This window comes from Natronohydrobacter thiooxidans (assembly GCF_001884735.1).
GTDB classification, from domain to species: Bacteria; Pseudomonadota; Alphaproteobacteria; order Rhodobacterales; family Rhodobacteraceae; genus Roseinatronobacter; species Roseinatronobacter thiooxidans_A.
Genome location: NZ_MJAP01000038.1, coordinates 1 through 43,715 on the forward strand (window position 1 = coordinate 1; position 43,715 = coordinate 43,715).

Consider the following 43,715-nt stretch of genomic DNA (forward strand, 5'->3'; position numbering starts at 1 on the left):
CGGCGTCGAGGATTTTCAGGAAATCCGGATCCGGCATTCGAAATACGCGGCCTCCCGCTTTGCCCATGAGGCGGCCCCGGCGCTGACGCGGTTTGCGAATTCCTCGCCGCAGGGCTTCGTGAACGGCATCAAGGCCGCACGGCAGCAGATCGTGGCGCGGACCGACGAGGATCGCGCGGACTTCCTGCGCAAACGCGGCTTCTCGAAGGCGGAGTCGGGTAAGATCATCGAGAAGGTGCTGATGGAGTCAAATCGCCAGCCCGAGACCGTTTTCGATTTTGTTCAGGGCATTACACGGCTTGCGCGTGACAAGACCCAGCAGGATGCGCGTCTGGACATGGAAGGGCGCGCCAAGAAGCTCCTCGACCGGGTCGGCTGATATGACTTGGGGCGCCTTGATGGCGCCCCACTGAAATCGTCGTGAACAGCCCAAACCTACCGGACCGCAGATCTCATTCGATCCATTTCCCTTTCAATTATTGCAGCGCAGTCTTGAACCGCGTCCTCGGCCGTATCCACGATCACTCGGCTGCCTTGCCACGGCTCAAATACTCGATTGCATACCGCTTGCCAGTCAGGAACCACCAGGTCGTCAATGTCACTTGTGCGGTTCTCGACTCTCTTCTTGTGGAGGGCCTTATTTGAGCAGATCACCTCCACGTTCAAAAGCTGAGCAGCGCCGGCAGCGGCAGTTTTGATCCATAGGTCTCGTGACATGTCAATTGGATTGACGGTGTCTGCTATGACATCGAACCCGAGTAGCAGATTGTCTTTCGCGATAGATGAGATTGCCAGATAGCCTGCATCCTCTGCAGGGTGGATCTTCAGGACACTCCCTTTCAAGGCGGCTTCCACAGAATCCACGCGAAGATGGATGGCCTGAGTGCGCGCCGCCAGCTCTTTTGCCAATGTTGTTTTGCCGACACCAGGAAGGCCGGAAAGTGAAACCAATATTGCCATCTCATAAGTCTATCAATTGAGATTCCACTTTGCCACACGAACGGCAGCGAAGTCCCGCATTTCCAACGTAGGCCTTCATCACCCGTCGCCCCTTCGAGGAAGAGGGCGGCGGTTTGGTCTTTGACGGTGAAGCGGGGAGAGTGGCTTCCTGCGCCGTCGGAGATCTGAGCCATGTTCGACCTGTCCCTGCCCATCCAACCCTCCATCCGTCCAAGCGGCCACACGCCACACTGTCTGCATGGCGCCGCTGATCCCAACCGCCCCTTCGCCCTGACGGTTCCGAACCCCTTGCCTGCTGCGCAGATGTCGGGCCTTTCCGCACCAATGGTTCTCGCGCGCTTCGCCACGCTGCCCGATGCCATGCAGGGCGCGATTGACCATGCCGAGGGCATCGCCCCCGATGCAGCCCCGCAGATGATCGCCATTCTGGACCGTGACGACCGTCTCGTGCTCGCGGGTGCGGCCAGCGACTTTGCAGTGGCCTGGTGCCATCCGGTGACCAGCGCCGCCGAGGCGCGCTCCGTGGTGCATGGGGCAAGCCAGCTGCGCGCGCAGGCGGGCCGGGCGCAGGACTGGCGCGAGCCCGATCTGGCACAGCGCTTGCGCCAGCGTGCCGATCTTCTGGATGCGCGGCTGGTCGACCCGCTCTGGCGCGGATTTGCCGCTCGCGCGCTGCAGATCGCTGCGTGAAGAGGAAGAGGCGGGCAGGGCAGAAATGCGCTTTGCGGGGGGAGAGGAAAGACCACCCGGCAAGGCGCATTCCCAAGCTCGTTTCAAGGAGAGACCCATGCGCCAGACATCCCCCACATTGCCCGCGCCGCTGCGCCCGCCCAGCACGGATTTTCAAAGGCTGCGGGCCCAGCATGCCGAGGATGAGGCGCGATTTTCAGCGCTGATGGCCGCCAACACTACCCGGCTCTATGATCATCTGACCCATGCCGGCATCACGCATGTCATGGTCAGTTTCCACTGTGATCATGACATCTGCCGGATCACAGACCTCACGGCCTGGTCGGATGATGTGGAACGTCCCTGTCCAGATGTGGAAATCCCCTATGTTGCGCCAATCCCGCGCGCGCCTGCGCCGCGCAATCTGGCGCTCAGCGATGCAATTGCGCGGATAACCTGCGATCTGCTGCTCGATCTGCGCGCCTCATCCGATATGTCCACACCCGCTGATGGTCGCCTCTCGCTCGACGCCCGCGCCCGCGCGAACCTGCTCGAATACAATCCGCGCGGGGCTCTAGCACCTTCCGCTGCTCAGCGGCACTGCCGCGCCGCCTCCCCCGCGCGCGGGACATGGTGATGGACCTGTTCTATCCCCGTCTCGGCGTGACCCCTCAGGACAGGCTTTGCACTGTGCTGCGCGCCGCGATCCGGGCGCTGCATCCCAGCCTGCGGCGCATGCGCGGATTGCGCGCCGCACGCCAGCGCTTTTATCGCGCCATGCTGGCCAGTCACGCGAGGCTGCAGGCTGAGACCACGCCAGTGGGCGCGAACTGACACCGACGCACCTTGATCATCGCAACCCACCACACCCTCATGCCCGGCCATTGGTCGGGCCTTTTCTTATGGAGACCCCAATGGCGGATTATTTCACCCGTTTCTCATGCCTTTTGGATGTCGGCACGCCCGACAAGGCCGCACGCGCCCTTGAGGCGTTCATGGCGCTGCGCAACGATGCCGATGCCGATGCCGATGCCGCGACCGAGGACCTGCATTGCGGCTTTGACCTGTCGATCCAGAACGATCCTTCAGGTTCAACCCTCTGGATCCATGATGACGGGAATGGCGATACCGAGGCCGTCATTCGCTTCGTGCTGCGCCTTGCGGAAGAACTCGACCTCACCGGCCTCTGGGGGTTCAGCTACGCCCTGACCTGTTCCCGTCCGCGCATTGAGGCCTTCGGCGGTGGCGCGCATGTGCTCGACCTTGGCGCGCGCAGATTGATCGGCGCGACCAGCAGCCAGGACTGGCTCGTCGATGCGCTGAACGGGGAGGACGCACATGCCTGAGGTCATCTGCACCACAGTCTACCAGTTCCCCGAGCTCTCGGATGCCGCCAAGGACAAGGCGCGCAGCTGGTATCGCGATCTCGGCCCCCACGACGACTGGTGGGACGCGGTCTATGAGGATTTTGAGCGCATCTGCGACATCCTCGGCATCTGTCTCAAAACCACGCCCGTACGCCTGATGGGCGGCGGCACGCGTCAAAAGCCCTGCATCTGGTTCTCCGGGTTCTGGAGCCAGGGGGATGGGGCCTGTCTGGAAGGATACTGGTCCCACGCCAAGGGTGCGACCGTGCGCATCCGGGACTACGCGCCCACGGACGCGACGCTGCACAGCATCGCGGACCGGCTGCAGGCCATCCAGCGGCGCAACTTCTACCAGCTTGCTGCCGAGGTCAGCCACCGGGGCCGCTATTTTCACGAGTACACCATGTCGGTGGACGTCACCCGCGACAGCCCGACCTGGCAACCGCCCACTGAGGATGCGGAAGAAATCGTGACGGAGGCGATCCGCGATCTGGCCCGGTGGCTGTACCGCCAGCTTGAGGCGGAATACCACCACCTGACCTCCGACGAGGTCATTGAGGACGGCATCATCGCCAATGAATACACCTTCACCGAAGCAGGGCGGCGGTTCGGGTGACGCATTCTCGGGCGCAACCCATCTCTTGCAGAATATCCAGAATGTATGTATATTCTGCACAAATGGAGATACAGATCATGCATGAGCTTCCCGAGTTCAAGGCGGCCGACCTGACGCGTCACACAAGTGACCTGTTTGATGCGGCCATTCGCTCGCCGATCGCGATCACCAAGCATCGCAAGCCGAAGTTCGTGTTGATGAGCATGGACCAGTACCAGCAACTCGCGCGGGGGGCCACGCAGCAGGCTCACATGATCGATGAGATGCCCGAGGATCTCAAGGCGCTGATGATAGGAGGGCTTGAGCGGGACTTGACGCGGGCGGATGACTAAGCCTGCTGCTGGAGAGGTTTTCCGCTACCCGTTTCTGTGGAAACGCGAACAAATGGCGGGCGAGACCGAGGGCCGCAAGACGCGGCCTGTCTGTATCGCCGTCACTGTTGCCAAGTCCGATAGCGAGACTGTGGTGTTCATCCTGCCGATCACCACGCAGCCGCCCTTGGCCTCGCGCAAGTTTATAGAGGTGCCACAGATCGAGTCGCAGCGCGTGGGGTTGGAAACCCATGTCCGCAAATGGGTCATGCTGGACGAGATCAACACCGATATTCTGGAGCGGTCCTATGTCTGGGAGGACCGCACGCCCATCGGCACGTTCAGTTCCGTCTTCACGTCCAGGATCCAGTCCAGCCTGATCGCGCTTGCCCGGTCGGGCGGGGCATCGGTGGTTGATCGGCTGAAGTGATCTCGATCACCGCAGGGTCCGCCCAACCTCACCTGTTCCCGTCGATCCATTTCGACATCAGCCCCTTGTCGCGAAAGCACTCATCCGGGACGGCGCGGCGTTTGATCCGGGCGAGTTTCTCGGCGAAGGCTACCTGCCTGGATGTCGGCAACCGGTCCATGTCTGATGCCGGTTTCAACCGGGCCTGTGTCTCGATCCAGACGCTGAGCGCGCGCCGGTCTTGCTGGACCTCCCATGGCAGAAGCGTCTGGTTGCGCAGGGCGAGCGACCGCGCATAGGCGATCTGCTTGGGCGTGGCGGGCAGGGCGAATGTGGTCTCTTCCATCGGGGCGGTCTCCCTCTCTGGCGTGTCTTTCATTATAGAACATAAAGCGAACAAATGCAAGTCAGACGTCACAATCACAGGGGTTTTGAGAGCTTGAGGGGGGCTGGGAAAGATCAGGCCTGAGGGTGCCCGAGAGAGGGTGTCCGGGCCTGATCCTGTCCCTCATTCCGGAGTTTCCCGATGACCCATCTCGCCCCTTTTGTTCAGCCGCGCGCGCTTGCGCCTGTTGTCCCCATCCCGTCCCCCGATACGACCGCTGCGGTCTTGAGCGTGGCCGAGGCGCTGCAGCCTGATCTGGCGCAAGGCTTCCAGATCGACGCGCTGCGCCTGCGCGTTGAGATGGAACGCGCCTTTGGCGGCTCCGATGCCGACGGCGCCTGGGATTGGAAGCTTGCCTATGAGGCGGGCGAGGTGGCGCTCGTCCTCTTCCTGCGCAAATTCGGCCGCGCGCTGCTGGCCCGGGCAGGATCACCCGGCGCACTCTTGCCGATCCTTGCCAAGGTGGCGGGGCTCTTGCCCACGCATACCCGCCGCTCGGAGGAGATGGAGCGCTTCCAGCAATTCAGCACACCGCTGCCTATGGGGCTCGCAGCGCTGGCTGCGGCACAGATCACCGCGCGCGATCTGGTGCTCGAGCCTTCCGCCGGGACCGGGCTTCTGGCGATCCTCGCCGAGATCGCCGGCGGCAGTCTCGCGCTGAACGAGTTGGCCGACACCCGCGCGGATCTTCTGCGGCGTCTGTTTCCGGGGCGCCCCGTCACCAGTTTCGACGCCGCGCAGACCGATGATCATCTGGACGCAGGCCTGCGCCCGAGCGTCATCCTGATGAACCCGCCGTTCTCGGCCATGGCCAATGTCGATGGCCGCAGCACAGACGCGACAGCGCGGCACCTGCGCTCGGCGCTTGCCCGGCTCGCCCCCGGCGGTCGTCTGGTCACCATCACCGGTGCCGGTTTCGCGCCGGATGCCCCCGCCTGGGCCGAGACCTTTGCCCGCCTGACCGCGTCCGCGAATCTGGTCTTCACTGGCGCTGTGTCCGGTGCAGCGTTTGCCAAACACGGCACCAGCTTCGAGACGCGGATCTCTGTCTTCGACAAATGCCGCGATGGCGAGCCGGGCGGCATTACCGCCGATCCGGCGCGCCCGACCTCGCCGGATGTGGCCAGCCTGCTGTCGCTGATCACCACCCATGTCCCTCCGCGCCTCGAGTTGGCGCAGGTCGCACCAGCCGGGCATGGCCCCACTTCCCCCTTCCCGGGAAATCCTACCCGCGCCGCGCGCGCCGCCATCAGCTCATCGCGCACCACGCCAGCAACACCCCCCACCAACACCTCCGCGCAGATCGAGGCCACAGACCTCGCTTACAGCCTGCGCGATGCAACCGAGGATGATACCAGCGCGTGCCTTTCCGACGCGATCTACGAGACCTTCCGCCTGCAAGCGATCGACATCCCCGGCGCGGCCCCACACCCGACCAAGTTGGTGCAGTCGGCGGCCATGGCCTCGGTCGCGCCTCCGAAACCCAGCTACCGTCCGAAACTCCCCGCCGCCGTCCTGCGGGACGGCTTGCTCTCCGACGCGCAGCTCGAGACCGTAATCTACGCGGGCGAGGCGCATGGCGCGTATCTCGCGGGGTCCTGGACCGTCGATGAAACCGGCGACATGGTTTCGGCGGCGCCTGACGATGCCGCTGACGCCATCCGCTTCCGCCGTGGGTTCTTCCTCGGCGATGGCACAGGCGCGGGCAAGGGCCGCCAGTCGGCCGGAATTGTGCTCGACAACTGGGCTCAGGGTCGGCGCAAGGCGCTCTGGATTTCCAAAAGTGACAAGTTGTTGGAAGACGCGCAGCGCGACTGGTCGGCCCTTGGCCAGGAACGCTTGCTGGTCACGCCGCTGTCGCGCTTTGCCCAAGGCAAGGACATTCCGCTCACGGAAGGCATCTTGTTCACCACCTATGCGACACTGCGCTCCGAAGAGCGCGGCGCGAAAAAGTCCCGCGTCGATCAGATCGTCGACTGGCTGGGTGCCGACTTCGACGGGGTGATCCTGTTCGATGAAAGTCATGCCATGGCCAATGCCGCCGGATCGAAGGGCGAACGCGGCGACACCGAGGCCTCGCAGCAGGGCAGGGCGGGCCTGCGTCTCCAGCACAAGCTGCCCAATGCTCGCGTGGTCTATGTCTCGGCCACGGGCGCGACCTCGGTTCATAACCTCGCCTATGCGCAGCGGCTTGGGCTCTGGGGCGGCGGGCCCTCTGCTTGCGCTCCGGGCGTTCAGGATTGGCAAAGCTCCACTGGAGCTTCGCCTGCCCCTTTGGGGCACCATCCTTCACTCCCCTTCGCGACACGGGCGGAATTTGTGCAAGCTATCGAAGCCGGTGGCGTCGCCGCGATGGAGGTCTTGGCCCGAGACCTGCGCTCCCTCGGCCTCTACACTGCCCGCTCGCTGTCCTATGACGGCGTCGAATACGAGATGCTCGAGCACGCGCTGACGGCCGAGCAGCGCGGCATCTATGATGCCTATGCCGGGGCCTTCGCCATCATTCACAACAACCTCGCCGCCGCGCTGGAAGCCGCCAACATCACTGGCCCGGCCAGTTCGACAGGCTCAGGCGGCACGCTGAACCGCCAAGCCAAATCCGCTGCCCGCTCGGCGTTTGAATCCGCCAAGCAGCGCTTCTTCGGCCATCTGCTCACCTCGATGAAAACCCCCACCCTGATTTCCAGCATCGAGACCGATCTGGCCGCAGGCCATGCAGCCGTCATCCAGATCGTCTCGACGGGCGAGGCGCTGATGGAACGCCGCTTGTCGGATATCCCGACCGAGGAGTGGAACGACATCCGTGTCGACATCACCCCGCGCGAGTACGTCCTGGATTACCTCGCCCATTCCTTCCCGGTGCAGCTGTTTGAGCCTTTCACGGACAGCGAGGGCAACCTGTCCTCGCGCCCGGTCACGCGCGATGGTCAGCCGGTCGAATGCCGCGAGGCAGTGCGCCGCCGTGATGCGCTGATCGAGCATCTGGCGAGCCTGCCGCCTGTGCCCGGGGCGCTTGATCAGATCGTCCAGCGCTTTGGGACCGATCTGGTGGCCGAGGTCACGGGCCGGTCGCGCCGCATCGTGCGCAAGGGCGATGGTCCTGCCGCGCGCCTCGTCGTCGAAAGCCGTGCCGGGTCTGCCAATCTCGCGGAAACCGCCGCCTTCATGGATGATCAGAAGCGCATCCTGATCTTTTCGGATGCGGGCGGCACGGGGCGCAGCTATCACGCTGATCTCGGCGCGAAGAACCAGCGCCTGCGGGTCCATTACCTCCTCGAGCCCGGCTGGAAGGCCGATGCCGCCATCCAGGGCCTCGGGCGGACCAACCGCACCAACCAGGCGCAACCTCCGCTGTTCCGTCCGGTGGCCACCGATGTGAAGGCAGAGAAGCGGTTCCTCTCGACCATCGCGCGCCGCCTCGACACTCTGGGTGCCATCACACGGGGCCAGCGCCAGACCGGAGGGCAGGGGCTGTTCCGGCCAGAGGACAACCTCGAGAGCCCCGATGCCCGCGATGCCCTGCGCCAACTCTACCGCCGCATCTATCGCGGCGATGTCGCGGGCTGTTCCCTCGGGGCGTTTGAGGATGCGACTGGCCTCAGCCTGACCGATGACAACGGTCTGAAAGACGATCTGCCGCCGATCACGACCTTCCTCAATCGCCTTCTCGCGCTGACGATTGACATGCAAGCCGTGCTCTTCGCGGCTTTTGAAGAACTGCTCGACCAGCGGATCGAAGGCGCCATCGCCGCCGGCGTCTATGATCTCGGGCTCGAGACGCTGCGCGCCGAGAGCTTCCGGGTTTCGGACGCCCGGGTGATCTACACCCATCCCGGCTCCGGGGCCGAAACCCAGCTTCTGACCATCGCGCAAAAGCAGCGCAACAGGCCGCTATCGCTGGCGGATGCGCTTGACTGGCTCGAAGACGCCAAAGCACGTCTGCTCGTCAACAGCCGCTCGGGCCGGGCCGCCGTGCAGGTGCCTGCCACCAGCCTGATGCTGGATGATGGCACCATCGAGCCCCGCCTGAGGCTGATCCGCCCGCTGGAGGCCAGCACGGTTCCGGCCAAAATCATGGAGGACACGCATTGGCTGGAAGCGGACCGCGCGGCCTTCACCGCCGCATGGAAATCCGAACTGGCTGAAGTGCCCGAGTTCTCGGAAACCACGCTGCATATCGTGGCGGGGCTCTTGCTGCCGATCTGGAAGCAGCTCCCACAGGACGAAACCCGGGTCTACCGCCTGCAGACCGATGACGGTCAGCGCATCATCGGCCGCCGTGTTTCGCCTGCCTGGGTCGCGACCACGCTGGCGGCCGATGCGCCTAAGCTTACGGCAGCGCAGGTCCACGCCCTCGTGCTGGAGGGCAAGACGGTCGTGCGGCTCGCCGAGGGGATGGAACTCCACCGTTCACGCGTCATGGGCGTGAACCGGATCGAGCTGTCGGGGTTTTCCGCGGCGGCCAAGGACCGGCTCAAGGCCGATGGCTTCTTCTCGGAGATCATAAGCTGGAAGCTGCGTCTGTTCTGCCCGACGGATTCCTCCGGCATCGCCGTTCTAGACCGCCTGCTTGCGCGTGTGCCGGTCACTGGCCTACATGCACGCAATAGTTGAAGAAGGCGCATCTCATGTCCGTTGAAACAGAAGAGCTTCTGCGCGCGCTGGCGCAGGACGCTGAAGGCGTGTGTCGCCATTACCTTCCCGCCGGACGGCGGGAAGGGTCTTACTGGATGGTGGGCGATCTGCAGAACACTGCGGGCCGCTCGCTCTTTGTGCGCCTCACCGGCCCCACCTCAGGGCCGGGCGCGCGCGGGAAATGGCAGGATTCAGCTACGTCAGAATATGGCGATCTGCTGGATATCATCCGTGCGCGCACGGGCATCACGCGGTTTCCCGATCTTCTGGCCGAGGCCCGGGCGCATCTTGGCCGCCCAATGCCGGTGCTCCCGGATAGGCCAGTGCCGAAGAAGGCCAAGACCCCCGGTGGCACGCCAGCGGCGGCGGCGCGATTGTTCGCAGCCTCCATGCCAGTCGCAGGCACGCTTGCCGACACCTACCTCCGCTCCCGGGGCCTGACCCATGGCGGCACGATGAGCGCGCTGCGCTTCCACCCGAAGTGCTGGCATCGGGATGAGGGTGAAACCAAAAGCATCCCCAGACCGGCGCTGATCGCTGCGGTCACCGATGGGGCAGGGGGCTTGCAGGGGGTGCATCGTACCTGGTTGGCGCCAGACGGACAGGGAAAGGCGGCGCTCAAAGCGCAGCGGCGGGCCATGGGTCACCTACTGGGCAATGCCGTCAGGCTGACCCCGCATGAGGACATCCTCGTGGTAGGCGAAGGCATCGAGACCATGCTGTCGCTGGTCGAGGCAATCCCCGGCCTTCCCGTCTGGGCGGCGCTCTCATCGGGTCACCTCGGAGCGGTCCTGCTGCCGGAGGGGCTTCAGCGCATCTACATCGCCATCGACCGCGATCCCGCCGGCCAACGCGCGGCAGAGAGGTTGAGCGCCAGAGCCCTTGATGCCGGGGTTGCCGTGCGGGTTCTGGAACCTCGTCTCGGGGATTTCAACGATGATCTCCGGGCGTACGGCAAGGAAGCGCTGCGCGAGCATCTGGCAGGGCAGATCGGGTCTGAGGATCGGCAGCGCCTGTTGGCGTGAGCTGCATCGCGCAGGGACGGTCCAAGGCTGAGGAGGGCAGGGGTTCTACAGTCCTGTCATGGGTGCTGATCATCCCCTTTTCCTCTTCCCGGGTAAATCTCATCCACCCGTCACCCGTGCGGCCTTCTCAGAGATGGGCGTGCTGCCGTCAAAGGGTCCGCCCCCTCAAGGGCGGCAGGCAAGCTATTTCCGCCGCGGGGGACGAGCCCCCGCTTTGCATCGCGAAACAAATAGCCTGCCTGCCGCCCTCCTCCACTGCGTTTCGGCCCCGAAGAGGGGGTGAAGGGGCGTCCGCCATGACGGCTCAGAGCTGCCCATGAAGGCCGCGCGGGATGTCGCGCGGACGAGTTGAGGCCCGGAGGCAAGACCAGAATGACGATCCACACCCAAGACGACGCGTATGAACCCGCCCACACCGCATCCCAGACCGCCCATGCGCTCGATGAGCTGCAGCTCTATGGCTATCGCCCCTTTGACGAGCCCGATCCGCGCCCGATGCCCGATGGGCAGCGCCTCGCGGTCGCCGTCGCCGATATCTTCGATGCAATCGTCGCGACCCTGGAAGACACCCGCATGGAACCCGACCTCGAGGAAGTGCTCTGGGGCCAGGTCAACCTCTTCCACCGCGCGACGGCCCGGATCGAACGGTCGCTCGATGAAAACGAACAGGCGCAGCGCCGCCTCCAGCGCGAGCAGGATGGCTCCGAGGTGAAATCCACCGAGCTCGAGCGACTGACGGCCGAAGGTGTGAGCCTGGTTGAGCGTCGCAACTGCATGGACATGATGCGCGATCACGCCGCCACCGAGTTCGGCCATCACACGGGCTCAGCCTGGCGGCCCCGCACCGGATCGATGGTGAACCGCCAGCACATGACCGCAGCGCTGATCGACAGCCGCGACTTCCTGGCCGCCAAGCGCCGGGCCGAGACCGAGGTGATGCTGCCCGCAGGGCCCAAAGTTGCCCTCACCGGCGGGACCGACTTCAACGATCACCGTCTGATCTGGGGCAAGCTCGACCAGGTCCGCACCAAGCATCCCGATATGGTGCTCTTGCATGGTGGCAGCCCCAAGGGCGCAGAACTCATCGCCGCCAAATGGGCCGAGGCCCGCGGCGTGACGCAAGTGGCCTTCAAGCCCGACTGGTCCAAGCATGCCAAGGCTGCCCCCTTCAAGCGCAACGACGCCATGCTCGATGTGCTGCCCGTGGGTGTGTTGGTCTTCCCGGGCAATGGCATCCAGGAAAACCTCGCCGACAAGGCCAAAAAGCTGGGCATCCCGGTCATGAAGTTTGAGAAGGGGGCGTAAGCCCCCTGTTCCCCTTGCGGGGGACATCACGGTGGAAGCACACGCTTCCACCTGATATCATGGCACAAACCCCGCGCCCGGATTGCGACATGTTTGATAGCGTCAGCCAACTGGAGATCTTCCCGACCGAGCTGCAGATGCGGCGGATCGATCCTGCGCGCAACATGCGCCGCTTTTACCGCATGAGCGTTCAGCCTGATCTGTTCGGCGGGGCAAGCCTTGTGCGCGAATGGGGGCGGATTGGCGCGCGCGGGCAGATGATGCGCGAACAGCATCCTGATGAAGGCCAAGCGATCACCGCGCTGATGAAACTCGCGCGCGTGAAGCAGCGGCGGGGATATGCGTGAGGTACCAGCCTGTACGGCGCGAAACCAGCGTGAAAGGGATGGCGGATGACACTCGACACCGACAAGATCGACGACGCAGCCCTCGCGATCCTCAGCCTCACGCTGCATGATGGTGATCGGGTCTGGAAGGGGATCGATTGGCACATCACCAACCGGCTTTTCGAGAAAGGCCTTATCCATGATCCGAAAAACAAGGCGAAATCGCTGAGCCTGACCCCAGAGGGGGTCGCGCATGCGCGGGAAATTCTCGCGCGGGAGTTCAGCAAGGCCGAGTGACGGGCGGCTTTGCGGGACGGAGCTGCCTATGGGTGGTAATGCCTTGAGGTACCCTTACAGCCCGAGTGAGACAAGAGATGACGATCACACACCAAGATGAACTGGACGGACTGAAAAAGATCGGCCGGATCGTCGCGAATACCATGCAGTCGATGGCTGCGGCCATGGAGCCCGGCATGACGACGCGCGAGCTTGATCACATGGGCCGGGAACTGCTGGAGCAGGAGGGCGCCGTGTCGGCACCTCAGGTGACCTATGATTTCCCAGGCACGACCTGCATCAGCGTCAACGAAGAAATTGCCCACGGCATCCCCGGTGAGCGCAGGCTTTGCACAGGTGATCTGGTCAATATTGATGTCTCCGCATCTCTGAACGGCTATTTTGCCGATACCGGGGCAAGCTTCTGCCTCGGGTCGATTCAACCATCACTGGACCAGCTCTGCCGCGACGGGAAGCGCGCGATGCAGATTGGCATCGCGCAGGTAGGGCATAACAAACCGCTGGCAGGGATCGGACGCGCGATCGGTGCCTTCGCTTCGAAGCGCGGCTATACGCTGATCCGGAACCTCGCCAGCCATGGGGTGGGCCGGGCTTTACATGAGCCCCCTGAAGAAGTGCCGACCTGGCCCACCAAGGGAGACAAGCGACGGATCCATAACGGCCTCGTGCTGACGGTCGAGCCGTTCCTGTCGCGTGGCGGAAGACGGGCCATCTCAGGCACCAGGGACGATTGGACCCTCTACAGCGAGCCCGCCGCGCCGGTTGTGCAATACGAGCATACCGTTATAGCGACTCGCGGCGGCCCCATCATCGTCACAGTGCCGGGATGACACGCGAACGGCAGCTCCGGGCTCCCTCGCGCCTGTTTCCAGCGTTTAAGCCCCCACCGACACAGGCACTTGCGCACCTCTTTCCGGTTAATTTGTGTCATGCATGCTAGATTCACCGCCCTTCGGCGAATGGCAAAGGCGCGAAAATGGGGTCGATAGGCGGAACGAAATACGAAGAAAACAAGTCCAAGTTGATTCCGCGCTCGTCCGAACACCCAGCCTTCTTGCAGAACGACCTACCGATCTCCCAGCTGGCCATACCCCCACTTCCACGTTTGCCTGAGGGGACGCCTGATGGTCAGATGGCCGTATTCCTCACGCTTTGGGACACGACAGCGGATGTTCATGTACTCAGCAGTTCCGCATCGACCGCACGGAAACAGGGGCTCATTCATGGGATGATCCGGTGAACAGACGCGCAGGAGGTCACTGGCGAGAAAGGTCACGCGTCGTCGGCACAGGTTGCACCAGTGCTCGAGAACCATTCCGTCATCGGCGGCGTTCCGGAGCGTGCGCCCTCGAGCGAAGGGATGGGGTCTGATGGGCGGAATCTGCTCTGGCATGATAAGAACATTGCGCGAACGCAACGAGTCGGCAAGACCTGGTGCGCATGATATGCTGCTTCGGTGAATCAGAGGGTGTCGACCATGTGCAATCTCTACAATCAGACAACCGCAGTGGAGGCGATGCGCAGGCTTTTCGGTCAACTCGAGAACCGCGCCGGGAATATCGAAGCTGGTGATGTCTATCCAGATCGCATGGCGCCTGTCGTCACGCGATCTGAAGAGGGTCACGTCTTGCGCATTGCGCGCTGGGGTCTGCCATCACCACCCCAGTATCACAGCAAGAGCGGGATAGATCGCGGCGTCACCAATGTGCGCAACACCACCTCCCCCCATTGGCGGCGCTGGCTGGGTCCGGACAATCGTTGTCTTGTCCCCCTGACCCGTTTCGCAGAACCACGTCCTGGAAAGGGGTCCGGAAATGCCTGGTTCGAGTTAATGGATGACCGACCCGCTTTTTTCGCCGGTCTCTGGGTGCCGGACTGGAGCAGCATCCGCAAGCTGAAGGATGGCGAGACCACGGATGATCTGTTCGCGTTCCTGACCTGCGATCCGAACGCGGTCGTGAAGCCGGTCCATCCGAAGGCGATGCCAGTGATCCTGACCGAGACTGGCGAGTTGGATATCTGGCTCAATGCGCCGTGGTCAGAGGCCAAGGAAATGCAGCGACCGTTGCGCGAAGAGCTGCTGAAAATGACGCTACCCGATTAACAGCACCACCTGTCGCAGTGCGACAGCATCGCATTTGCACATCACGCAGCTGACGCGAAGACCTTTTCGGACAAACGATATCCCCGGCCTGTCGCTCGGCGATACGACTGGTCGACAACAATGATCGCGTCGCGCAAGTTCCCGAACCAGCTGTTCACATTGCGGCCCCGCGATCCGACCGGACCCCATGCTCGCTCCACGGTATACTCACCGAAAAGATTGTATGTGACGTCCACCCGATAGAAATGCGTTGGTGCTGCGGCCGCATCATCTGTCACGCGATGACAGAGCAGTGTCAGCATGAACGCTCTCCTTGGGGTCTGTGTCTATCTACGGACATTATCCCAGCCCGGCGCTTTGACCAATGACAAATGTCGCTTTGGCGCGAGTGACCCAGCTGTGCCAGTATTTCAAACCCATCCGGCATGATCGCTTGCGTCGTTCTTTCGAACAAGCTTCACTAAGCTCTATGGTGAGATGCTCGCTATCGCGCTCAGGGCCCGCCCGCACACCAGGGCGGTCGATCGGCTTTCTGCGGTCAGACATTCCTGACGTGCCATGCGTCATGTCTCGCGACAATCTGGTGGGGACGCTATGCGGACAGAGCGAGCTTTCGCTAGGGCTTCATGAACGTCAGCTATCGGAATTTGTTGACGGCGTCTCGGACTGTCTGGAAAACCGCCGGTAAGTCACCTCTTGGCACACCACCAAAGGCAAGCCGAAGTGCCTGCGGAACGGCGACGGTCGTTGCGAAGGGCTCTGCACCGGAGGCTGAGATACCGAACTCCTTCAGGAGTGTAACGATGGGCTCGGCCCGGACACCATTATCAAGCGGCAACCAGGCAAATCCTGCGTTGCGATGCGACAGGATGGACCTTTCGCCCAGAGCGGTCCGGCAGAGAAGCTGGCGCTCTGCTCCGTCCCGTCTCCGGTTTTGTTCGGATTTTGCCAGAGTGCCATCTTCTATCCAGCTAGTCACCAGACCGGAGATCAATGCGGGGGCATTCCAGGTCGTCGCCCTGATCGACTCAAGCAACGTGTCGATATGGGGTTCAGGGGCGATGACGTAGCCCAGACGCAGCCCCGTCGCGAGGCTCTTGGAAAATCCCCCGACATATATCGTTCGCTCTGGCGCGAGAGCAAAAAGGCTTGGCGGTGGGTCCGGCTCCAGAAAAGCATATGCGGCGTCCTCGATGATCAACAGATCATGCTTTCGCGCGATCTCGATGATCTGCAGGCGTGTCGCCTTGTCAATGACAGTACCCAAGGGATTGTGAACTGTGGGCATCAGATAGACAGCCCGCACTGTCCGCGCGTGGCACTGCCTGTCCAGATCCTCAGGGTCCATTGCACCGCCGCATCCTTCAACCGGAATAAGGTTTAGGCCCTGCAGCGCGGCGACCGATTTAAAGCCCGGATAGGTCAGGGTGTCGGTCGCGATACCCTCACCGCGTCGGAAAAGCCCCATGAAAATAATCGTCAACCCATGCTGGGCACCGGAGGTGACCATCAGGCAGTCGGGGTCGACGGGACCAAGCGTTGCCACGAGGCTTTCTGCAATGATCCGACGTTCATGCGTCCGCCCGGCATGTGGCTGGTAACGCAGCATTGCCTCAAGATCGCCCGCCGCCGCGAGCCGTCGCAGCCCCGCGCGCAGCATGTCAGCATCGCCCGCGTCGCCCGGCATGTTGAAAACCAGATCGATGAGGCCATCGCTGGCGGTCTGCCGAAGCCCCAGCGTCGGCGGCAGGCCAAGGTCGCGCACATATGTGCCGCGACCAGCCTCGCCAACAATCATACCTCTGCGCTCAAGCTCTGCGTAGGCGCGGGTTGCGGTTGCCAGGGCCACTTTGAACCGCTCTGCGAATGCGCGATGCGTCGGCAGTTTGGTGCCAGGAGCCAGCTTGCCATCCTGGATTGCGGACGAGACCATGTCGGCCAAACGTATGTAGCGGGCTTTCCTCATATCCTCACTGTATCTAGTACAATTTAAAAATTGTTATACCACTTACCTCATGGCATTTCGATCTCATGTCAATTCTCGAGGTCCTGCCTATGCGAAAGTTCATCCCTGTCTCGCTCCTTGCCCTTGGTCTGTTCACGGTCACATTCGCCGTGAACCTTCAGGCTCCGCTCTACAGTGCCTATGCAGGGCAAAGCGATGTTGGGGCAACGGCGGTAACGGTCGCCTTCGCGGCCTATGTCGCGGGCCTCATGCCGACGCTGCTGCTGCTCGGGGGGCTGTCGGACAGGATCGGGCGACGAGTCCCGATTGCATTGGCGCTGCTCCTTGGAGCCCTTGCAACCGCGCTTCTTGTGCAGGTTCCAAGCTGGTCAAGTCTGGTGATCGCACGCGTCCTGCTTGGGATCGGGACCGGTTTCGCAACAACCGCCGGTGCGGCCTATATGACGGAAATTCTGGGTGCAGACCGCGCGAAAAGCGCCGCCCTCATAGTTACCTCTGCCACTTCACTCGGCTTTGGCGGGGGCGCGCTGGCGACTGGCATCAGCCTCGGGCTGCAAGGACCAACTTTCCTGCCCGCCAGCTACATCGCGCTGTTCGTGGCGGCTCCGCTCCTCGCCGTGATTGCTCTCGGACTGCCCCGAATTGACAAGCTCCGCCCAGTATCGCTTCTGCGTCTCCCGGTCTTTCCGATGGGTACCTGGGTTTTCGGCGCGGCAATGGCGCTGGCCTGGTCCACGACCGGCATGACAATCGCGGTCGTTCCGCTGGAGCTTGCCGCGAACGACCTCAATGGTTGGACAGGGCTGGTCATCTTTCTGGCGATTTTCGTGGGCTTTCTCTGTCAGCCGATTGCCCGGCGCATGACCAACGAACAGGCGCTCGCCTTGGGTTTCGTCCTGATCCCGCTCGGCTTTCTCGTCCTTTTGGCCGGAATCTGGCTGAAGGTTCTGGCCTTAGTTCTAATCGGCACCTGCATCACCAGTGCAGCAAGCTATGGCTTCACCTATCTCGCCTCCATGGCGGAAGTCTCGTTGCGTGCGCCGGATGATCGGGCGCGGGCGACTGCGGGTCTGTTTGTCTATGCATATTTCGGGTTCTCGCTGCCCGTGATCGCCAGCGGCGCATTGGCGGATTTGATCGGATTATTAACGGGCATGATGGTTTTCGCGGTCCTCCAGATCTCGCTCACGGCAATGATCGTGATGCTTTGGAAGCGGCGGGCCACCCTGCCTGTTGCCAACCTCAATGCCGGGTAGCATTGCCATGACAGACAGGAAGATCGGTAAGCGCCTGCGGATCATGGTGCTGTTTGGTGGTCGGTCGGATGAACACGAGGTATCTGTTCTGTCGGCCGTGAATGTCCTTACCGCAATGGATCGCGAGAAGTATGAACCGGTGCCGGTCTATATCGGGCGTGACGGCCGATGGCGACCCAGCGATTACGCAGCGGGCTCACTCGCGCGGCCGACATACGGGCCGTGTGTCTTCCCGGTTCCGGGCGGGCGAGGGCATTTGGTTTACCTCTCTGCAGATGGGCGTGTCGGAAAGCTGCAGCCCGTTGATGCGATCTTTCCGGTGCTGCATGGCCAATGGGGCGAAGATGGCTCGATACAGGGAGCGGTCATCACCGCAGGCGTTCCCTTGGTCGGATGCGGCATTCTGGGTTCGGCAAATGCGCTGGACAAGGACATTGCGAAGCGACTGTTGGGCGAGGCGGGATTACCGGTCGCCCTATCCATGACACTGCGCCGGGGACATCCAGAACCTTTTGAGAAGCTGAGAGAAAAGCTGGGTGCTCCGTTCTTCCTGAAGCCCGTCACTCAAGGATCGTCGGTTGGCGTCGGAAAGGTTGAAACCGATGAAGAGTATCGAGCTGTTCTGTCAAAGGGCTTCGAACTCGATCACCGGATGATGGCGGAGGAGCATATCACGGGGCGCGAGATTGAATGCGCTGTCCTTGAGGGGACGGACGGGTCCCTATGTGTTTCGAAACCGGGTGAGATTATCCCGTCTGCCACGCATGCTTTCTACACATATGATGCAAAATACATAGACCCTGACGGTGCCGAATTACGCGTCCCGGCCGACCTGCCCGTCGACAAGGAAGCGTCGCTTCGCGCAATGGCCGCACAGGCGTTTCGAGCTGTTGGATGCGACGGAATGGCTCGCGTCGATTTTTTCCTAAAGGCTGATGGCGAACTGGTCGTGAACGAACTGAACACCATGCCCGGGTTCACGGACATCAGCATGTATCCGAAGTTGATGGCTGCTAGCGGGATCGCCGGGCCTGAGCTGATCGACAGATTGATCGCCCATGGTTTGGCACGCTTTCGAACCGAAAACAGTGGTCAGTAACGCAGCTGCATTCAGCGGCAGATCAGCGAAGCTGCCATTCGCCCATTCCGCAGCGTTGGTCGAAGTTGGGCTCTTTTCGACGTTGGCAAGCCCCGCAAGCGGGGCCGGGCTGCTGAGGCTTCACCCTGAATTCGGACCCTGCTGCCTTCCTGCGCCAATACGCCTTGATCTGTCTCTTCCTGAGCCAGGCCAAGGCGTTTGCTACATGGGCGCCATCACGATCCGCTTTCAGCCCTTTCGGGTCTGTATCCCTCTTGCAAGGCGGGCGCGGTCGATAATCTGATCTGACGCCACGAGTTGACCGCGACATCATAGATCATTAGCCGATGGCCATGTCCTCTGCCGCTTTGCCCGCTTCCAACGCCTCCACGAACCACAGCGGTTTGCGCCCCCGGCCGGACCAGGTGAGTGCCGGGTTCTCAGGGTGGCGGTATTTCGGCGCGACGGGTGCGCGTTTGGGTTTGGCTTCACTGTCGACCAGTTCGGCCAGCGAATAGCCCAACTCCCTGGCGAATGCATCAACCTTGGCGCGGGCCTCTGCTTTCTGTCGGTCCTCATAGGTGGTGATTGCCTTGGCGATGTCCTTGTGCATTTTCTTCAGCTCGCTGAGCGACAGCGCCTCGAGATCGAAATCAGCCATGTGATGCTTTCCGTGTCCTGAATGATCCTGCACGGTAGCCTGTATCGGCATGGCCTCGCAACTCCCGGCGGGCGAGGGCAGGGGTGGCGGAAATCTGTGATCTGCTGGCTCTGCTGCCAGGGGCGTGCCGGGCTTGGGTCCTGACAGGCCATGTTGGCCGGATGACAGGGTTTGGCATTGGCTTCCCCGTGTCGCTCTGGCTTCTGGTCCATCCCTTCGACTGACAATCCCCTAATCCCGTTCGGGCTCCTGCGCGCAACCCCGCGTCAGTCCGGGCCGTGTTGGCCGCCTGTGGCGTCCTGCCCGCTCCACCCCGGTCCTCTGGGGGTTTCCGGCGTCCGTTCCGTCCACCGTGCACGCGTCACCCGACGGGCTTTTTCCGGGGTTGCCTTCGGGACGGTCCCGAAGACAGGACACATAAGGAAGCTAGACATGCGAGACACATCGTCATCCTCGCAGGCCCACTTGGCCAGAAACCCGAAGCCCGCACCACGCAAGGCGGCACCAACATCACGAATTTCAGCCTCGCCACCTCCCGCCCCCGCCTCTCGGAAGGTCGCGTGTTGCGCGACGAGAACGGCTACCGGGTCATGGACACCGAATGGCACCGCATCACCTGCTTCAACGGTCTCGGCAAGACGGTCGCGGAGCATTGCAAAAAGGGCATGAAGGTCCTCGTCCATGGCCGCATCCACTACACGAAATGGACCGATGCGGCAGGCAACGACCGCTACGGCTGCGAGATCATCGCCGAGAAGGTCGACTTCCTGAGCCGCCCGAAATCGGCCGAGAGTGAAAACCCCGAGCTCGCCTGTCGCGACGACGAGATCCCGTTCTGAGAGGAACGGGGCCTCCCCAAGGCCCGGCGGGGCAACCCGCCGGGTTCGGGCTGTTCGTGAAAGCGGTCATTCGCCGCAGTGGCAGCATGCGCCGAACTGACCGGCGGCTGTTGGCAGCGAGCGGAGTTTGCAAAGTTGAGTGTCGTCGTTGCGGTTCTCGACTTGCCCGACCCATACCGGCCGGTCGGCCTCGACCAATGCTGAGCGGCCACAATCCTGGAAACCGACATTCGACTGACGCCGCAGCAAGGTATCGGCAACGATGGTGGCGAGCCGACTCCGGACACGTCTCTCTCATGCTGTGTTTACAGCTTCCATCACCGCCATTCGTGCCAAGTGCACACCTCAATGATGCTTGCATAAAAGACGACTTTGGCAGGGCACAGCCGTTGCAAGTCTTTCTCAGAATGGACATCCTGCGGTTAAAGGAATTTGAACAAGGGGTTTGATATGAATGCGGGCGCGGGCAAAGGTTACGGGTGAACTTGGCTCAACAACCGCCGCCTCCTAGAACTGATCGGGAACATCCCGCCCGAAGAGGCAGAGGCCAATTTCTATGCAACTCTGGAAACTGGCGCCCTTGCAGCATAACTTAACGAAATCAGCCTCCGGCGGACCCGGCACGCTTCAGTGCGTCAGAGGCCATGAGCTGGGCCATGTCCGAAATCTCGTCTGACACGACGTCCCGCATCGTTTGTGCGAACGCGACCGCAAGGGCAGAGGAAGTAGCCTGCGGAAAAATTGCAGCGAAATCGAAATTTATTGAAGGTGTGAATGGTCTTATGACAAACTGGCTGCGATCAGCGCCCAGAACTGAAAACATATCAATGACTGCAAGCCCCAAACCCAGCGCAACATAACTGGCCACAGTGTTGGAATAGAGTGTCTGCACAGTAGGACCGACCCGAATGCCGGAAAGCTGCATCACTGATTCCACCTGTAATCTGAGCAGACTGCTTGTGCCAAGTGCGACAAAAGGCTCTCCATTCAGATCGCGCGCAGAGATGGCGCACTTTTTTGCCAAGGGGTGGCGCAAAGGAATTAGGCAGACTGCCTCTGATTTGGGCATCTCCAATCTGCGAATATCGGTCCTTTCAGGTGGCACACGGCCAAAACCAAGATCGAACTCATTACGGGTCAACGAATCAACGATATGCATGGAGGTGTCGGAGTGAACGAAGAAATCGACATCTGGATGAGAGATCTTGAAACGGCGGATCGCTTCGGGCAATGCGCCAGAGGACAGAGTCGGCATGGCGGCAATTCGCAATTGTCCCCCTTTGCTTGTCCGCAGATGCGCCGCGGAATCGCGGATACGCTGCACGTTGGAAAAGTATCTTTCTACGTCTCTGTATAACTTTAGCGCTTCTTCAGTGGCGGTCACACGCGCGCCGTGGCGATGAAACAGCGTTAGCTGTAATTCGGCTTCAAAGTCTTGAATCAAGCGGCTTACCGCAGGCTGGGATATGTTCAGAATTCTTCCCGCACCTGTCATGCTTCCGCTGATGATAACGGCGCGGAATGCCTGTAACTGACGATGATTCAATCCCTGCATCGCGGCGCTCCTTATGCAGGATGCTAGGCACCTACTCTCGGAAATGTCAATTGAACCGCGGATATCCGGTCAGAGTATAACCAAAGTGCATACCTGCATTGGAAAATTCGATTTTGTTACAAAAGGTTTGTTCTGCATGTTGCCCCCAGCAGAAAATGTTTCAGGAAAGAGGAAGTGCCTGTGTCTGATATTGCAGGGGAATACATCGATCGCCTTGTTACAGTTGAGATGAGAAATCGTGGGATGAACCACGGGATCATTTCTCAGATTTACAACGAGGCGCGGCGTGAAGGTGGGGGGCGGCCGATCACGGCGCGCGCAGCCGAGGCGCTTGTTGAGCATGTCGGGGAAGGAGATGTTGTTCTGATTGTGACGGGCGCTGGATACGCCCCGGAAGTACCCAACGGTGAGAGTGATGGCCCTCCGGGTGCAGCATCCATCGCCCGCGCCCTTTACTGGGGTCTGAAGGCCGTACCAGTCTATGTCAGCGAGGTTTGCCACGCTCCGCCGGTGGTGGCATCAAGCGATGCAGCGGGGGTCATGATCAGAGATTATGGTCTGGCCAAGTCTCGCAGAATGGGCGGGGCCATGGTCACTGCACCAGAAGAACAGTCCGAAATCGACGCCTGGGCCGATGACATTCTAGATCGGATGGCACCAAAGGCGATCATTGCGATTGAACGCCTCGGCCCGAACGAGAGCGGTATCGTACATTACTCGACCGGCGTCGCGCCGGGCAATTGTGTCAACTTGTCGCCGCTATTCGATAAGGCCGCGGAGCGTGGCATTCTGTCCATCGGGATCGGCGATAACGGCAACGAAATCGGCTTTGGGCGGATTCACAGCTTCATGCAGGATTTCCACCCTTATGGTCGCGAGACACAGACAGACAAGCCCGGCGGTGCCGTCACCGTGACCCCGACGGATATCTTTCTGCCAGCATCCGTGTCCAACTGGGGCGCCTACGGTGTCGCGGCGATGCTTGGGGTGCTGCTTAGGGATCGAGATCTGGTGCAAACACCGCAGCTGGAAGAACGCATTGTCAAGGCATGCCTTGATGCGGGCGGCTGGGAGATGCGCTACTGCACCTCGCGTTTCATCGTCGATGGTACGGAGGGGGAAAGCTCGATGGCGATCGTGCAGTTGCTGCGCGATCTTGTCCGGCTCAATATTGCGGCGCCGGATCGCGGACTCTCTCATGGAAAGATGAAATCCGTCTGATTTCTGCGGTTTTGTATGTGGTCGTTGCCGACCACATCCCGCCCATCAAGAACTGGAAAGAGCATGTCTGACATTGCAGGAGAATACATAGACCGGTTGGTGACGGTTGAAATGCGCAACCGCGCAATGAACCATAACGTTATTGGCCAGATATACGATGCCGCGCGGCAGGAAGGGGGCGGGCGCCCCATCACGACTAGAGCGGCTCAGGCCCTCATCGAGAATGTTGGTCCGGGCGACGTCGTTTTCATTGTCACCGGAGCAGGATACGCGCCTGAGAGCCCCAATGGCGAAAGCGATGGGCCTCCGGGCGCGGCGGCATTGGCCCGGACATTGTACTGGGGTCTAAATGCCGTCCCAGTCTATCTGGTTGAAGAAAATCACGCCCCGCCCGTGGTGGCCTCAAGTCATGCCGCCGGCCTGATGGTGCGCGATTTCGAACTGGCCCAGACCCGGAGGATGGGGGCCGCGCTTCTCAGCCCGCCAGTCGATGGGCAGGGCATGGAGACATGGATCGGCAATGTCTTCGAACAGTACAATCCGAAAGCTGTAATCTCGATCGAGCGTCTCGGAGCGAATGAAGACGGGATTGTGCATGGCTCGACCGGGATGCGCAAACCGGCGGTCGATCTGGGCGGCATTTTTGACGCGGCAACGGCGCGCTCGATCCTGACAATCGGCATTGGCGATAACGGCAACGAGATTGGCTTCGGCCGTATCTTTGAGTTCATGAAAGAGTTCCATCCCTATGGCCGCGAATGCCAGTATCCCGAGGGCAAGGGAGTGATTTCGGCGACGAAAACCGACATCTTGCTACCAGCCTCGATCTCCAACTGGGGGGCGTATGGTCTTTGTGCGATGCTCGCGGTGCTACTTGAAAACCAAGAGCTTGTGCACACACCCGATACAGAGCGACGGATACTCGAAGCCTGTCTGAAGGCTGGCGGATGGGAACTTCGCTATTGCACGTCCCGATTTATTGTTGATGGCACCGAGGGCGAATCCTCCATGGCGGTCATTCAACTTCTGCGAGATCTGGTGCGACTGAATATTGCGGCACCTGATCGTGGGCTGTCCCACGGAAAAATCAAGTAACAGGAGAGAAGTATGTCAAAGAAGCTTTTGGGCGGTATAGCCATCGCCGCGGTCACACTCATGGGGACGATGGCCGTTGCCCGGGACTATCCGTCCCAGACAATCCGGCTTATCGTACCCTACGCGCCCGGCGGACAAGGGGACATCACCGCACGGCTGCTGGCCGACCGTTTGACACCTCGGCTTGGACAGACTGTCATTGTCGAGAACCGTCCGGGGGCAAATGGCGTGCTGGGGACGGATGTGGTCGTCAAGTCCGATCCTGACGGTCATACATTGGGGCTGGTGGTCGCTTCTCACGTCTTGCAGCGGGGGCTGATGGCAAACCTGCCCTATGACCCGATCGAAGATGTCGCACCTGTCACATTGACGACCCGAACCGAAATGGTTCTAACCGCCACAACAACCCTACCGGTGAACACACTCCCTGAATTTATAGAATATGCGCAAGAAAGGCCGGGGCAGCTTGCCTATAAAAGTGCCGGTCAGGGCAGCAACACGCATCTGTTCGGGGCATGGTTCGCGGATGCTGCCGGGCTCGATATGATCCATATCCCCTACAGCGGCAGCGGCGCGTCTCACCCCGACATTATCGCCGGTGTTGTCCATCTTGGCTTCGATACAGTTCCTTCTGCGGGCGGATTGATTGACGACGAACAGCTGAGCCTGCTTGCTGCTGCGGGAACTGAGCGTATGAACCGTTGGCCCGATGCCCCGACGATCGCGGAAGCCGGAGCGGAGTATGGCCTGGCCGAGTTTTCGGCCGGTTCCTGGGCCGCAGTGATTGCCCCGGCAGGTACGCCCGAAGACATTCTGAATATGCTGTATGAAGAAATTGCGGATATTCTTGAAGACCCAGAGGTGATCGAGCGTTTTGCCAGCATGGGCGCGGTCATTGCCGCAAATACCCCAAAAGAAACTGCGGCAATCTTCCGTGAAGAAGAGGCGCTATATACCGATCTTATCCAGCGTCTGGATATCAACCTAGAGTAATAAAACCCGGTCTCGAAGACATTCGAGACCGGTCAATCAGAGAATTGAGATGAAAAAACCTAGCGCCAATACAATCAGTGCTGTCCTTGCGATTACGATCGGCGCTTTCGTTGTTTTCTATGGGTTCTCAACCTATCGGCTTGGAGCCATTCAGCGGATGGGTCCGGGGATGGTTCCGGTAATCTTTGGTGCTATCCTTGCGATACTTGGGGCAATTTTGCTGACAACCGAGCAGTTCAATCGCGTGCGCACAGAATTGCCAGTCGTTGCATGGCGCCCCCTCATTTGGGTTCTGGCGGCAGTACTAGCATTCGCCCTAGCCTTACCAATCTTCGGAGTTGTTCCTGCGACGGTGCTTCTGATCCTGATTTCCAGTCGCGCTGATGGTGCATTGTCAATTCTGCAGGCTCTGGGTTTGGCCGCAGTCATGGCATGTCTGATCTGGCTGGTCTTTGGGCTGGCGCTGAACCTACCCATCCCTTTCCTGACATGGCGGCTCTGATGCAAGATCAAATCCTCGAAAATATTCTGCTTGGTTTGTCGGTCGCAATCAGCCCGTCGGGCTTGTTCTATTGCCTGATAGGGGTCGTTTTGGGCACGATTACCGGAATTATCCCAGGAATAGGAGCGCTTGCGGCGGTATCCTTGCTGTTTCCGATCACATTTCATCTTGCGCCGACCGAAGCCCTGATCATGTTGGCGGGCATATATTACGGGACAACCTACGGCGGCTCCACGGCATCAATCCTTCTTAATCTGCCCGGAACCCCATCCTCTGCGGTGGCCTGTCTAGATGGCTACCCCATGGCCCAGAAAGGGCGCGGTGGTGTGGCGCTGTTCATGACCACAATCGCTTCCTTTGTCGGCGGGTCGATCGGGATTCTGGTGCTGATCTTTCTGGCGCCCATGATCATCAGCGTCGCCTTTATGTTCGCGCCCGCAGATTACTTTTCGCTGATTTTGCTGGGCTTAATCATGACGGCAACCATTTCAGGCGGCTCAGTGGTCAAGGCGCTGATTATGAGCGTGTTTGGCATACTTCTCGGCGTGGTGGGGTTGGATGTCTATTACGGCTCACCCAGATACACGTTCGGGATACTGCATCTTTATGAGGGCATCAGCCTCGTCGCGCTTGCAATCGGGTTATTTGGCATAGCCGAAGTCATTGCCAGCATCGGCAAAATGGTCCCGGTCGAGATGAGCCGCGACAAGCTGCGGATGCGCAACATGCTCCCCAGCCGTGAAGAAGGTCGGGGCTCGATTGCCCCCATACTCCGCGGGGCCGGAATCGGCACGATACTGGGTGCTCTGCCCGGCACCGGTGGCACTATCGCCTCGTATATTTCCTACGCCGTCGAGCGCAGGTTCTCCCGCACCCCTGACCATTTCGGAAAGGGCGCAATGGAGGGGTTGGTTGGCCCGGAATCCTCTAACAACGCGGCGGATCAGACTGCGTTCATCCCGACGCTAACCCTTGGCATTCCGGGTACGGCCACGATGGCGATCATGCTCGGTGTTCTCATGATCCACGGAATTAATCCCGGACCACGCTTGGTGGTTGAACAGCCGGCATTGTTCTGGGGACTGATCATGAGTTTCTGGATTGGCAATCTTCTATTGCTGATAATCAACATCCCGATGATCGGTATCTGGGTCAGAATTCTAGCTGTCCCTTACAAGATTCTGTATCCGTCCATTCTTGCGTTCGTATGTGTTGGCATCTACTCGATCAATAACAGTGTGTTTGACATTCTCGTAGTCGTCGCCTTTGGAGTCGTCGGATATGGAACTAAACTTCTTGGCCTGCCATTGCCCCCGCTTCTTCTTGGCTTTGTGCTGGGTCCAATGTTGGAAGAGCATTTCCGCCGCGCCATGCTTCTTTCTCAGGGAAGTTTCGAAGTCTTCGTTACACGCCCCATCAGTGGCGCAGCGGTTCTTATAATGGCGGTGGCGTTGTTATACGCTATGGTTCGCTTCGTTCTGTCAAATTCTGAAAAGAATAGAACTATCTGACAGGGCGTCGTGAAGAGGTTGTTGCACAAGTCTGATGAAGGCGAATTCACTGTGCGAAACTATGGCCCTTGGGCGCTCAAACCTGGTATCTGGTGGATCGGGTCGAGAAAGAACCTGCCGAACTCTTCATGACTATGGCCGCCAACAACCTTGCCAGATTCCCACGGTTGCTGGTTGTGTGACGCGGAAGATCTGCACCAGGCGCGTATGCCGAACTTGCCGACAGATATCGCAATCCCGCTGACCTGCCCTAATGAAAGGGCAGAGTTCCCGCTCAGGGACTATTTCAGCGACGTGCTAGGCTTTCAGGCTGTTTGCGACGTTTTCGACGGTAAGCCAGCTGATCCGTGTATTCGATTCGACTGTCACACCTGCGATATGGGGCGTCGCGATCAGGTTTGGTGCGTTGCAAAGCGGGCTTCCCGCAGCAAGTGGCTCGGATGCAAAGACATCTAACGCAGCCCCGCTCACCTGACCTGAGGCCAAGGCTTGCGCCAATACTGCCTCATCGACGATCTCGCCGCGTGCTGTATTGATCAGAATTGCACTGGATTTCATGTTTCGCAGCATCTCGGCGTTGAACATCCCTCTCGTGTCGGCCGTACGCAAAGAGCGGGCTCAGTGATGAGATGATCCGCAGGCTTCCATGCCAACGGTGCAAGGCGGGAGTGCCTCGAAAAATGCAAGTAGTTTTGCGCGTTTGATGGCCTTATTGAAGATCACACGGCCGTTCTCCGAAATGCCATGCACTTGGAAAACATCCTTAGCCAAATCGAGGCCGATTGTATTAGCTGTCATTGGGGGGTTCCTTTCCTCGCGGTTGATGACAACTGCACTTTGGCACAATTGGTGCCGGTGGAGCAGGAGCCACCCACCTCATCCGGTTTTGGGTGGTGATCATGTGCAAGCCCCGCGAGCGGGGGCGGGCTGCTGCGGCTTTGCCCTGAGCCCTGACCGCACCTGCTCCCTGCCCCAAGGCGCGGCGAAGACTGTCTCATGCTGAGCCAGTCCTTCGACCCACGGGGGCATGGTCGCATGCACGGCCAGGTCTCAGCCCTGCGGGGCTGCATCCCTCTTGCGGCACGGGTGGCGCGGCGGAGTGGCGGCGAAGGCCCGCATCATCACCCGCGCCACCTTTCACGGCACCGCGGCTTTGAGCCTTTCGATCAGGGCATCGAGCGCGTCCAGCCAGAGTGGTTCGACCTGACCGCGCAGCAATTGTGTGGCCATCATGGCACCGGGGTCTTTCGCGCTCTCGGCAAGCTGCAGGAGGATACGCTCGGCGACGGGCTTTTGCAGCCGGATGCTATAGGCCGTCCAGTACTCGGCCGACTGAGCGGGAATATAGACAGGGCCAGGCTTGAACTTCTGGCGCGCCGATTTCATGGCGGCCCCGAGGATCAGATCGATCCTGTAGCCGTCTTTCTCCAGCGCCAGCAAATCGTCCTTGTGACGATGCAGCGGCCAGAGCGTGATGGAGAAGGCACGCGCCGCTTTGGGCGCTGCCATGGACCGGGCCCCATTCGCAGGCGGGGAGGATGTGCTTGGCGCAATCTGCGCAGTCGACGCGACCGGCGGTGCGACCTGCGATGGCGCTTCTGGTCTCAGAGGCGCAGCGGGCTGCGTCACAAATGGTGTTGGCGGCCGCATGCGCGCTGCTGGCGGTTCCACGACAGGCGGCGCGCTGTCGAACACGGCATCGGCATAGACCGGATCGATCGCGCCGATGCGCGCTATCCTGCGTTTGGCCATCGGGGTTTCCTTTCCGGGTTTTATGCCGCTGCCGCATGGCTCAGCATGTGATTGAACACCACAGCGACCTCATGAAGCGCGTCCTCGTAATGGGCGGCCTGCCCGCGCACGAGCGGGTTCGGGTCATCGCGTTTTTTCCGGGCGATGGCACCAAGAAGGCCAAGGCTTTCCATATCCCTGTAGGCCTTGCGCTCGCGCACGGCATAGGGAAACAGGTCCAGCTCGGAGCGGATGCGCTCAAACAGATCCTTCTCGATCGGGCTGAGCCTTTCTTCGCCCTTGCGGATGCGGGCATCAAACCGGGTCAGAATGCTGATATGGCGGGGAAGCAATTCCGGCTCTTCGACCCGCCCGTGCAAGCCCTTGTACCACTGATAGGTCGCGACCGCGCCATTGACATTGTTCTCGGTCAGGATGACCGGGGTGACGATCAGACTGGCCTGCACGGCGACATGATCGGCCCAGGCACCCGCGACACCGGCCGTGTCGATGATGATGAAATCATGGCTCTCAGCCTCGAAGGCCTCATCGAGAAGGGCCACCAGCGCCTCGGTGTCTCTGGCCTCGACATGCGAGAGAAGTGCCGAGCCATTGCCATGCGTCTCGGCCCGCTGCGCCCAGGCTGCGAGTGATCTCTGGCGATCGGTATCGACCAGCAGGACCCGCTTGCCGGAATGGATCATCGCCGAGGTCATCGCGGCACAGATGGTGGTTTTGCCCGCCCCGCCCTTGATCCCCATCACGGCCACCACGACCGGCGGGTTCGCCTCATCAGACATATCTGCACTTTCTCTGTTACGGGATCTGGCCCTCCGGCCAACACATTGAGACACAACCCTAGATGGAGTGCGCCAGGCATTCAACGCGATATGCTGGATGCTCAACGCTCAATGCTGCGCGCTTCATGCGATATGCTGAGTGCACTATGCTTGAACGCTCGGTGCTACATGCTGGAAGCTGAATGCGATTTGCTGAACGCTGGATGCTTATTGCTACATGCTGTTTGCGACATGCTGAACGCTGATGGTTTTTTGCTGGATGCTATTTGCTGGAGGCCCTGTTTTTTCGAGACATCAGCGCGTTTAGCGACGCTGATGGCGGTTATGTCAAAAAACACGCCCTCGCCCCTTCAGCGCGGCGCTGCGGCGCAGCAGCAGGCTATTTCGCAAGGTGCGCCTTGAGCAAAGGGCGCGCGTCTTCGCTGCCTTCGTCCCGGCCGGATACATAACACCACAGCACCACTGATGGTTGAATCTCGCATTGACGCGATTCCGGCATCTGCCTACCCGAAAGGGGGAACAAAAGGTGTTATGTAGCAGGAAATGGATATTGACTACACTGAACACAAACACGGTCGCCGAGGGTGCGGGCAAGCCCCGTCTGACGCCCGCGCAGCGCCAGGCGATTGCGCAGGCGCGAGGGCGAGGGATTGCGACCAAGGTGCTGGCTGTGCGCTATGGCGTGTCGGTTCAAACCATCCGCAACATCGCACGCGGGGTGCAGATGGCGCGGGTGCAAGCCCGGTCCGAGACCGCGACTGTGACCGCGCGGGTGCCAGTCGCCGATATCCGGGCCTTTGATGCGCTGATCGCGCAGCTCGGGGGTGATCAAAGATCAACCGTGCTGCGCGCCTTCATCCGCCATCCTGCCGGGTATCTCGGCGCGGATGCAGAGCTTGCCGAGAGCATCCGCGAGTTGTGCCGCGAATTGTCAGCGATCGGCTCAAACCTCAATCAGATCGCGCGGCGGCTGAATGACCCGCGCCTGCTGCCAGAGGCCCGCGAGCTGCGCCGTCGCGAGGTGGAGGTGCTGCGCGCAACCCATGCTGCCGTCACACAGTCGCGAGATCACCTGGCTGTGCTGATCGGAGCGAAGGCGCGCAGGCGCGATGCGGCCTTCCGGGCGATCCTGGGCGAAGCCCTTGTCGGGGATATGACCCCGGAGGTGACGCATGGCAGGTAAGCCGGATGCTGTGAGCGCGGCCATGGGCACGCTGTTCGACGAGGGCTGGACTCGCGGCCCGGGCGGACGCGGCGATGAGCCTGCGCCGAAATCCTTCGGGCGTCGCGGGGGTAGCACGCGCAGCTACCAGCATATGGCGCGGGCGGCATCGGGCAACCGGGCGGTCGTGGTCAAGCTGGTGCGTGGGGGTGGGTGCCATGACAGCCGCCAGCTTGGCAATCAGCTCGACTATCTGATGAGCAAGGCAGACCGCGTGTTTGACTCGATGGGCACGTTCGAGCAGCGCGGGCCGCTTTCCTCTGAAGAAGCGCGCGAGGCCGCGACACGCTGGAGCGAGAGTTGGGAGGGCATGACCTCGTCGGGCCAGACCGCGCATCTGATCGTGTCCTTCCCCCAGGACACGGATGCCCGCGATGTGGAAGTGATCACCGAGCGCTTCTGCGAGCGCATGTTTGACGGCCAGTTCGACTATATCGCGGCCACGCATAGCGACCGCGCGCATCCGCATGCGCATATCGTGGTCAACCGGCGCGGGGAGGATGGGACGCTCTTCACCCTGCGCGCTGGCACGGATCACAGCTATGAGGCCTATAAGGACACACTGGTCGATCTGGGCCAGTCCTATGGGGTTGCACTGGAAGCCAGCAGTCGCTTGCAGCGCGGGATTATCCACCGCGCGCCCACAGATGCCGAATATCGCCGCGGCCGGACCACTGAGCGTCCCCGGATCGGGGCGGATCTGGATTATGCCCGCGCGCAGATCGCGCGCCATGCCGAGAGCTATTCGGCGCTGGCCGCGCATGCGCGCGGGATCGAGGCCATCGATCATTCCCGGTTCACCCGGGGCGAGATCGCCTCTTACACGCGTCTGTCCGATCTTGCCCAAAACCTTCAGCGCGCGGCCAGCGATCTCGCGGCCGGGCGCAGCATTCATCCCCAGAGTTACGGAGCCATCCCCATGTACCAACAAGAGCGCTTCACTCAGGCGCTGGAGCGCCTCGATGCTGTCGTGGCGCAGGCTGAAGACCGGATTGCGGCAGCCGCGCCGGGCGAGCGCCCGCGAGAAGAAGCCCGTCTCAGCGAGGCGCTCTCGAAGCTGGATGCTCTCCTGCCTGAAGAGGCACGGGACAAGGAGCTGAGCGCGCCACCCAGCGAAGCGGGCATCTATGCGGCCCAAAACGCAGCTGTCGCGATGGAGCATGTCGCGCGCGTTGGTGAAGGACGGATACGCGGGGCGGTTGAGGGCAGCGGGATCAGCAGTGACACGCTGATGGCACGGCTGCGCGAAGGCGCGCCGACGGCATCGTTGGAGCAAGACTGGCTGATGGATGATCTGCGCAGCGTGGCCGAGTACCACGGGTTTGATCTGTCAAAGCAGGAGGATCTGGACCGTGCCCTGGAAGAGGTGGACCGCGTGCATGACCGGATCGGGGATGATGTCGGCCTCGATCTCACGCCCGCGCAGCGCGAGACACTGGAGGAGAAGACGTCGCAGAATATCGAGGCCGCGATCACAGCGATGCGCCGTGAGGGGTTTGACAGGGCATCGATCTCGTCGCGGTCATTCGACATAGAGGATCAGGCGCGCGCAGAAGCCCGGGCAGAGGTTCTGGGCGGGGCACGCGCAGAGCCGCAACAGCATGCAGGCACAGAGGTCGCAGTTCAGCCTATGTCGCAGGCAGATCGTGCTGGGCAGCAGACAGCGGACACAGCCAAAGGCCCCCAGGCTGACGGTGATCAGGTGGCGCGCGAAGCGACCGAAGGCGAGGCCAAGGCCGACAGCATCGCAGTCGCGCGCCGCGGGCTTGACCCGCTGGACACACCATCCTCTTACTACGAGCGGTTCGTCGTGACCAAACAGGGCGACACACAGGAATTCTACCGTCATTACGATGACGCGCGTGCGGCCATTGTCGATACGGGGCACACGCTCAGCACCAAGGCTGCCGACAAGGCGACCGCGCTCGACATGGCGGGTCTCGCGGCGCATCGCGGCTGGGAGTCGATGACGGTCACAGGCCCGCAGGATTTCCGGCGCGAGATGTGGATCGAGGGCGCGGCCAAGGGCATCAAGGTCGGCTACAAGCCCAATGAGCGCGATATCGAGGAAGCGGCACGGCGCAGTGACATGGAACGCCCGCGCAGTCTGCAGCGGACGGATGGGCCGTTGAACGACAGAGCGGGTCCCGAGCAGCGCGACCTGTCTCAGGATCGGGCAGCACCACTTTCCGGCAGCATATCCAGCGACAAGGACGATTACAGCCAGGGCGTACGCGGCACAGTGCTTGCGCAAGGGACGCGCCCCTATCTTGACCGCCCCGGGGCTGCGGAGTCCCCCTATGTACGCTTGCAGCTGGCAAATGGCCGCACCCATGATGTCTGGGGCATGGGGGTCACCAAGGCGCTGGCGGAACGTGGCGTGACAGTGAGCGACACGGTCACGCTGTCTTCGACCCGCTCCGAGCCCGTAACCATCACCACGCGTGATCCGGTGACCAATGAGGTCGTCGAGAAACAGGGCAGCCGCCGGACATGGGAGGCGCAGGATATCCAGCGCGGTAATGGGGCTGAGACAGGCACGGACACAGGCCTCAGAACAAGCACCGGCGCTACCGCAGCAACTGGCGCTGCCGCTGGCATGCTAATCGCCGCGAAATCCGATCTCGCGAAACTGCCCGCGCCCACGGACGCGAAACGCGCCGAGGCCTATCGCGAAGCGGTCGAGGAGCGTCTGACCCCCGACGAGATCGCGCGCCTGAAACAGGGCGATATCTCGGGGCTCGAGGGCGTGGGCGCGCGTGAAGATCAGCTTTCTGTTGCCCGCGAATATCTCAAGGCTGAGGGCAATTCGCCCCAGGCCCTGCGCCAGGTCAGCGAAGAGTGGTTTGACGAACGCGCTGCCAATGCGGCGCAAGAGCGGGGGCTCGAGCATGATTAAGACACGCATTCTTGCTGGGCTTGGCCTTTTTGCCGCTCTGGGGCTTGCGCTGGCCTATATTCTGGCCTCGGGCTATCTCGCGCTCAAACTCACCGGCAGTGCTGCCACGCTCGATTGGGGCCTGCTCGTGCAAAACTGGCAGGCAATCCGGCTCCGCCATCCCGATCTCTGGCAGGTGATCGGGCTGATCTTTCTGTTCGCCACTCTGGGCAGCTTGCTCCTGGGCTCCTTCGTCGTCCATGAGGGGCTGACCCGCTTTGGCGAGACCCATTGGCAATCGAAAGCCGAGCTGAAGCGCAACGGCTTCTTTGAGAAACCCGGGCGCGGGTTTCTGCTAGCCAAGATGGGCAAGCCAAAATCATCGGCGAAATTCCTCTGCTCGACCAGCTTCCCGCATTGTCTGGTCGTGGCGCCCACAGGGCGCGGCAAGGGCACAGGCTTTGTGATCCCGAACCTGCTGTGCTTTGTCGGTTCCGCCGTGGTGCTCGATGTGAAGGGCGAGAATTTCGACAAAACCTCACGCAAGCGCCGCGCGCGCGGCGACAAGGTCTGGCGCTTCGCCCCGGTCGATTGGGAACGCCCCACCCATCGCTACAACCCGCTGCAGCGCATCGCGGCCCTCTCCAATCCTGACCAGCGCCAGATGGAGCTGCGCAAGACCGCCAACCTGTTCTTGCAAGCCGATGGCGAGAACGCCAAAGGCCTACTTGAGGGCGGCATCGATCTCTTCGTCGCCTGCGGGATCCTCGCCATTGAACGCGGTGAACCCACCATTGGCGAAATCTACCGCCTTGCCTCTTCGGGGGGTGACAAGACCAAGCAATATGCGGGCTATGCCGAGGAAGTGCGCAGCGCGCCTGCAAAGCTGATCTTCGAGCGGCTGGCCTCGACCAATGACCGCACGCTGACCTCCTATCTCTCGCTCCTGATGACCTCGGGCCTCAGCGCCTGGGACAATCCCACGATTGACCGGGCAACCTCGGTGTCGGATTTCGATTTCTCAACCTTCCGGCGCAAGCCGCAGAGTGTCTATCTTGTGGTATCTCCCGACAATATCAAACCGCTCGCACCCCTGATCCGGCTCTTCTTCTCGGATCTGATCGCCTGCCTGCAGGATCATGAACCGGGCGCGGAAGAGCCATGGCCCGTGATGATCCTGCTCGATGAGTTCGACCGCTTGGGCAAGATGCCCATCGTGGCCGAGAGCATCAAGACGCTGCGCTCTTATGGCGGGCATCTGGCGATCATCACCCAGACCATTCCTGCGCTGGATGAAATCTATGGCGAGAATACCCGCCTGTCGCTGCAGGGTGGGGCAGGGGTCAAGCTCTACATGACCCCATCGGAAAAGCGCACAGTCACCGAGGTCAGTGAATCTACCGGCATGACCACCAAGCGCGTGGTGTCGAAATCGCGCTCCATGGGGCGGGGCATGTTCGACACCAATGTGAGCGAACGCACCGAGGAACGCCCGCTGCTGACCGAGGACGAGGCCGCCCGGCTCAGCCTTGACGACATCATCCTGGTGATCGACGGCCAGCACCCGGCGCGCGCCAAGCGGATCAAATACTATGAGGACGCCAAGCTGCGCCATCTCTTCGAGGGGCAGAGCGGCGACTACCCCTTGCCGCTGGGGGGCAAGCTGAATGCACAGGACGCCGCCGAGATCGATGATCGCGTGGCAGCCATTGTGCAGCGGCGGACTGAAGGTATGATCGCGGCGCAGCGGGTGGGGCCGGGAAGTGGTGCCGCGCCAACAATCAACACAACGCCCAGCCCAAGGCCGCGCCGCGTAAGCAGTTCGTTGATGGCAGCCCATATCATCGACATCTCAGGCTTCGATCCCGCCAAGGCGCCAAAGCCGATCTTCGAGTGCGCGCCAAAGGCGCCGCCACTGTTGAAACTGCGCAGCGGACGCAGCAGTCAGATACTGACGAAAGCAAAACTTATCGCGCCAACGCCTGAAAATTGCGACGTGGTCGAACGCATCGCGGATACTTTGGGCGGTGACCCCGAGAGCGCGGCCGCTTGAGGGAGCAGCGCCAGTCAAATGCCTTGTGGGTGCCAAACTGTCAGAGATACTATCGGCTTTCAACGTGAAGGGCGGAGAGCCGACTGTGACGCTGCGGCAAGACGGTAGTGACGTTGGGCTGAAGCAGCCATTGGCCGAAACCACAGGGTTCAGGTAGTCTGCTACGGCCGAAAGAGTTTCCGTTTCAGTATTTCGGCTGACTGCGCGAGATCACATAGCCCGGTCCCAGCGACCATGCCTCTCAAGATCAAACTGGAACCAAGGTGGCTTACGGGGGTCCGGCTGCGGACGCCACTGACGCTCAGACGGAGATGAGGCGCCGTGCGGCCAGCCAGCTTGCCAGCGCCATCGCCCCGGCGGTGGCGAGGCACAGGGGCAGCCCACCGATCTGGTAGCTGAGGCCCGATAGCAGCGTGCCGATCAACCGTCCGGCAGCATTGGCCATGTAGTAGAAGCCCACATCGCGGGTGATCCGGTCGGCCGCGCCAAAGGCGAGGATCAGGTAGGAATGCACCGAGGAATTGACCGCGAAGACGAAGCCGAAGAGCAGCAGCCCGCCAATCAGTGTCGCAGTCAGCCAGTCGGCCGGATCGCCAGCCGCCAGGCTTGCTGTGGCCAGCAGGAACGGGATCGGCACCAGCAGCCCGCACCACAAGATGGCCTTGCGCGTGATCTCGGCCTCGGACTGGCCCTTGCTGCCCAGAATGCGCGGTGCAAAGGCCTGGACTGCGCCGTAGAGAATGATCCAGGCCGCCATGAACCCGCCGACCAGAAAGAAGGCCTCGCGGCGCCCCTCGGACGTGCCATCCGACAGGACGGCCTGAAAATAGATCGGGATGCCGACGACGAACCACACGTCGCGCGCACCGAACAGGAACATCCGTGCAAGGCTCAGGCGGTTCACGCGCGGGTCGGTGGACCGCCAGCCCGCCCATGTATCCGCGTCCTTCATCCGCCCCGGCAGGCCCGCGGGCAGGAATAGTACCACTGCCAGCAGGATCACCGCCAGCACCGCCGCCATGCCCCAGATGGCCGCCTGAAACCCGGCCAGTGCCAAGAGCGCCGCGCCAAGGAAAAACCCGAAGCCCTTGACCGCGTTCTTGGATCCGGTGAGTGCCGCGACCCAGCGGAAGAGGCCCCCATCCTCGGACGGGGCCAGCAGCTTGACGGCGGATTTCGAGGACATCTTGGCCAGATCCTTGGCCACGCCCGAGACACCCTGCACGGCCATGACGAAGATCACCGAGGCAGTGATGCCCCAGCCCGGGTCCATCTGCGCGAGGGCTGCCAGCGCCGCGATCTGTAGAGCAAGCCCGGCATAGAGTGTCGCCGCCAGCCCGAACCGCGCGGCCAGCCAGCCTGCCGCCAGATTGGTCACGATGCCCGCGATTTCGTAAAGCAGGAACAGCCAGGCCAGCTGGATCGGCGTGAAGCCGAGGCTGTTGAAATGCAAGAGCACCAGCATCCTGAGCGCCCCGTCCGACAGCATGAAGGCCCAATAGGCCGCCGTCACCGCCGCGTAGGCGCGCAGGGGGTTGGAAACGCTCACCTGCGCCCCTTTTTCAATGCACCGCGCAGGATCACAAGCCCGCCCGAAAGATGCAGCACGGCAACGCCCAGACCCACCACAAGATCGGGCCAGCCGCTTTGCGTGGCCAGCACCAAATAGCCCGCAACGATCATCGCGATATTGGCGAGCGCATCATTGCGCGATGACAGCCAGGCCGCGCGCAGGCCAAGGCTCTCGGGCTGCGGGCCCCGCCGGGCGGCGAGGATCACGGCGACGCTGACCAGATTGGCCGCCAGCGCCAGTTTCGACACCGCGATGATCGCAATCCCTTCGGGCGGCATGGTGTCGAACACGAAGCGCAGCGCCTGCCACATCGCCAGACCGCCCGGAAACATCATCAGCACGGCCACGACCACACCGAAGCGGCGCTCGGCTTGCTCGGTCGCACCCATCATCGCCAGCGCCAGCAGATAGATCACGCTGTCCTCGACGAAATCCGCCGCATCGGCCAAGAGCGCAACCGACCTTGCCCAGAGACCTGCGATGATCTCGATTACCGCAAGCGAGGCGTTCAGAACAAACGCGATGAGAAGCGCACGGCGCTCGGTCATTCACAACCCCTGTGCCACCATGCGGGTGATGTCCGCCAGACGGCAGGCATAGCCCCATTCATTGTCATACCACGCATAGAGTTTCAGCTGTGTGCCGTTGATCACCATGGTGGACGGCCCGTCGATGATGCTTGAGCGCGGATCGTTGAGATAGTCGCAGGAGACCAGCGGGCGGTCCTCATAGCCCAGGATGCCCTTGAGCGGCCCCTCTGCGGCGGCCTTGAAGAGCGCGTTGACCTCCTCCACTGTCGTTTCGCGCTCCAGCTCAAAAACGCAATCGGTGAGCGAGGCGTTCAGCAACGGCACGCGCACGGCATGTCCGTTCAACCGGCCCTTCAGTTCGGGATAGATCAGCGTGATCGCCGTGGCGCTGCCGGTGGTGGTGGGGATCAGGTTGGAAAGCGCCGAGCGCGCGCGGCGCATGTCCTTGGCGGGACGGTCGACGATGGTCTGAGTGTTGGTCACGTCATGGATCGTGGTGATCGAGCCGTGGCGGATGCCAAGCGCCTCGTGAATGACCTTGACCACCGGGGCGAGGCAGTTGGTGGTGCAGGAGGCTGCCGTGATGATGTTCTGGCTGCCATCATAGAGGTGATGATTGACGCCATAGACCAGATTGAGCGCGCCGACGTCCTTGACCGGCGCGCTGACGACCACTTTCTTCACGCCTGCTCTGAAATAGGGCGCAATCTTCGCTTCGGTCTTGAAAACGCCGGTGCAGTCGATGACCAGATCGACGCCCATCTCAGCCAGCGGTAGCGCTTCGATGCTCCGCTCATGCGTCAGGCGGATGGTCTGGCCGTTCAGGACCAGCGCACCCTCGGCGGCGGAAACGGGCGTGTTCCAGCGGCCATGGACCGAGTCGAACTCCATGAGCAGCGCGTGCTGTTCGGCATCTCCAACCGGATCGTTCAGCAGCACGATCTCGCCCCCCGCGCCACTGTCGATCAGGTCGCGCAGAACGAGTTTTCCGATGCGGCCAAGGCCATTGAGGGCGATGCGTATGGTCATGGGGTCTCGCCTATCGATTTCATTTTCCGGGTCGCGTCGCAGGCATATGGACGCGGTTTTGAAACTGTTTGGTGACACTGATCATGCTGCAAACCTTTGCCTTGTCCGATTTGCGAACCACACGAGCGACAGCATTACCGGCACCTCGACCAGCACGCCGACCACGGTGACCAGTGCTGCGACCGAGTTCAGGCCGAACAGCCCGATGGCCACGGCCACCGCCAGCTCGAAATGGTTCGATGTCCCGATCAGCGCGCAGGGTGCGGCCACGGTATGCGGTACGCCCCAGCGCCACGCCGCCGCATAAGCCAGCGCGAAGATGCCGTAGGACTGGATGAGGATTGGCACCGCGATCATGGCGATCAGAGCGGGGCGCTCGATGATGACATCGCCCTGAAAGCCGAAGAGCAGCACCACTGTGCCCAGCAGCCCCAGCACCGAGAAGGGCTTGAGCCGCCCCGTGAAACCCGTGACCGACGCTTCGGCCAGCGCCGCATCGCGCGCGCGGCGGGTAAGGAACAGCCGCGTCAGCACCCCGGCCACCAGCGGCACCACCACGAACAGAACCACCGACAGCAGCAGCGTGTCCCAGGGCACGGTCACTTCGGTCAGGCCCAGCAGCAACGCCACCAGCGGCGCATAGAGCACCACCATCACCAGATTGTTCACCGACACTTGCGCCAGCGCGTAGTTGGGATCGCCGCGCGTCAACTGCGACCAGACGAACACCATCGCCGTGCAGGGTGCTGCCCCCAGCAGGATCAGCCCGGCGATGTATTCGCCCGCCGTTTCCGGCTCGATGAAGGGGGCAAAGACGTATTCGAAGAAGATGATCCCCAGCACCGCCATGGTGAAGGGCTTGATCGCCCAGTTTACCGCGAGCGTGATGATCAGCCCCTTGGGGCGCTCATGCACCCGCGCCAGTGCGGCGAAGTTTACCGCCACCATCATCGGGTAGATCATCACCCAGATCAGCACGGTGATCACCAGGTTGATCTTTCCGATCTCCCACCCGGCAAGCGTGGTGAACAGATCGGGGAACAGCGCGCCGAGCGCGAGCCCGGCGAGGATGCTCAGCGTCACCCAGATCGAGAGATACCGTTCGAATGTGGACATGCGCGGACTTTCAGGTGTTATCTGGGGTGACGCAGCAGGCGGGATCGCCGGATGCAGCCTCTAGCGCGCCGATAAGTTCCGCCAGCGGGGCCAGCGCACCGGGGGCGAGCGCATAGCAGACGCGGGGCGGGTCGATCTGCCCTTCGATCACGCCCGCCGCTTTCAGGATGCGCAAGTGTTCCGAGACGGTCGATTGCGCCAGCCCCACCGCCTGCACGATATCGCCGCCGATGCATCCCGGCGTGCGCGCGAGCAGCGCAAGGATTTTCAGCCGCGCAGGGTGCGCCAGTGCCTTGGCCAGCGCGGCCAGCCGTTCATCATCAGCCGCTTTCGCAAGAATTGGGTATGAGAGCATGTACATCACTTCGGCTATCGTCGTTAAACGATTTATAGAAATGTTTCAGAAATGGCACAAGAGCTCGTGCAGCCTGCGCGTCAGAGTTCCCTATGGACTGAACGTCCGTTTGGGGGGCGGACCCGTCGCTCCTGCCGTCATTTTCGCAGTGTAAGAGAGCCGCCTGACGACGGCGCAGCCATGCAGCTTCTGTAATTGGTGGAAGCAGACAAGCGCTGCAGCGACTTTGACCTGCAGTATTAAGTACTCGAGCTTGTCAGAAAGCCCCCGATCCAAAGCCCGACCTGATCCGCACAAACTATTTCTTCACGTGTAAGCGGGCTGAGTTGAATCTTTTGAACGGTAGTTTACCCAATTGCTGTATCCGCACATACACCGTGCAACCGCAGAGATTGTGACTTGGAAAACCTACTGCGCCAGATTCTGATGACATTTTCCAGAGACTGGCTACTTCTTGCGTTGTTGGCATTGTTCCCGTTTTTGCTCTGGCTGGCACCTGCCGGCCTTGGCGCTTTGCCGGGACTTGTGGATTGGAAGACTGTATCGGCTCTTGCCGGTCTGATGGTCCTCAGCCGTGGGCTGGAGGTCTCAGGCATGATTGATCGTGTGGGACGCGCAGTTTTGACGCAGTTGCACAGCATACGTTGGCTCGCTGTTGCATTGGTCCTTCTGGCCGCGGTCCTGTCAGCGATTGTCACCAATGATGTGGCGCTGTTCGTGACCGTGCCGTTGACATTGGGTCTAGCGCGCATGGTCACGCTGCCGGTGGGACGGCTCGTAATCTTTCAGGCGCTTGCCGTGAATGCAGGCTCTGCGCTATCGCCTGTGGGAAATCCGCAAAACCTGTTCCTGTGGCAGGTCTCAGGCATGGGGTTCGTCGAGTTCACACTAACGATGCTGCCCATATCGGGCGCTATGCTTGTTCTGGTCCTCGCGCTTGTGCCGGTCGGCTTTGGCAAGGCCACGCTCGCGCTGGCGGACATGAAAAGCCCTTTGCCACTGAACCGCGACCTGATGGGTGCGTCACTTGTCGCCTATCCACTGTTTCTATGGGCCGTGAATGCCGGGTTTGCAATGGTCGGGGCTGCGGTCATCATCGGCGTTTTTGCTGTAATCTTCCGGAAGATCCTGCGCGGCGTGGATTGGACGCTGTTGCTGGTTTTCATCCTGATGTTCGTCAATATGGGGCTGGCGGGCCAAATTCCCATGATAGAGACGCAAGTCAGCGCGCTTCTGCACGGGCCGGGTTCAGCCTTTGCTCTGGGCGCGGGGCTGTCGCAGGTCATCTCAAATGTCCCGGCCGCGATCTTTCTGGCCGCCTTTACAGACGAGTGGCGGGCGCTGGCGTGGGGGGTGAATGTAGGAGGCTTCGGACTTGCGATCGGCTCACTGGCCAATCTGATCGCCCTTCGGCTGTACCGCCAGCCCGGATTGTGGGTGCAGTTCCACCTCTGGTCGCTGCCGGTATTTGGCATCAGCTTCGCTGTTGGCGCGGCACTTCTGGCGATCTGAAAGGCCGGTGCGCGACATATTTGCATTTCCCTCGGGCAAGGGCGCGGTTTTGCTTAGGCTATTGCCCGAGTTGTTTGCACTGGAGGCCGCTGTCAGTTAGCCAAACCCGACCCGGCACGATATGGCATAACTGACGAAAGGCTCATTGCATGACATATCTGGAAGCTGTCATTCTGGGCCTTGTTCAGGGTGTGTTCATGTTTGTTCCGGTCAGTTCGACGGCGCATCTGGTCGTGACACAGCATGTCATGATTGCGCAGGGCTCCAGCATACCGCCGCCAGAAAGCCCGGCAATGATCCTGTTCGATCTGGTGGTGCATTTGGGCACATTGGTGTCCATCGCAGTGGTTTTCTGGAAAAGCCTGTCTGCGCTCTGCCGCGCAACTGTGGTGGAGACGACCAGCCGCCTGCGCATGCCGGGGCAGGGGATGGGGGTATTCTCGAAGCTGTTTCTGATGGGGATGCTGACAGTTCTGGTGACAGGCGTGCTGGGGCTTTTGTTCAAGCGCACTTTCGAGATGGTCTTTTCCGCGCCGCAGGTCCTGGTTGTCACCCTCTCGCTGACCGCTGTGCTGTTATACGTGACCGACCGCCTGCCGAGGCGCCCGCTGGGGATAAAGAGCCTTGGTCCGCGCATTGCGATCGTGATCGGGGTGGCGCAGGCCTTGGCGTTGATCCCGGGCATCAGCCGCAGTGGCATAACCATCATCGCCGGGCTGTTTTCCGGCCTGAAGCGGCGTTGGGCCGCCGAATACAGTTTTCTGGTGGCGATCCCGACCATTCTGGCGGCCAGCCTATTGCAAGGCATTGAAGTGATGCGCGGTGCGGGGCTGGAAGGTGTCGGCCTGGGGCCGATGCTGGTGGGGTTCGTAGTGGCCGCCATTTCCGGCACAGTGGCTTTGAGCCTTGTGCTGGCGCTGCTGTACAAGGCGCAACTGAAGGTGTTTTCCGTTTATCTGATTGCCCTCGCGTCGGTAATCGGGTTCGGGGTGTTTGACGGGATCATCTGATCGTATCCGTGACGGAATAGTGGGTTATCCAGCGTTCCCGAAACGAATGAATTGTTTGCCAGCCCATCCAGCCCCCCAGTGTTCCAGGTCATTGAACCAACCCGAGCGAGCATTCCATGATCGAGACAAACTTGATCCGGGCGGATAGGGCAATTCTTCGTCATCACCGCACCGGGCTTCCTATGCCTGCTACAGGCTGAACGTAATGGGCGTATGAACCTGATAATGCGCGTTGCCCTTCAGTGTAAGTTCCGATCCTTGTTCGCAAGGAGGTGGTTGACTTGCGCTTCAGCCGGGGCTATCAGAACGACGCTGCGAATATCGCGGCCATTTTCATGTATCAACCAGAGAGACCCATGGACAGTTGCTCTAGTAGCGGTCTGGCCTCTGTGTTTTGCGAAATGCTGCGCAGCCGCCAGACCTTCCGGACACAATCAGACCACCCGGCCTGTCTGCGGCTTTGGGGCCTGCGCCTGTAACGCAGCCCTTGTGCTTCCAGACCGGCGCGGCTGGACGGAGGCACGACAATGACCTTTCACTTCGCCCATATGGCTCCACCCGGCGCATCCGCGCGCCGCACCCCTGTCGCTTGCTGGCTGCGTGATGCGCGCACAGGCCGGCTGATGCAGCATTGGCTGACCACCACGCCCAGTCAGCCGGACGCATTGGACAGCCCCCTTTGCGCACTTCTCGCCCAGCAAGCCGAGCTGCGCGCGGGCTGACGCCCGCACGCACGCGCCCGCGTCGGGAGGGCATCCTATGCGTCTCATCCTCGCCGGAGGGCGGCATCTCGATGATGTCACCCTGATCCGCCGCGCGC

General features: G+C 61.4%; 43 protein-coding genes and 2 pseudogenes. 30 read left to right on the forward strand and 15 right to left on the reverse strand.

Going from position 1 to position 43,715, the window contains the following annotated elements; genetic code table 11:
- Positions 1-379 (forward strand): annotated as a pseudogene (locus tag BG457_RS19190) (DUF932 domain-containing protein); the annotation flags it as partial.
- 56 nt (positions 380-435) lie between these two features.
- On the opposite strand, the gene BG457_RS19195 reads toward BG457_RS19190, so the two are convergent.
- Positions 436-960, reverse strand: a complete 525-nt coding sequence (locus tag BG457_RS19195) for a P-loop nucleotide/nucleoside kinase family protein (RefSeq protein ID WP_071799476.1) — start codon at positions 958-960, stop codon at positions 436-438.
- A gap of 171 nt (positions 961-1,131) precedes the next feature.
- On the opposite strand from BG457_RS19195, the gene BG457_RS19200 reads away from it, so the two are divergent.
- From BG457_RS19200 to BG457_RS19230, 7 genes are all read left to right on the forward strand, one after another.
- Complete coding sequence (locus BG457_RS19200; protein WP_071799477.1) at positions 1,132-1,650, forward strand: DNA repair protein RadC; 519 nt, start codon at positions 1,132-1,134, stop codon at positions 1,648-1,650.
- Positions 1,651-1,747: 97 nt separating this feature from the next.
- Positions 1,748-2,266 carry a DUF6878 family protein gene (locus BG457_RS19205; protein ID WP_071799478.1) on the forward strand — a complete coding sequence of 173 codons (519 nt, stop codon included), beginning with the start codon at positions 1,748-1,750 and terminating at the stop codon, positions 2,264-2,266.
- Entirely contained in the window at positions 2,266-2,463 is a 198-nt protein-coding gene (locus BG457_RS19210) for a hypothetical protein (protein ID WP_084657753.1), read from the forward strand. The genes BG457_RS19205 and BG457_RS19210 overlap by 1 nt, the downstream gene beginning before the upstream one ends.
- An 80-nt stretch (positions 2,464-2,543) precedes the next feature.
- Entirely contained in the window at positions 2,544-2,975 is a 432-nt protein-coding gene (locus BG457_RS19215) for a hypothetical protein (RefSeq protein ID WP_071799479.1), read from the forward strand.
- A complete protein-coding gene (locus BG457_RS19220) occupies positions 2,968-3,612 on the forward strand; it encodes an antitoxin of toxin-antitoxin stability system (RefSeq protein ID WP_071799480.1) in 645 nt (214 codons plus the stop codon). The genes BG457_RS19215 and BG457_RS19220 overlap by 8 nt, the downstream gene beginning before the upstream one ends.
- Positions 3,613-3,689: 77 nt before the next feature.
- Entirely contained in the window at positions 3,690-3,944 is a 255-nt protein-coding gene (locus BG457_RS19225) for a type II toxin-antitoxin system prevent-host-death family antitoxin (protein WP_245771045.1), read from the forward strand.
- Positions 3,937-4,353: a hypothetical protein gene (locus BG457_RS19230; RefSeq protein ID WP_245771046.1), complete on the forward strand. Its 417-nt coding sequence runs from the start codon at positions 3,937-3,939 to the stop codon at positions 4,351-4,353. The genes BG457_RS19225 and BG457_RS19230 overlap by 8 nt, the downstream gene beginning before the upstream one ends.
- Before the next feature lie 28 nt (positions 4,354-4,381).
- On the opposite strand, the gene BG457_RS19235 is transcribed toward BG457_RS19230, so the two are convergent.
- Positions 4,382-4,678 carry a hypothetical protein gene (locus BG457_RS19235; protein ID WP_071799513.1) on the reverse strand — a complete coding sequence of 99 codons (297 nt, stop codon included), beginning with the start codon at positions 4,676-4,678 and terminating at the stop codon, positions 4,382-4,384.
- A gap of 180 nt (positions 4,679-4,858) precedes the next feature.
- Between BG457_RS19235 and BG457_RS19240 the strand changes: the two genes are divergently transcribed.
- The 7 genes from BG457_RS19240 (at position 4,859) to BG457_RS19275 (ending at position 14,409) form a co-directional block, all read left to right on the forward strand.
- Positions 4,859-9,331 (forward strand): strawberry notch family protein, encoded by a 4,473-nt coding sequence (locus BG457_RS19240; protein WP_071799483.1) that lies wholly within the window; start codon positions 4,859-4,861, stop codon positions 9,329-9,331.
- A gap of 14 nt (positions 9,332-9,345) precedes the next feature.
- Positions 9,346-10,377 (forward strand): DUF7146 domain-containing protein, encoded by a 1,032-nt coding sequence (locus BG457_RS19245; protein WP_071799484.1) that lies wholly within the window; start codon positions 9,346-9,348, stop codon positions 10,375-10,377.
- Positions 10,378-10,749: 372 nt separating this feature from the next.
- Positions 10,750-11,682 (forward strand): DUF2493 domain-containing protein, encoded by a 933-nt coding sequence (locus BG457_RS19250; RefSeq protein WP_071799485.1) that lies wholly within the window; start codon positions 10,750-10,752, stop codon positions 11,680-11,682.
- An 89-nt stretch (positions 11,683-11,771) separates the two neighbouring features.
- Positions 11,772-12,029 carry a WGR domain-containing protein gene (locus BG457_RS19255; protein WP_071799486.1) on the forward strand — a complete coding sequence of 86 codons (258 nt, stop codon included), beginning with the start codon at positions 11,772-11,774 and terminating at the stop codon, positions 12,027-12,029.
- Between the two features lie 45 nt (positions 12,030-12,074).
- Positions 12,075-12,305 carry a DUF6429 family protein gene (locus BG457_RS19260; protein WP_071799487.1) on the forward strand — a complete coding sequence of 77 codons (231 nt, stop codon included), beginning with the start codon at positions 12,075-12,077 and terminating at the stop codon, positions 12,303-12,305.
- Between the two features lie 77 nt (positions 12,306-12,382).
- A complete protein-coding gene (gene map, locus BG457_RS19265; protein WP_071799488.1) occupies positions 12,383-13,135 on the forward strand; it encodes a type I methionyl aminopeptidase in 753 nt (250 codons plus the stop codon).
- 647 nt (positions 13,136-13,782) lie between these two features.
- Positions 13,783-14,409, forward strand: coding sequence for an SOS response-associated peptidase (locus tag BG457_RS19275; RefSeq protein ID WP_071799490.1), 627 nt, complete (start codon positions 13,783-13,785; stop codon positions 14,407-14,409).
- Positions 14,410-14,450: 41 nt separating this feature from the next.
- On the opposite strand, the gene BG457_RS19280 is transcribed toward BG457_RS19275, so the two are convergent.
- Complete coding sequence (locus tag BG457_RS19280) at positions 14,451-14,711, reverse strand: WGR domain-containing protein (protein WP_071799491.1); 261 nt, start codon at positions 14,709-14,711, stop codon at positions 14,451-14,453.
- Between the two features lie 335 nt (positions 14,712-15,046).
- Positions 15,047-16,375: an aminotransferase-like domain-containing protein gene (locus BG457_RS19285; protein WP_071799492.1), complete on the reverse strand. Its 1,329-nt coding sequence runs from the start codon at positions 16,373-16,375 to the stop codon at positions 15,047-15,049.
- An 89-nt stretch (positions 16,376-16,464) separates the two neighbouring features.
- Here BG457_RS19285 and BG457_RS19290 point away from each other — a divergent pair, with 89 nt between their 5' ends.
- Both BG457_RS19290 and BG457_RS19295 read left to right on the forward strand, forming a co-directional pair.
- Positions 16,465-17,631: an MFS transporter gene (locus tag BG457_RS19290; RefSeq protein WP_071799493.1), complete on the forward strand. Its 1,167-nt coding sequence runs from the start codon at positions 16,465-16,467 to the stop codon at positions 17,629-17,631.
- Positions 17,632-17,638: 7 nt separating this feature from the next.
- A complete protein-coding gene (locus BG457_RS19295) occupies positions 17,639-18,730 on the forward strand; it encodes a D-alanine--D-alanine ligase family protein (protein WP_071799514.1) in 1,092 nt (363 codons plus the stop codon).
- Between the two features lie 319 nt (positions 18,731-19,049).
- Here the strand turns inward: BG457_RS19295 and BG457_RS19300 are convergent, their stop codons facing one another.
- Positions 19,050-19,370, reverse strand: a complete 321-nt coding sequence (locus BG457_RS19300) for an H-NS histone family protein (RefSeq protein WP_071799494.1) — start codon at positions 19,368-19,370, stop codon at positions 19,050-19,052.
- A gap of 443 nt (positions 19,371-19,813) precedes the next feature.
- On the opposite strand from BG457_RS19300, the gene BG457_RS19305 reads away from it, so the two are divergent.
- On the forward strand, positions 19,814-20,209 hold the full coding sequence (locus BG457_RS19305; RefSeq protein WP_071799515.1) for a single-stranded DNA-binding protein: 396 nt from the start codon (positions 19,814-19,816) through the stop codon (positions 20,207-20,209).
- A gap of 601 nt (positions 20,210-20,810) precedes the next feature.
- Here BG457_RS19305 and BG457_RS19310 read toward each other — a convergent pair.
- Positions 20,811-21,764, reverse strand: a complete 954-nt coding sequence (locus tag BG457_RS19310) for a LysR substrate-binding domain-containing protein (RefSeq protein WP_071799495.1) — start codon at positions 21,762-21,764, stop codon at positions 20,811-20,813.
- Between the two features lie 180 nt (positions 21,765-21,944).
- Between BG457_RS19310 and BG457_RS19315 the strand changes: the two genes are divergently transcribed.
- The 5 genes from BG457_RS19315 (at position 21,945) to BG457_RS19335 (ending at position 27,086) form a co-directional block, all read left to right on the forward strand.
- Entirely contained in the window at positions 21,945-22,985 is a 1,041-nt protein-coding gene (locus BG457_RS19315) for a glutamate cyclase domain-containing protein (protein WP_071799516.1), read from the forward strand.
- Positions 22,986-23,048: 63 nt separating this feature from the next.
- A complete protein-coding gene (locus tag BG457_RS19320) occupies positions 23,049-24,080 on the forward strand; it encodes a glutamate cyclase domain-containing protein (RefSeq protein ID WP_071799496.1) in 1,032 nt (343 codons plus the stop codon).
- A gap of 12 nt (positions 24,081-24,092) precedes the next feature.
- Positions 24,093-25,073 carry a Bug family tripartite tricarboxylate transporter substrate binding protein gene (locus BG457_RS19325; protein WP_071799497.1) on the forward strand — a complete coding sequence of 327 codons (981 nt, stop codon included), beginning with the start codon at positions 24,093-24,095 and terminating at the stop codon, positions 25,071-25,073.
- 49 nt (positions 25,074-25,122) lie between these two features.
- A complete protein-coding gene (locus BG457_RS19330) occupies positions 25,123-25,575 on the forward strand; it encodes a tripartite tricarboxylate transporter TctB family protein (protein WP_071799498.1) in 453 nt (150 codons plus the stop codon).
- The gene (locus BG457_RS19335; protein ID WP_342715551.1) at positions 25,506-27,086 is read left to right on the forward strand and encodes a tripartite tricarboxylate transporter permease; all 1,581 of its coding nucleotides are present in this window, start codon (positions 25,506-25,508) and stop codon (positions 27,084-27,086) included. Before BG457_RS19330 ends, BG457_RS19335 begins: the two co-directional genes overlap by 70 nt.
- Before the next feature lie 297 nt (positions 27,087-27,383).
- Here BG457_RS19335 and BG457_RS19340 read toward each other — a convergent pair whose 3' ends face one another.
- From BG457_RS19340 to BG457_RS19355, 4 genes and pseudogenes are all read right to left on the reverse strand, one after another.
- Positions 27,384-27,695: an NAD(P)-dependent oxidoreductase gene (locus BG457_RS19340; RefSeq protein ID WP_281249256.1), complete on the reverse strand. Its 312-nt coding sequence runs from the start codon at positions 27,693-27,695 to the stop codon at positions 27,384-27,386.
- A 15-nt stretch (positions 27,696-27,710) separates the two neighbouring features.
- A pseudogene (locus BG457_RS19345) lies at positions 27,711-27,884 on the reverse strand (IS110 family transposase); the annotation flags it as partial.
- 339 nt (positions 27,885-28,223) lie between these two features.
- Positions 28,224-28,595: a hypothetical protein gene (locus BG457_RS20070; RefSeq protein WP_139257881.1), complete on the reverse strand. Its 372-nt coding sequence runs from the start codon at positions 28,593-28,595 to the stop codon at positions 28,224-28,226.
- A gap of 263 nt (positions 28,596-28,858) precedes the next feature.
- Positions 28,859-29,617: a ParA family protein gene (locus BG457_RS19355; protein WP_071799502.1), complete on the reverse strand. Its 759-nt coding sequence runs from the start codon at positions 29,615-29,617 to the stop codon at positions 28,859-28,861.
- A gap of 168 nt (positions 29,618-29,785) precedes the next feature.
- On the opposite strand from BG457_RS19355, the gene BG457_RS20075 reads away from it, so the two are divergent.
- The 4 genes from BG457_RS20075 (at position 29,786) to BG457_RS19370 (ending at position 35,770) form a co-directional block, all read left to right on the forward strand.
- Positions 29,786-30,019 (forward strand): hypothetical protein, encoded by a 234-nt coding sequence (locus BG457_RS20075; protein ID WP_139257883.1) that lies wholly within the window; start codon positions 29,786-29,788, stop codon positions 30,017-30,019.
- 148 nt (positions 30,020-30,167) lie between these two features.
- Complete coding sequence (mobC, locus tag BG457_RS19360; RefSeq protein ID WP_071799503.1) at positions 30,168-30,800, forward strand: plasmid mobilization relaxosome protein MobC; 633 nt, start codon at positions 30,168-30,170, stop codon at positions 30,798-30,800.
- Positions 30,790-33,738: an LPD7 domain-containing protein gene (locus BG457_RS19365; protein ID WP_071799504.1), complete on the forward strand. Its 2,949-nt coding sequence runs from the start codon at positions 30,790-30,792 to the stop codon at positions 33,736-33,738. Before mobC ends, BG457_RS19365 begins: the two co-directional genes overlap by 11 nt.
- Positions 33,731-35,770 carry a type IV secretory system conjugative DNA transfer family protein gene (locus BG457_RS19370; RefSeq protein ID WP_084657754.1) on the forward strand — a complete coding sequence of 680 codons (2,040 nt, stop codon included), beginning with the start codon at positions 33,731-33,733 and terminating at the stop codon, positions 35,768-35,770. The genes BG457_RS19365 and BG457_RS19370 overlap by 8 nt, the downstream gene beginning before the upstream one ends.
- A 301-nt stretch (positions 35,771-36,071) precedes the next feature.
- On the opposite strand, the gene arsJ is transcribed toward BG457_RS19370, so the two are convergent.
- The 5 genes from arsJ to BG457_RS19395 form a co-directional block, all read right to left on the reverse strand.
- A complete protein-coding gene (gene arsJ, locus BG457_RS19375) occupies positions 36,072-37,259 on the reverse strand; it encodes an organoarsenical effux MFS transporter ArsJ (protein ID WP_084657755.1) in 1,188 nt (395 codons plus the stop codon).
- 56 nt (positions 37,260-37,315) lie between these two features.
- The gene (locus BG457_RS19380) at positions 37,316-37,891 is read right to left on the reverse strand and encodes a cation efflux transmembrane domain-containing protein (RefSeq protein WP_071799507.1); all 576 of its coding nucleotides are present in this window, start codon (positions 37,889-37,891) and stop codon (positions 37,316-37,318) included.
- The gene (locus BG457_RS19385) at positions 37,892-38,902 is read right to left on the reverse strand and encodes an ArsJ-associated glyceraldehyde-3-phosphate dehydrogenase (RefSeq protein ID WP_071799508.1); all 1,011 of its coding nucleotides are present in this window, start codon (positions 38,900-38,902) and stop codon (positions 37,892-37,894) included. It abuts the gene before it with no gap.
- 81 nt (positions 38,903-38,983) lie between these two features.
- Complete coding sequence (arsB, locus tag BG457_RS19390; protein WP_071799509.1) at positions 38,984-40,018, reverse strand: ACR3 family arsenite efflux transporter; 1,035 nt, start codon at positions 40,016-40,018, stop codon at positions 38,984-38,986.
- Positions 40,019-40,028: 10 nt separating this feature from the next.
- A complete protein-coding gene (locus BG457_RS19395) occupies positions 40,029-40,373 on the reverse strand; it encodes an ArsR/SmtB family transcription factor (protein ID WP_084657756.1) in 345 nt (114 codons plus the stop codon).
- Between the two features lie 426 nt (positions 40,374-40,799).
- On the opposite strand from BG457_RS19395, the gene BG457_RS19400 reads away from it, so the two are divergent.
- The 3 genes from BG457_RS19400 (at position 40,800) to BG457_RS20080 (ending at position 43,617) form a co-directional block, all read left to right on the forward strand.
- The gene (locus tag BG457_RS19400; RefSeq protein WP_071799518.1) at positions 40,800-41,885 is read left to right on the forward strand and encodes an SLC13 family permease; all 1,086 of its coding nucleotides are present in this window, start codon (positions 40,800-40,802) and stop codon (positions 41,883-41,885) included.
- A 149-nt stretch (positions 41,886-42,034) separates the two neighbouring features.
- Positions 42,035-42,895, forward strand: coding sequence for an undecaprenyl-diphosphate phosphatase (locus BG457_RS19405; RefSeq protein ID WP_071799511.1), 861 nt, complete (start codon positions 42,035-42,037; stop codon positions 42,893-42,895).
- Positions 42,896-43,422: 527 nt separating this feature from the next.
- Positions 43,423-43,617 carry a hypothetical protein gene (locus BG457_RS20080; RefSeq protein WP_139257873.1) on the forward strand — a complete coding sequence of 65 codons (195 nt, stop codon included), beginning with the start codon at positions 43,423-43,425 and terminating at the stop codon, positions 43,615-43,617.
- The last annotated feature ends 98 nt before the right edge of the window (positions 43,618-43,715 follow it).

Coding starts and splice junctions, on each gene's coding strand:
- BG457_RS19195 (WP_071799476.1), bottom strand. CDS start 960: ATGGCAATATTGGTTTCACTTTCCGGCCTTCCTGGTGTCGGCAAAACA.
- BG457_RS19200 (WP_071799477.1), top strand. CDS start 1,132: ATGTTCGACCTGTCCCTGCCCATCCAACCCTCCATCCGTCCAAGCGGC.
- BG457_RS19205 (WP_071799478.1), top strand. CDS start 1,748: ATGCGCCAGACATCCCCCACATTGCCCGCGCCGCTGCGCCCGCCCAGC.
- BG457_RS19210 (WP_084657753.1), top strand. CDS start 2,266: ATGGACCTGTTCTATCCCCGTCTCGGCGTGACCCCTCAGGACAGGCTT.
- BG457_RS19215 (WP_071799479.1), top strand. CDS start 2,544: ATGGCGGATTATTTCACCCGTTTCTCATGCCTTTTGGATGTCGGCACG.
- BG457_RS19220 (WP_071799480.1), top strand. CDS start 2,968: ATGCCTGAGGTCATCTGCACCACAGTCTACCAGTTCCCCGAGCTCTCG.
- BG457_RS19225 (WP_245771045.1), top strand. CDS start 3,690: ATGCATGAGCTTCCCGAGTTCAAGGCGGCCGACCTGACGCGTCACACA.
- BG457_RS19230 (WP_245771046.1), top strand. CDS start 3,937: ATGACTAAGCCTGCTGCTGGAGAGGTTTTCCGCTACCCGTTTCTGTGG.
- BG457_RS19235 (WP_071799513.1), bottom strand. CDS start 4,678: ATGGAAGAGACCACATTCGCCCTGCCCGCCACGCCCAAGCAGATCGCC.
- BG457_RS19240 (WP_071799483.1), top strand. CDS start 4,859: ATGACCCATCTCGCCCCTTTTGTTCAGCCGCGCGCGCTTGCGCCTGTT.
- BG457_RS19245 (WP_071799484.1), top strand. CDS start 9,346: ATGTCCGTTGAAACAGAAGAGCTTCTGCGCGCGCTGGCGCAGGACGCT.
- BG457_RS19250 (WP_071799485.1), top strand. CDS start 10,750: ATGACGATCCACACCCAAGACGACGCGTATGAACCCGCCCACACCGCA.
- BG457_RS19255 (WP_071799486.1), top strand. CDS start 11,772: ATGTTTGATAGCGTCAGCCAACTGGAGATCTTCCCGACCGAGCTGCAG.
- BG457_RS19260 (WP_071799487.1), top strand. CDS start 12,075: ATGACACTCGACACCGACAAGATCGACGACGCAGCCCTCGCGATCCTC.
- map (WP_071799488.1), top strand. CDS start 12,383: ATGACGATCACACACCAAGATGAACTGGACGGACTGAAAAAGATCGGC.
- BG457_RS19275 (WP_071799490.1), top strand. CDS start 13,783: ATGTGCAATCTCTACAATCAGACAACCGCAGTGGAGGCGATGCGCAGG.
- BG457_RS19280 (WP_071799491.1), bottom strand. CDS start 14,711: ATGCTGACACTGCTCTGTCATCGCGTGACAGATGATGCGGCCGCAGCA.
- BG457_RS19285 (WP_071799492.1), bottom strand. CDS start 16,375: ATGAGGAAAGCCCGCTACATACGTTTGGCCGACATGGTCTCGTCCGCA.
- BG457_RS19290 (WP_071799493.1), top strand. CDS start 16,465: ATGCGAAAGTTCATCCCTGTCTCGCTCCTTGCCCTTGGTCTGTTCACG.
- BG457_RS19295 (WP_071799514.1), top strand. CDS start 17,639: ATGACAGACAGGAAGATCGGTAAGCGCCTGCGGATCATGGTGCTGTTT.
- BG457_RS19300 (WP_071799494.1), bottom strand. CDS start 19,370: ATGGCTGATTTCGATCTCGAGGCGCTGTCGCTCAGCGAGCTGAAGAAA.
- BG457_RS19310 (WP_071799495.1), bottom strand. CDS start 21,764: ATGCAGGGATTGAATCATCGTCAGTTACAGGCATTCCGCGCCGTTATC.
- BG457_RS19320 (WP_071799496.1), top strand. CDS start 23,049: ATGTCTGACATTGCAGGAGAATACATAGACCGGTTGGTGACGGTTGAA.
- BG457_RS19325 (WP_071799497.1), top strand. CDS start 24,093: ATGTCAAAGAAGCTTTTGGGCGGTATAGCCATCGCCGCGGTCACACTC.
- BG457_RS19330 (WP_071799498.1), top strand. CDS start 25,123: ATGAAAAAACCTAGCGCCAATACAATCAGTGCTGTCCTTGCGATTACG.
- BG457_RS19335 (WP_342715551.1), top strand. CDS start 25,506: ATGTCTGATCTGGCTGGTCTTTGGGCTGGCGCTGAACCTACCCATCCC.
- BG457_RS20070 (WP_139257881.1), bottom strand. CDS start 28,595: ATGGCAGCGCCCAAAGCGGCGCGTGCCTTCTCCATCACGCTCTGGCCG.
- BG457_RS19355 (WP_071799502.1), bottom strand. CDS start 29,617: ATGTCTGATGAGGCGAACCCGCCGGTCGTGGTGGCCGTGATGGGGATC.
- BG457_RS20075 (WP_139257883.1), top strand. CDS start 29,786: ATGCTGGAAGCTGAATGCGATTTGCTGAACGCTGGATGCTTATTGCTA.
- BG457_RS19365 (WP_071799504.1), top strand. CDS start 30,790: ATGGCAGGTAAGCCGGATGCTGTGAGCGCGGCCATGGGCACGCTGTTC.
- BG457_RS19370 (WP_084657754.1), top strand. CDS start 33,731: ATGATTAAGACACGCATTCTTGCTGGGCTTGGCCTTTTTGCCGCTCTG.
- arsJ (WP_084657755.1), bottom strand. CDS start 37,259: ATGCTGTCGGACGGGGCGCTCAGGATGCTGGTGCTCTTGCATTTCAAC.
- BG457_RS19380 (WP_071799507.1), bottom strand. CDS start 37,891: ATGACCGAGCGCCGTGCGCTTCTCATCGCGTTTGTTCTGAACGCCTCG.
- BG457_RS19385 (WP_071799508.1), bottom strand. CDS start 38,902: ATGACCATACGCATCGCCCTCAATGGCCTTGGCCGCATCGGAAAACTC.
- arsB (WP_071799509.1), bottom strand. CDS start 40,018: ATGTCCACATTCGAACGGTATCTCTCGATCTGGGTGACGCTGAGCATC.
- BG457_RS19395 (WP_084657756.1), bottom strand. CDS start 40,373: ATGCTCTCATACCCAATTCTTGCGAAAGCGGCTGATGATGAACGGCTG.
- BG457_RS19400 (WP_071799518.1), top strand. CDS start 40,800: ATGACATTTTCCAGAGACTGGCTACTTCTTGCGTTGTTGGCATTGTTC.
- BG457_RS19405 (WP_071799511.1), top strand. CDS start 42,035: ATGACATATCTGGAAGCTGTCATTCTGGGCCTTGTTCAGGGTGTGTTC.
- BG457_RS20080 (WP_139257873.1), top strand. CDS start 43,423: ATGACCTTTCACTTCGCCCATATGGCTCCACCCGGCGCATCCGCGCGC.